This is a genomic window from Streptococcus sp. 4886 (genome assembly GCF_013276485.1).
In the GTDB taxonomy this organism is placed as follows: domain Bacteria; phylum Bacillota; class Bacilli; order Lactobacillales; family Streptococcaceae; genus Streptococcus.
In genome coordinates this window covers 57,672-114,406 of sequence record NZ_VMLD01000009.1, presented here as the reverse complement: position 1 = coordinate 114,406, position 56,735 = coordinate 57,672, and the positions used below count along the sequence as shown (strand labels likewise).

Annotated in this window: 62 protein-coding genes, 1 pseudogene and 1 riboswitch (2 of these 64 cut by a window edge); of the genes and pseudogenes, 14 read left to right on the top strand and 49 right to left on the bottom strand. The window is 41.4% G+C overall.

Annotated elements, in window-relative coordinates; all coding sequences use genetic code 11:
* From rpsC to uvrA, 25 genes and pseudogenes are all read right to left on the bottom strand, one after another.
* Nucleotides 1-262: the 5' end (the start) of a 30S ribosomal protein S3 gene (gene rpsC / locus HT679_RS04910; RefSeq protein ID WP_000529936.1), read on the bottom strand. The gene continues 392 nt to the left of window position 1, outside the view; only the first 262 of its 654 coding nucleotides appear in the window; the start codon lies at nt 260-262; its stop codon lies beyond the left edge, outside the window.
* Between the two features lie 12 nt (nt 263-274).
* Nucleotides 275-619: a 50S ribosomal protein L22 gene (gene rplV, locus HT679_RS04905; RefSeq protein ID WP_000818137.1), complete on the bottom strand. Its 345-nt coding sequence runs from the start codon at nt 617-619 to the stop codon at nt 275-277.
* Between the two features lie 11 nt (nt 620-630).
* A complete protein-coding gene (gene rpsS, locus HT679_RS04900; RefSeq protein ID WP_000533766.1) occupies nt 631-912 on the bottom strand; it encodes a 30S ribosomal protein S19 in 282 nt (93 codons plus the stop codon).
* Nucleotides 913-1,015: 103 nt separating this feature from the next.
* A complete protein-coding gene (rplB, locus tag HT679_RS04895) occupies nt 1,016-1,849 on the bottom strand; it encodes a 50S ribosomal protein L2 (protein ID WP_000512911.1) in 834 nt (277 codons plus the stop codon).
* Between the two features lie 17 nt (nt 1,850-1,866).
* Nucleotides 1,867-2,163: a 50S ribosomal protein L23 gene (locus tag HT679_RS04890; protein ID WP_001055347.1), complete on the bottom strand. Its 297-nt coding sequence runs from the start codon at nt 2,161-2,163 to the stop codon at nt 1,867-1,869.
* Nucleotides 2,163-2,786, bottom strand: a complete 624-nt coding sequence (rplD, locus tag HT679_RS04885; protein ID WP_000024539.1) for a 50S ribosomal protein L4 — start codon at nt 2,784-2,786, stop codon at nt 2,163-2,165. Before rplD ends, HT679_RS04890 begins: the two co-directional genes overlap by 1 nt.
* Before the next feature lie 24 nt (nt 2,787-2,810).
* Nucleotides 2,811-3,437 (bottom strand): 50S ribosomal protein L3, encoded by a 627-nt coding sequence (rplC, locus tag HT679_RS04880; RefSeq protein ID WP_000160197.1) that lies wholly within the window; start codon nt 3,435-3,437, stop codon nt 2,811-2,813.
* 216 nt (nt 3,438-3,653) lie between these two features.
* A complete protein-coding gene (gene rpsJ, locus HT679_RS04875) occupies nt 3,654-3,962 on the bottom strand; it encodes a 30S ribosomal protein S10 (protein ID WP_001284513.1) in 309 nt (102 codons plus the stop codon).
* A 244-nt stretch (nt 3,963-4,206) separates the two neighbouring features.
* Nucleotides 4,207-4,833, bottom strand: a complete 627-nt coding sequence (locus HT679_RS04870) for a phosphoribulokinase (RefSeq protein WP_173213302.1) — start codon at nt 4,831-4,833, stop codon at nt 4,207-4,209.
* On the bottom strand, nt 4,830-5,420 hold the full coding sequence (gene nrdG, locus HT679_RS04865) for an anaerobic ribonucleoside-triphosphate reductase activating protein (RefSeq protein WP_173213300.1): 591 nt from the start codon (nt 5,418-5,420) through the stop codon (nt 4,830-4,832). The genes HT679_RS04870 and nrdG overlap by 4 nt, the downstream gene beginning before the upstream one ends.
* The gene (locus tag HT679_RS04860; RefSeq protein ID WP_173213298.1) at nt 5,413-5,919 is read right to left on the bottom strand and encodes a GNAT family N-acetyltransferase; all 507 of its coding nucleotides are present in this window, start codon (nt 5,917-5,919) and stop codon (nt 5,413-5,415) included. Before HT679_RS04860 ends, nrdG begins: the two co-directional genes overlap by 8 nt.
* A 43-nt stretch (nt 5,920-5,962) precedes the next feature.
* The gene (locus tag HT679_RS04855; RefSeq protein WP_000521615.1) at nt 5,963-6,103 is read right to left on the bottom strand and encodes a hypothetical protein; all 141 of its coding nucleotides are present in this window, start codon (nt 6,101-6,103) and stop codon (nt 5,963-5,965) included.
* An 11-nt stretch (nt 6,104-6,114) separates the two neighbouring features.
* Nucleotides 6,115-8,322 carry an anaerobic ribonucleoside-triphosphate reductase gene (nrdD, locus tag HT679_RS04850; protein ID WP_173213296.1) on the bottom strand — a complete coding sequence of 736 codons (2,208 nt, stop codon included), beginning with the start codon at nt 8,320-8,322 and terminating at the stop codon, nt 6,115-6,117.
* Nucleotides 8,323-8,441: 119 nt separating this feature from the next.
* The gene (locus HT679_RS04845; protein WP_173213294.1) at nt 8,442-9,980 is read right to left on the bottom strand and encodes a damage-inducible protein CinA; all 1,539 of its coding nucleotides are present in this window, start codon (nt 9,978-9,980) and stop codon (nt 8,442-8,444) included.
* A 254-nt stretch (nt 9,981-10,234) separates the two neighbouring features.
* Nucleotides 10,235-11,767, bottom strand: coding sequence for a cardiolipin synthase (cls, locus tag HT679_RS04840; RefSeq protein ID WP_138704605.1), 1,533 nt, complete (start codon nt 11,765-11,767; stop codon nt 10,235-10,237).
* A 145-nt stretch (nt 11,768-11,912) separates the two neighbouring features.
* Nucleotides 11,913-12,383 (bottom strand): annotated as a pseudogene (locus HT679_RS04835) (SP_0198 family lipoprotein).
* A gap of 76 nt (nt 12,384-12,459) precedes the next feature.
* Nucleotides 12,460-13,710, bottom strand: coding sequence for a folylpolyglutamate synthase/dihydrofolate synthase family protein (locus HT679_RS04830; protein WP_173213291.1), 1,251 nt, complete (start codon nt 13,708-13,710; stop codon nt 12,460-12,462).
* A gap of 305 nt (nt 13,711-14,015) precedes the next feature.
* Nucleotides 14,016-14,321, bottom strand: a complete 306-nt coding sequence (locus HT679_RS04825) for a DUF1292 domain-containing protein (RefSeq protein ID WP_000017620.1) — start codon at nt 14,319-14,321, stop codon at nt 14,016-14,018.
* Between the two features lie 15 nt (nt 14,322-14,336).
* On the bottom strand, nt 14,337-14,756 hold the full coding sequence (gene ruvX / locus HT679_RS04820; protein ID WP_173213289.1) for a Holliday junction resolvase RuvX: 420 nt from the start codon (nt 14,754-14,756) through the stop codon (nt 14,337-14,339).
* 3 nt (nt 14,757-14,759) lie between these two features.
* Nucleotides 14,760-15,026: an IreB family regulatory phosphoprotein gene (locus tag HT679_RS04815; protein WP_000507059.1), complete on the bottom strand. Its 267-nt coding sequence runs from the start codon at nt 15,024-15,026 to the stop codon at nt 14,760-14,762.
* Nucleotides 15,027-15,112: 86 nt separating this feature from the next.
* Nucleotides 15,113-15,682 (bottom strand): SP0191 family lipoprotein, encoded by a 570-nt coding sequence (locus HT679_RS04810; RefSeq protein WP_173213287.1) that lies wholly within the window; start codon nt 15,680-15,682, stop codon nt 15,113-15,115.
* A 65-nt stretch (nt 15,683-15,747) separates the two neighbouring features.
* Nucleotides 15,748-16,146 (bottom strand): transcriptional regulator Spx, encoded by a 399-nt coding sequence (gene spx / locus HT679_RS04805; RefSeq protein ID WP_000591165.1) that lies wholly within the window; start codon nt 16,144-16,146, stop codon nt 15,748-15,750.
* Nucleotides 16,147-16,281: 135 nt separating this feature from the next.
* Nucleotides 16,282-18,942 (bottom strand): magnesium-translocating P-type ATPase, encoded by a 2,661-nt coding sequence (gene mgtA, locus HT679_RS04800; RefSeq protein ID WP_000858855.1) that lies wholly within the window; start codon nt 18,940-18,942, stop codon nt 16,282-16,284.
* 194 nt (nt 18,943-19,136) lie between these two features.
* Nucleotides 19,137-19,287: riboswitch (M-box (ykoK) riboswitch) on the bottom strand.
* A 57-nt stretch (nt 19,288-19,344) separates the two neighbouring features.
* Nucleotides 19,345-20,406, bottom strand: coding sequence for a Xaa-Pro peptidase family protein (locus HT679_RS04795; protein WP_173213285.1), 1,062 nt, complete (start codon nt 20,404-20,406; stop codon nt 19,345-19,347).
* Entirely contained in the window at nt 20,399-23,230 is a 2,832-nt protein-coding gene (gene uvrA, locus HT679_RS04790; RefSeq protein WP_173213283.1) for an excinuclease ABC subunit UvrA, read from the bottom strand. The genes HT679_RS04795 and uvrA overlap by 8 nt, the downstream gene beginning before the upstream one ends.
* Before the next feature lie 131 nt (nt 23,231-23,361).
* Here uvrA and HT679_RS04785 point away from each other — a divergent pair, with 131 nt between their 5' ends.
* The 4 genes from HT679_RS04785 to HT679_RS04770 all read left to right on the top strand — a co-directional run bounded on the left by HT679_RS04785 (nt 23,362) and on the right by HT679_RS04770 (nt 26,654).
* Nucleotides 23,362-24,306: a magnesium transporter CorA family protein gene (locus HT679_RS04785; protein ID WP_000815623.1), complete on the top strand. Its 945-nt coding sequence runs from the start codon at nt 23,362-23,364 to the stop codon at nt 24,304-24,306.
* Between the two features lie 11 nt (nt 24,307-24,317).
* Nucleotides 24,318-24,995, top strand: a complete 678-nt coding sequence (locus tag HT679_RS04780) for a DUF1129 domain-containing protein (protein ID WP_173213281.1) — start codon at nt 24,318-24,320, stop codon at nt 24,993-24,995.
* Between the two features lie 255 nt (nt 24,996-25,250).
* Complete coding sequence (locus HT679_RS04775) at nt 25,251-26,285, top strand: S66 peptidase family protein (protein ID WP_173213279.1); 1,035 nt, start codon at nt 25,251-25,253, stop codon at nt 26,283-26,285.
* 105 nt (nt 26,286-26,390) lie between these two features.
* On the top strand, nt 26,391-26,654 hold the full coding sequence (locus HT679_RS04770) for a SemiSWEET family transporter (RefSeq protein ID WP_000166114.1): 264 nt from the start codon (nt 26,391-26,393) through the stop codon (nt 26,652-26,654).
* 67 nt (nt 26,655-26,721) lie between these two features.
* Here HT679_RS04770 and HT679_RS04765 read toward each other — a convergent pair whose 3' ends face one another.
* From HT679_RS04765 to mutL, 3 genes are read right to left on the bottom strand one after another with little or no spacing between them, the layout of a single operon-like run.
* Complete coding sequence (locus tag HT679_RS04765; protein ID WP_173213277.1) at nt 26,722-27,285, bottom strand: DNA-3-methyladenine glycosylase I; 564 nt, start codon at nt 27,283-27,285, stop codon at nt 26,722-26,724.
* 9 nt (nt 27,286-27,294) lie between these two features.
* Nucleotides 27,295-27,888 (bottom strand): Holliday junction branch migration protein RuvA, encoded by a 594-nt coding sequence (ruvA, locus tag HT679_RS04760; RefSeq protein WP_173213275.1) that lies wholly within the window; start codon nt 27,886-27,888, stop codon nt 27,295-27,297.
* Nucleotides 27,889-27,903: 15 nt separating this feature from the next.
* On the bottom strand, nt 27,904-29,853 hold the full coding sequence (gene mutL, locus HT679_RS04755) for a DNA mismatch repair endonuclease MutL (protein ID WP_173213273.1): 1,950 nt from the start codon (nt 29,851-29,853) through the stop codon (nt 27,904-27,906).
* A 206-nt stretch (nt 29,854-30,059) separates the two neighbouring features.
* Between mutL and HT679_RS04750 the strand changes: the two genes are divergently transcribed.
* From HT679_RS04750 to HT679_RS04735, 4 genes are all read left to right on the top strand, one after another.
* Nucleotides 30,060-30,500: a LytTR family DNA-binding domain-containing protein gene (locus HT679_RS04750; RefSeq protein ID WP_173213271.1), complete on the top strand. Its 441-nt coding sequence runs from the start codon at nt 30,060-30,062 to the stop codon at nt 30,498-30,500.
* Nucleotides 30,497-30,955, top strand: coding sequence for a DUF3021 domain-containing protein (locus HT679_RS04745; RefSeq protein WP_050221584.1), 459 nt, complete (start codon nt 30,497-30,499; stop codon nt 30,953-30,955). The genes HT679_RS04750 and HT679_RS04745 overlap by 4 nt, the downstream gene beginning before the upstream one ends.
* Nucleotides 30,956-31,026: 71 nt before the next feature.
* Nucleotides 31,027-31,218, top strand: coding sequence for a hypothetical protein (locus HT679_RS11275; RefSeq protein ID WP_240149575.1), 192 nt, complete (start codon nt 31,027-31,029; stop codon nt 31,216-31,218).
* 104 nt (nt 31,219-31,322) lie between these two features.
* Nucleotides 31,323-32,585 carry an NRAMP family divalent metal transporter gene (locus HT679_RS04735; protein WP_138704591.1) on the top strand — a complete coding sequence of 421 codons (1,263 nt, stop codon included), beginning with the start codon at nt 31,323-31,325 and terminating at the stop codon, nt 32,583-32,585.
* Nucleotides 32,586-32,869: 284 nt separating this feature from the next.
* Here HT679_RS04735 and nrdI read toward each other — a convergent pair whose 3' ends face one another.
* The 5 genes from nrdI to HT679_RS04710 all read right to left on the bottom strand — a co-directional run bounded on the left by nrdI (nt 32,870) and on the right by HT679_RS04710 (nt 37,572).
* Entirely contained in the window at nt 32,870-33,340 is a 471-nt protein-coding gene (gene nrdI / locus HT679_RS04730) for a class Ib ribonucleoside-diphosphate reductase assembly flavoprotein NrdI (RefSeq protein ID WP_054367909.1), read from the bottom strand.
* Nucleotides 33,341-33,417: 77 nt separating this feature from the next.
* Complete coding sequence (locus HT679_RS04725) at nt 33,418-33,951, bottom strand: ABC transporter permease (RefSeq protein ID WP_171035921.1); 534 nt, start codon at nt 33,949-33,951, stop codon at nt 33,418-33,420.
* 60 nt (nt 33,952-34,011) lie between these two features.
* Nucleotides 34,012-35,298 (bottom strand): response regulator transcription factor, encoded by a 1,287-nt coding sequence (locus tag HT679_RS04720; protein ID WP_138704589.1) that lies wholly within the window; start codon nt 35,296-35,298, stop codon nt 34,012-34,014.
* Between the two features lie 11 nt (nt 35,299-35,309).
* The gene (locus HT679_RS04715; protein ID WP_138704588.1) at nt 35,310-36,980 is read right to left on the bottom strand and encodes a sensor histidine kinase; all 1,671 of its coding nucleotides are present in this window, start codon (nt 36,978-36,980) and stop codon (nt 35,310-35,312) included.
* Nucleotides 36,958-37,572, bottom strand: a complete 615-nt coding sequence (locus HT679_RS04710) for a DUF624 domain-containing protein (RefSeq protein WP_112444529.1) — start codon at nt 37,570-37,572, stop codon at nt 36,958-36,960. The genes HT679_RS04715 and HT679_RS04710 overlap by 23 nt, the downstream gene beginning before the upstream one ends.
* Before the next feature lie 134 nt (nt 37,573-37,706).
* Between HT679_RS04710 and HT679_RS04705 the strand changes: the two genes are divergently transcribed.
* Nucleotides 37,707-38,276 (top strand): MptD family putative ECF transporter S component, encoded by a 570-nt coding sequence (locus HT679_RS04705; RefSeq protein WP_173213269.1) that lies wholly within the window; start codon nt 37,707-37,709, stop codon nt 38,274-38,276.
* Nucleotides 38,277-38,365: 89 nt separating this feature from the next.
* Here HT679_RS04705 and HT679_RS04700 read toward each other — a convergent pair whose 3' ends face one another.
* From HT679_RS04700 to HT679_RS04680, 5 genes are all read right to left on the bottom strand, one after another.
* On the bottom strand, nt 38,366-39,058 hold the full coding sequence (locus HT679_RS04700; RefSeq protein ID WP_000444652.1) for a methionine ABC transporter permease: 693 nt from the start codon (nt 39,056-39,058) through the stop codon (nt 38,366-38,368).
* Nucleotide 39,059: 1 nt separating this feature from the next.
* Nucleotides 39,060-40,121, bottom strand: a complete 1,062-nt coding sequence (locus HT679_RS04695) for a methionine ABC transporter ATP-binding protein (protein WP_173213267.1) — start codon at nt 40,119-40,121, stop codon at nt 39,060-39,062.
* Entirely contained in the window at nt 40,114-41,487 is a 1,374-nt protein-coding gene (locus HT679_RS04690) for a M20/M25/M40 family metallo-hydrolase (protein ID WP_173213265.1), read from the bottom strand. The genes HT679_RS04695 and HT679_RS04690 overlap by 8 nt, the downstream gene beginning before the upstream one ends.
* A gap of 96 nt (nt 41,488-41,583) precedes the next feature.
* On the bottom strand, nt 41,584-42,438 hold the full coding sequence (locus HT679_RS04685; protein ID WP_000694523.1) for a MetQ/NlpA family ABC transporter substrate-binding protein: 855 nt from the start codon (nt 42,436-42,438) through the stop codon (nt 41,584-41,586).
* A gap of 153 nt (nt 42,439-42,591) precedes the next feature.
* Complete coding sequence (locus tag HT679_RS04680; protein ID WP_004254995.1) at nt 42,592-43,422, bottom strand: amino acid ABC transporter substrate-binding protein; 831 nt, start codon at nt 43,420-43,422, stop codon at nt 42,592-42,594.
* 94 nt (nt 43,423-43,516) lie between these two features.
* Between HT679_RS04680 and HT679_RS11545 the strand changes: the two genes are divergently transcribed.
* Nucleotides 43,517-43,639, top strand: a complete 123-nt coding sequence (locus tag HT679_RS11545; RefSeq protein ID WP_275689796.1) for a hypothetical protein — start codon at nt 43,517-43,519, stop codon at nt 43,637-43,639.
* Between the two features lie 39 nt (nt 43,640-43,678).
* Here HT679_RS11545 and HT679_RS04675 read toward each other — a convergent pair whose 3' ends face one another.
* The 9 genes from HT679_RS04675 to tsaB all read right to left on the bottom strand — a co-directional run bounded on the left by HT679_RS04675 (nt 43,679) and on the right by tsaB (nt 51,373).
* Entirely contained in the window at nt 43,679-44,002 is a 324-nt protein-coding gene (locus HT679_RS04675; RefSeq protein ID WP_004263021.1) for an AzlD domain-containing protein, read from the bottom strand.
* Complete coding sequence (locus HT679_RS04670; protein ID WP_000659737.1) at nt 43,992-44,687, bottom strand: AzlC family ABC transporter permease; 696 nt, start codon at nt 44,685-44,687, stop codon at nt 43,992-43,994. The genes HT679_RS04675 and HT679_RS04670 overlap by 11 nt, the downstream gene beginning before the upstream one ends.
* A gap of 226 nt (nt 44,688-44,913) precedes the next feature.
* Complete coding sequence (locus HT679_RS04665; protein ID WP_000415011.1) at nt 44,914-45,198, bottom strand: hypothetical protein; 285 nt, start codon at nt 45,196-45,198, stop codon at nt 44,914-44,916.
* Between the two features lie 201 nt (nt 45,199-45,399).
* Complete coding sequence (locus HT679_RS04660; RefSeq protein ID WP_000603362.1) at nt 45,400-46,623, bottom strand: hypothetical protein; 1,224 nt, start codon at nt 46,621-46,623, stop codon at nt 45,400-45,402.
* Nucleotides 46,604-47,566 carry a ThiF family adenylyltransferase gene (locus HT679_RS04655; protein ID WP_050271616.1) on the bottom strand — a complete coding sequence of 321 codons (963 nt, stop codon included), beginning with the start codon at nt 47,564-47,566 and terminating at the stop codon, nt 46,604-46,606. Before HT679_RS04655 ends, HT679_RS04660 begins: the two co-directional genes overlap by 20 nt.
* 719 nt (nt 47,567-48,285) lie before the next feature.
* On the bottom strand, nt 48,286-49,149 hold the full coding sequence (locus tag HT679_RS04650) for an XRE/MutR family transcriptional regulator (RefSeq protein WP_173213263.1): 864 nt from the start codon (nt 49,147-49,149) through the stop codon (nt 48,286-48,288).
* 106 nt (nt 49,150-49,255) lie between these two features.
* On the bottom strand, nt 49,256-50,266 hold the full coding sequence (gene tsaD / locus HT679_RS04645; RefSeq protein ID WP_173213261.1) for a tRNA (adenosine(37)-N6)-threonylcarbamoyltransferase complex transferase subunit TsaD: 1,011 nt from the start codon (nt 50,264-50,266) through the stop codon (nt 49,256-49,258).
* Entirely contained in the window at nt 50,256-50,693 is a 438-nt protein-coding gene (rimI, locus tag HT679_RS04640; RefSeq protein WP_138701330.1) for a ribosomal protein S18-alanine N-acetyltransferase, read from the bottom strand. The genes tsaD and rimI overlap by 11 nt, the downstream gene beginning before the upstream one ends.
* On the bottom strand, nt 50,690-51,373 hold the full coding sequence (gene tsaB / locus HT679_RS04635; protein WP_138701829.1) for a tRNA (adenosine(37)-N6)-threonylcarbamoyltransferase complex dimerization subunit type 1 TsaB: 684 nt from the start codon (nt 51,371-51,373) through the stop codon (nt 50,690-50,692). Before tsaB ends, rimI begins: the two co-directional genes overlap by 4 nt.
* Before the next feature lie 176 nt (nt 51,374-51,549).
* Here tsaB and cibA point away from each other — a divergent pair, with 176 nt between their 5' ends.
* Both cibA and cibB read left to right on the top strand, forming a co-directional pair.
* On the top strand, nt 51,550-51,735 hold the full coding sequence (cibA, locus tag HT679_RS04630; RefSeq protein ID WP_000180841.1) for a fratricide two-peptide bacteriocin subunit CibA: 186 nt from the start codon (nt 51,550-51,552) through the stop codon (nt 51,733-51,735).
* A 1-nt stretch (nt 51,736) separates the two neighbouring features.
* On the top strand, nt 51,737-51,889 hold the full coding sequence (cibB, locus tag HT679_RS04625; protein WP_000974046.1) for a fratricide two-peptide bacteriocin subunit CibB: 153 nt from the start codon (nt 51,737-51,739) through the stop codon (nt 51,887-51,889).
* Between the two features lie 321 nt (nt 51,890-52,210).
* On the opposite strand, the gene HT679_RS04620 is transcribed toward cibB, so the two are convergent.
* Nucleotides 52,211-52,426, bottom strand: a complete 216-nt coding sequence (locus HT679_RS04620) for a hypothetical protein (protein WP_000282480.1) — start codon at nt 52,424-52,426, stop codon at nt 52,211-52,213.
* Nucleotides 52,427-52,706: 280 nt separating this feature from the next.
* On the opposite strand from HT679_RS04620, the gene HT679_RS04615 reads away from it, so the two are divergent.
* Both HT679_RS04615 and HT679_RS04610 read left to right on the top strand, forming a co-directional pair.
* Nucleotides 52,707-52,940 (top strand): DNA-dependent RNA polymerase subunit epsilon, encoded by a 234-nt coding sequence (locus tag HT679_RS04615; RefSeq protein ID WP_000639572.1) that lies wholly within the window; start codon nt 52,707-52,709, stop codon nt 52,938-52,940.
* A gap of 1 nt (nt 52,941) precedes the next feature.
* A complete protein-coding gene (locus HT679_RS04610; RefSeq protein ID WP_050205233.1) occupies nt 52,942-54,621 on the top strand; it encodes a ribonuclease J in 1,680 nt (559 codons plus the stop codon).
* 201 nt (nt 54,622-54,822) lie between these two features.
* Here the strand turns inward: HT679_RS04610 and mnmG are convergent, their stop codons facing one another.
* On the bottom strand, nt 54,823-56,735 hold the 3' portion of the coding sequence (mnmG, locus tag HT679_RS04605; RefSeq protein WP_173213258.1) for a tRNA uridine-5-carboxymethylaminomethyl(34) synthesis enzyme MnmG. The gene runs 1 nt beyond the window's last position; 1,913 of the gene's 1,914 nt are visible here — the last part of the coding sequence; only part of the start codon is in view: it crosses the right edge, with 2 bases visible at nt 56,734-56,735; the stop codon is at nt 54,823-54,825.

Below are 56,735 nucleotides of genomic sequence, written 5' to 3'. Positions count from 1 at the left end.
CACGGAGTGCATCAACGTTAGCACCACCTTTACCGATAACCATACCTGGTTTAGCAGTGTGAAGTGAAACGTTAACTTTGTTTACTGCGCGTTCGATTTCGATAGTTGAAACTGCTGCGTCAGCAAGTTCTTTTTGAACGAATTTACGGATTGCAAGATCTTCATGAAGGTAATCCGCGTATTCTTTTTCAGCATACCATTTGGCATCCCAATCACGGATGATGCCGACACGCATACCAATTGGATGTACTTTTTGACCCACGATTTTACCTCCTTATTTTTCTGCAACAGCTACAGTGATGTGAGCTGTACGTTTGTTGATTGGTGAAGCTGAACCTTTCGCACGTGGACGGAAACGTTTCATAGTTGGTCCTTCGTTTGCGAATGCTTCAGATACTACCAAGTTAGCTTTATCCAAACCAAAGTTGTTTTCAGCGTTAGCTACAGCTGAGTTCAAAACTTTCAAGATGATTTCAGCAGCTTTGTTTGGAGTGAATGTCAAGATTGCGATTGCATCGGCTACGCTTTTACCACGGATGTTATCAAGAACAAGACGTGATTTACGAGGTGAAACACGTACTGTACGAGCCATTGCTTTAGCTGAAGTAATTTCTGCCATTTATGTTCTCCTTATTTTCTACGTGTTTTCTTGTCGTCTGCAGCGTGACCTTTGTAAGTACGAGTTGGTGCAAATTCACCAAGTTTGTGACCTACCATGTCTTCTTGGATGTAAACAGGTACGTGTTTACGTCCGTCATAAACTGCAATAGTGTATCCAATGAAACTTGGGAAGATCGTTGAACGACGTGACCAAGTTTTAATAACTTTTTTCTTTTCGTCGTTAGCTTGAGCTTCAACTTTTTTCATCAAATGCTCATCGACGAAAGGTCCTTTTTTAAGACTGCGTCCCATTTTTATATTTTCTCCTTTAAATGTTGTACCACAGCGGCTTGCGCTCCTATGGAGCGCTACCGAGCTGGCGGATTTACTAGTTGCTTAAGCGACTAGTTTAATATTATTTCTCGTTGCGACGACGAACGATAAGTTTGTCAGATTTCGCTTTCTTGTTACGAGTTTTAAGACCAAGAGCAGGTTTGCCCCATGGAGTAGATGGTGCTTTACGACCAACTGGTGCTTTACCTTCACCACCACCGTGTGGGTGGTCGTTAGGGTTCATTACAGAACCACGAACTGTTGGGCGGATACCTTTCCAACGGCTACGTCCTGCTTTACCAAGGTTTACAAGTCCATGTTGTTCGTTTCCGACAACACCAACTGTAGCACGGCAAGTTCCAAGAATCATACGAACTTCACCTGATTGAAGACGAACAAGAACGTATTTGCCTTCAGAACCCAATACTTGAGCAGATGCACCAGCAGCACGTACCAATTCACCACCACGACCTGGTTTCAACTCGATGTTGTGGATCAAAGTACCAACTGGAATGTTAGCAAGTGGAAGAGCGTTTCCGACTTTGATATCTGCTTCTGGACCTGAAACGATACGTTGACCTACTTCAAGACCTTTTGGAGCGATGATGTATGCTTTCACACCGTCAGTGTAGTGTACAAGAGCGATGTTTGCAGAACGGTTTGGATCGTACTCGATTGTTTTAACAACTGCTTCAACGTTGTCTTTGTTACGTTTGAAGTCAACCAAACGGTAGAAACGTTTGTGTCCACCACCTTGGTGACGAACTGTGATACGACCGTTGTTGTTACGACCAGCCTTGCTCTTCAAAGCAACAAGCAATGATTTTTCAGGAGTGCTTGTTGTGATTTCAGCGAAATCCAAAGAAGTCATATTACGGCGACCGTTTGTTGTTGGTTTATAAACACGAATTCCCACGATATTTCCTCCTTAGATTATTCAGCTTCAGCAGCAAACAACTCGATTGCTTTTGAATCAGCTGTAAGTGTGATGATAGCTTTTTTAGTTTTGTTAGTAAAACCAGTGTAACGTCCAACACGTTTAGCTTTTGGTTTTACGTTGATTGTGTTAACATTGGCAACTTTAACACCTTCGAAAGCAGCTTCAACAGCTTGCTTGATCAAAAGTTTGTGTGCACGAGTGTCAACTTCAAATACATATTTTCCTGCTTCAAGTTGAGCCATTGAGCTTTCAGTGATGACAGGTTTTTTGATAACATCATACAAATTCATTATGCAAGAACCTCCTCGATTTTAGAGATAGCTGCTTGTGTGACAAGAAGTTTGTCGCTATTTGCGATGTCAAGAACACTTGCAGTTGTAGCAGTTGCAACTTTCACGTTTGGAAGGTTACGAGCTGAAAGAGCTGCGAATTCATTTCCTTCTTCAAGGATAACAAGAACTTTAGAATCGATGCTCAATGCTGCAAGAACTTTTGCAAATTCAGCAGTTTTTGGAGCTGTAAATTCAAGAGAATCAACGGCTACAAATTTGTTTTCAGCAACTTTTTCAGAGTAAACTGATTTAAGAGCTAGGCGACGAACTTTTTGTGGAAGTTTGTAGCCGTATGAACGTGGAGTTGGCCCGAAGACAACACCACCACCACGCCATTGTGGTGAGCGGATAGAACCTTGACGAGCACGTCCAGTTCCTTTTTGACGCCATGGTTTGCGTCCACCACCTGATACTGCAGAGCGGTTTTTAACAGCGTGTGTTCCTTGACGAAGGCTTGCGCGTTGGCTGATGATCACATCAAACACAACTGATTCATTTGGTTCAATACCAAATACTGCATCGTTAAGAACAACTTGGCCAGCTTCTTTACCAGTTTGGTCAAATAATGTTACGTTTGCCATTGTGACTGATTTCCCCTTTCTTTATTATTTACCAGCTTTAACTGCTGATTTGATAGTGATAAGAGATTTCTTAGCACCTGGTACGTTACCTTTAATAAGGATAACGTTCTTTTCTGGAACAACTTGTACCACTTCAAGGTTTTGAATTGTTACGCGGTCGCCACCCATACGTCCTGCAAGGTTTTTACCTTTGAATACGCGGTTAGGTGCAACAGGCCCCATAGAACCTGGACGACGGTGGTAACGAGAACCGTGAGCCATTGGTCCACGTGATTGTCCGTGGCGTTTGATAACACCTTGGAAACCTTTACCTTTAGAAGTACCAGTTACGTCAACAACGTCTCCAGCTGCGAATGTTTCAACTGTGATTTCAGCACCAACTTCCAAGCCTTCAACGTTTTTGAATTCACGAATGAAGCGCTTAGGAGCCGTGTTAGCTTTCGCTACATGTCCTTTAGCAGGTTTGTTGCTCAATACTTCGCGTTTGTCATCGAAACCAACTTGGATAGCGTTGTATCCGTCTGTTTCAACAGTTTTAACTTGAAGAACAACGTTTGGAGTTGCTTCAATAACTGTTACAGGGATCAATTCGCCAGCTTCAGTGAAGATTTGAGTCATTCCCACTTTTTTCCCTAAGATTCCTTTTGTCATGAGAAAATAGTTCCTTTTCTATATTTTTTATTCAAAAAGTTTTTAACGAGCGTTTTTTATGCTCAGGTCTAAGATACAAAGGGCGTCAAACTCAAAGTGAAAATAGGAAACTGACGCAGTGTCTAGCAGACACTAGGAAGTTTATCTTTTTCACACCGAGTTTAGCCTGTGTTCAATTAGATTGAAACACTAGCCTCTGCTCTTTTATATTTTAGATTAAAGTTTGATTTCTACGTTTACACCACTTGGAAGATCCAATTTCATCAAAGCATCAACTGTTTTTTGAGTTGGGTTAACGATATCGATCAAACGTTTGTGTGTACGCATTTCAAATTGTTCGCGAGAGTCTTTGTATTTGTGAGTCGCACGAATAATTGTGTAGAGGCTACGTTCAGTTGGAAGTGGGATTGGACCTGCAACTTGTGCACCTGTACGAGTAGCTGATTCTACGATTTTTGCAGCCGCTGTGTCAAGCGTACGGTGTTCGTAAGCTTTCAAACGGATACGGATTTTTTTGTTTGCCATCTTTTTCTCCTTTTCGTCTATTTAAGATAATAGGCTAGCTCCACAAGAAAACCGACGCGGTGTTGCGTGGCAATGCAACCGAGCGTGTCGCAACCTCTTGCATCAAAGCTAAAGCTGTAATTTACAGCACCATAATAGAATAACACAAAGCCCCTGCGATTGCAAGGGATTTGTTGCTGTTTTTTCGTTTTTTTACGATGAAACTGTTTTCCTATTTTTTCTTTTTAAAATTAGGGATTTTCTTCTATATAAACCGACTCCTCTTGACCTCAAATTTATCTTCTGATTGTTTCACTAGAATGTCCGCCTCTAACTCGGTTTCTTTATAGTAGTGTAGATATTGCTCCCGTCTCATCTGATGGCTAACCAATATAAAGGATGCATCGCGATTTCTCACTGTCGTATCTCGATCTAGACGCCTTTTTAATTCGGTCTCCTCATCCGTGTAGAAACAGATGGTTTTGTCAAAGAGTTCCTTTGGCAGAAAGCCAACAGACATCCCTTCGACAATCAGAATTGGCTTTGCTCCAGACAAGACCTCACTAGCCTTCCAAGGTTCTTCAATTGTTAAGACATCCATACCTGCCTGCAATGCGTGAATATCTCTCCGCAAACTCGCCAGTTCATGCGCCACTGGCAGACAGGCTGTCACCTTTTGATTTGGCGCGTCCTTTGGTACAACCAGATGGCGTCCTGAGGTTATATAAGGATCTGTTTCTAGCAAATTTACTGTAGTAGAATCTAAAGCTTGGTACAATTCCTGTGCAAAGGTTGATTTACCTGAAGCTCCATGACCATATATACCCAGTGTCCTGACTTTTCCCGTTTCGATCTCTGAGACTAGTTGGTCTACTAAGTCTTTTCTCTTCATTCTCTCTTCGCCTGTTCATAGCTTTCTTTTCCGTCATTAAGTTTGTCCCAAATCACTACTTGCCCACTTTTGAGGGATTTTTGCACATCGATAATTCTTTGGTTTGAAGATCCGCGGAACTGAAGCATAAGATTTCTCTTAGTTCGATCGTATCGTCCATCTACAAGGATGTCAATTAGCGATAAGAGTTCCAGTTTGTCTGGAGTCTCCAGCATCATTTCTTCCCAAGTGTAGCCCGTCCAGGACCAGATGTCCTTGTCTGGCAATTCCTTCCGAATGCGCTTAACGAGTGGCAAGAGAATCCCAGTATTGAGAAAGGGCTCCCCTCCCAGCAAGGTCAATCCTTGAACATAGGGCTGGGCAAGATCTGCCATGATTTGCTCTTCTAATTCTGCTGTGTAGGGAATTCCTGCATTGAAAGACCAAGTCGCAACATTATAACATCCCTCGCAGTGAAACATGCAACCTGATACATAGAGAGAGTTACGCACACCTTCTCCATCTACAAAGTTAAAGGCCTTGTAGTCGATGATACGCCCTTGACTGAGTTCCTCGCTTTTCCATTCTTGTGGTTTTGGATTATTCATTCGCTACCTCTATCCAATAACGCTCAACTCCATTACAAATATCTTCAAGAATTCCTCCATTTGCTAGAATAACTGCTCTGCTAGCAGAGTTATTCACGCTACAGGTCACAAGAGTTCTCTTGATGTTCTTTTCCTTAGCAACTTGCAAGCCCTGACGGAGAGTTTCCTTAGCATAACCCTTGCCTCTTTCAGATGGACGAATGGAGTAGCCAATGTGGCCAGCATAATTCAGTAAACCCTCATCCAGTCTCAATCGCAGATTCAAAAATCCTAGAGCACGACCTACATCATCAAATGATACAAATTGAATAGAAGGAACACGATTTTCAGGCAAGTTCATTCCCATCTCTTTTTGCATATTTGTTTCCAACCACTCTTCGTACACAAAGTTCTCTGTATCCCAAAATCCTCCATCATGGGCTGATTGGCTCTTTTCAAACTCTGCCATCATCTCTAAAACTGTTTCTTTATCTGCTAATCTTGGTCTGCGTAGTTCCATCCTTACCTCCCACTATGAGAAAAGCGAGAGCTGACTCTCACTTTTATTTTTTCTTGTTCTTGTTTAAAAATTGTTCTTTGAGGTTGAGCAAGCGTTCTTTCTTACCAGCTCCACCTTTAGAGTGTTTCTCGTGATAACGGGTCACTTGTGCGCGACCCTTATCGTCTAATTGATATTTTCCCATTTCATTTCTTTCTAATTTGTTACTTGATGCCCAGCTATTTTAATCGTTGAGCCATTCATATGTTTGACACGCGCTGCGATTTCCTTGTGACGGCCGTTGACCATGGGTCTCGCTTGAGGATTACCTAAATAGCCACAAGTCCGTTTAACAACGTCTACTGTTTTAGGGTCGCTATTGCCACAGTTTGGACAAGCAAATCCTCTCTCAGTTGGTTCAAAATCCCCTTCAAAGTCACACTTGTAGCAACGGTCTATTGGAGTATTGGTTCCAAGATAACCCACACGGTCATAAGCATAATCCCAGACAGCTTCCAAGGCTTTAGGATTTTGCTGGAGGACTGGATACTCACAATAATGGATGAAACCACCTGACGCACCCGCTTCTGGATAGACTTTCTCAAAGTCCAATTTTTCAAACGGTGTTGGATTTTTACGAACATCGTAGTGGAAAGAGTTGGTGTAGTATTCCTTGTCTGTGATATCAGGAATAGAGCCAAACTTGTCTGTATCTAATCGACAGAAACGGTCTGTCAAGCTTTCGGACGGTGTTGAGTAGATAGAGAAATGATAACCATATTGGTCTGACCACTCTTCTACACGGCGTTTCATATCTCGAATGATGTCTAGCGTGAATTCCTTGGCTTCTGGATTGTGTTCCCAGCTATTTCCAAAGAAAACTGTCGCTACTTCATACAAGCCGATATAGCCCAGCGAAACTGTCGCACGACGATTCTTAAAGAGCTGGTCAACACTCTCTTCTTTACCTAGACGATGGCCAAAAGCACCGTACTGATAAAGAATAGGAGCATTTGCCGGTGTCGCTTCCTTGGTTCGTTCGACACGGTAAACCAGAGCATCCTCAGCGATATTCATCCGCTCGTTGAAGATTTCCCAGAACTTATTCATGTCGCCCTCAGACTCAAGAGCAATACGAGGCAGGTTAACTGTCACAACGCCTAGATTCATCCGACCCGAATTGACTTCTACACCATTCTCATCTTTCCATCCTTGAAGGAAAGAACGGCAGCCCATAGGAACTTTGAAAGAACCTGTCAAGTCAACAATCTTATCATAGGATAAGACATCCGGATACATCCGTTTAGTTGCACACTCGAGGGCCAACTGTTTGATGTCGTAGTTAGGCGAACCTTCCTCTAAATTGAGGCCTCTTTTAAGCGTAAAGATGAGTTTAGGGAAGATAGCTGTGCGGTGTTCCGAACCAAGTCCCTTGATACGAATGTTTAAAATTGCCGTTTGAATTTCACGCTCAAAACGATTGGTTCCTAGACCAAAACCTAGCGAGGTAAAAGGTGTTTGTCCATTTGAAGTGAAGAGGGTGTTGATTTCATACTCGAGAGATTGCATGGCATCATAGATGTCCTTTTGCGTTTTCTTCCAGGCATAATCTTCTCGTTTTTCAGGCAAAACCCATTCTTCTGCATCTTTGAGGTGTTTTTGGTAGTTCTTCTCTGCATAAGGCGCCAAAACTTCATCGATACGGTCAGCTGAACAGCCCCCATACTGGCTAGAAGCAACGTTGGCGATGATTTGCGAAATCTGAGCCGTTGCAGTCTGGATAGACTTGGGACTTTCTACCTCTGCATTCCCAATCTTAAAACCATTTTCCAACATCCCCTTGAAATCAATCAAACAGCAGTTGGTCATAGGTGTATAGGGACTGTAGTCCAAATCGTGATAGTGGATATCCCCCTTTTGGTGGGCATTGGCTACGTGCTTAGGAAGCATTTGCAGTCCGATTGACTTTCCAACAATCCCTGCTGTCAAATCACGCTGGGTGTTAAAAACATCGCTATCTTTATTGGCATTTTCATTGACAACTGCCTGGTCTTTGTTGAGCAGCTTATGGATACTAAAATTGATATCCGTCGCTTTCGAGCGCTCAAAATCCCTCTGTGTCCGATAAGTGATATACTCCTCAGCTAGCGCATATTCTTTGGCTTCGAGGAGTTCATGCTCTACGATATTTTGAATTTCGTAAATCTTAACTCCCTGTGGAAAGCGACTATGAATTTCTGTGACAATTCGCTCGGTCAGAGCATTGAGGCGTTTTTCGACCAAGGGTGTCACATCCATAACCTTGTCTGCCGCCTTGTGGAGAACCTTGTCAATCTTGTCCACATCAAATACAACACGTCTCCCATCTCGTTTCTCGACAAAGAGAGTTGGCAAAATTGTAATTTTTTCTTCTAGTGCAATCATATGCATGCTCTTTTCTAAAATGTTCTTTCTAAAAAGTATTATACCACTCTAAAAAGAAAAATCAATATCTTGTGGTAAAAATCATAAAATTTTTAAAAATACACAAGATATTGATTTGGTTATTTGATTTTATAGACTTTAAACTCTGAGTAATCCGTCTTTACTTGTTGGTAATTTTCTTTCAAGATTGTTTCCACTTCAGACCAGACTGCTACCTTATCATTCACCACAATCACCTTGGGTTGTTTTTCTTTCAAGTCATTGAGTAGCTTATTCCGATTTTCCTCAGTTGCTGTATAGTGCAACGGGGACAAAATAGCCGATGGCGACAAGCGATCACTCTTACGATAAAGAGTTGCAGTACCATCCCATGCATAGATAGCATCTTCCGTATTCGTCTCCTCTTTTACCAAATCAGCAAGACGATTACGTTCTTGATAAGGTACCGGATAAAGGACAAACTTCATCAAAAAAGGAACAGACAAAAGATAGACAAGCCCTAAAACTGGCAGATATAGATTTCCTTTGAAGAAACGACTCCATAGACTAACTGGCGTTTCTCTTCGTCTTCGTCTAACACTACGCCCCCTCTGTTGACTCTTAATATTGGTTACCAATAAAAGTAGGAAAACAGGGAAGACGACCATCAAATAAGAAGCGTGCAGAGGCTCTTGTGAAAAGAAAAGCAAAATCAAACCTAAAATTGTCACAAGACTTGCAGGAACCGAAATGACGTATAGTTTAGAGGGTTTGGATTGAAAGAGACCTAAAAAGATACAAACCACAAATCCCAAACCAAGGGACAACAAGCCATAAAAAGCCATATTCTCTAAAATTTTAGAAGTGAAATCAAAGCGAATACTGTCAATAGGATAACGAATACCACTAATGGCATCCCCAAAACTTCCTGTTGCAACACTATAGTAGGCAGTTGGATAAAAGACAAGTGAAAAACCTAAAGCCACTGCAAGAAACTGATAAAACCCATGCGCAAAGCGTCTATGCCCAAGGTTAAAGACCAACAAGCCTAAACTCACTACAGCAATAAACAGGAACGATGACAAGGGAGCAAAGAAAAATCCGCCTGCCAAAGCCAGCCCAATCCGTACAAATCCCTTGTCATGGCTTGGATTGCTTAGGTAAGCCGCAACTAAACTAAAGGCCGCGAATAAGAAAGGAAGCGCTAAAAGAGTCGCATAACCTCCACCAAAAGCAAGACCTGTAACTAGCATGTAAAAAATAGTCACCACTTGTCCAGCCTGGTCTCCTTGCTCTGTCAAGGTGTCTGCCGATTGAAAGAGGAAAAATCCTCCTGCTACCAAGGCTAACCACTCAAAAATGGCAAAGAAAAATCCGCCCTGGGTCACATAAGTCAGCAAATAATAAAGCAAACCTTGACTTCCATAATAGTCGCTGTAAATTTTCCCTGTCTGATGAAGCGCCCAACCTGTATAAAAATCCTGCACTTCTTGTGCACTCATTAAATCGAGTAATAGCGGTACTCCTAGAGTTATCCCCGTTACAAGCGTACTCCATAGTAAAATTTTTACCAAAGGAAGACGACTTGATTCACGATGATGCGATTCTTGTTCGATTTGGTATTCTAGAGGTTCACGATTCTCCTGATGAACTTCTTCTACTCTACCATACACACTCATATCGTTTCTCCTATTCAATTTATCTGTCTTAGTATATCAAAAAGTCCTAGGATTGTCAGCTTGCGATGGCTGTTTGAGTGATTTTTTGCATAGTTTCACAAAGGTTTCAATTTCCCGAAAGCGGTGTAAATGTGTCTGTTTAAATGACACGATATAATCCAATTCTTTCTGAGTCAGCATCGTCCCTCCTACATCTTCTTATTCGTAAAAGGCAAGAAAAATAGGACTGGTTTGTGTCCTCAGTCCTAGATTTCTTATAAGATTGGAGCGAATAACTGGGCGATTTCTTTTACAAGTTTTTGATACCAGCTCGTTTTGATAGAATGAGGATAGACTTCCTGAGAATCTGCAAATATATTTTGAAAATCTCGGGCTATTTCCATTATAGAAGGAGTTTTATAGAGTAAGACTGCATTTTCATAATGGTGTACCAAGCTTCGGTAGTCGAGATTGATTGTCCCCACCACCGCAAAATCTTCGTCTACCAACATCTGCTTACTATGAATAAAACCTGGACTATACTCATAAATCCGAACTCCAGCAGAAAGAAGGTCTGGATAAGCCCCTCTTGTGACTAACTGAATGAACTTCTTATCTGGTATGTAAGGAGTGATAATTCGAACATCGACCCCTCTCATAGCAGCATTTTTGATTGTCTCCGTTAAATCATAGTCTATGATCAAATAAGGTGTCGTAATATAAACCGATTCAGTTGCTTGATTGATCAAACTCTGATAAACCTTTTTCCCTACCTGCGTTCGAAAAATTGGCTTGGGTCCACTCCCATATGGAATGGTTAAACCGTCACTTGGGATAGAATGATTTTCTAAATGATATTGATCAAAATCACTAATCTCTCCTCGATTAATGTACCAAGTGGTTAAAAACAAGCGTGTCAGAGCTTTTACTGCTAGTCCGTCTAAGCGAATTCCACTATCCTTCCAATAACCAAATCTCTCGACGTGGTTAATGTACTCATCGGCTAAGTTAATGCCTCCTGTATAAGCTATCTGACCATCAATAATCAATATTTTTCTATGATCTCTGTTATTATAGGCCACTGTCAAACGAGGAATAACTTTATTGAATTTATGGGCCTCGATGCCCAGCTGACGAAGTCGATGGGCATAATCTCCTGTTAAAGTAGCCATACAGCCAATATCATCATAGAGCAGTTTAACTTCAATGCCTTGAGCGACCTTTTGCTCCAAGATTTCTAGAATACGATTCCACATCAAACCTTCTTCTATAATGTAATATTCCAAGAAAATAAATTTCTCAGCCTTTTTAAGATCTTCTACCATCTTTTTCCACATGGCTTCTCCGCTAGGAAAAAATGTAGAGGCAGTTTGATCATAGACATCGGCATTGGTATCCATACTCAACAAGGACTTGATGACGCCATAAGCTGCCTTGTCACTTTCTTTTAATTCCTCTTTTAGTAGCTGGCTATTTGCTTCTTGGAAATGCATGGAGCCTAGCTTCTTCAGTTGTTTGATTTCTTTTTTGGACAATCGCCTTTCCCCGAACATCAGATAGAGCAGGGGGCCAAATACTGGTACAAAGGCTACTAATAACCAGGTTACCTTATTCTCAGGAGTCGTATTACGGTTGACTATCGAAATGATTGTGATGATACTCAGTAGAATGAGGACAGTAATCCATAAAATGGGGGCCATGCGCCCTAAATAAAGAAAGAGACCAAAAACCAGACAAAGTTCAAGTAACATAATCGAAAGACTAAAGCCATACTTGGACATCAATAATTGAAATTTTCTATATTTCATATCCCCTCCTTGATATTTTGAACACTAAAAACAGGTAATTGATACTAGTATAACTCAGGTATTCGGTAGAAGGCAAGTATTTATGATTATTTTCTAGGTAAAAGTAAAAAGGCTGAAAAATCCAGCCCTTTCTACTTGCATAGTCTTATTTAGTTAAAACGATGCGATCAGACGCTTCTCTATCCATATCGTCGATAATCATCTGATTACCATTAATTGAATAAATCTTGACATCATCACCAATAATCATACGTTGATTAGATGCATCAAATGTGACCTGCTTGATTTCTTGTTCCCCGTCAGTTTCTACCTGTGTCCATGTACCAGTTGTACCAATCACTACCAAAGTGATACGGTCTCCGTCATCCTGACCAGTATAAGTCCCATCAATATCGGTCGGTTGAGCCTCAGGCGCATTTTATGAAGAACTTGTCGTTGCCCGGTTTGTATTTTCTGTGGAAGATGAAGCAGCAGATTGTGATTGCTGAGTTTGTTGTGTTTGCGGTTGAGCTGCTGGTTGTTGAACCTGTTGAACTCTTTGTGAACAAGCTACTAAGAGACTAAGGCTTGCTAGAGAAGCAAGAGAAAGTTGAATCTTTTTAATTTCATGATGGATTTCCTTTCTGCTACCAATTTAGAGAAATTTTCTCTAACCAGCAATTCCCCTAGTATAACAAGTTAAAAAAAGGTGGTCAATTTATCTGCTCATACCCCAGTATGTTGCTCCGTACTTCTGAGATAAAATAGAGAGACCCTGTAATGAATAACAAGTCCTGAGCATCTGCTCTTTCTTCAAAATCGCTAATAAATTCTCTGTAAGAAGGAATGACATGGTAACCTGTTACATCTGTCTCATCCAGAGAACCTTGATAGTCAAAACCAGTCACCTTGAGTGCCACCTGAGGCAAATTTTCCGTCAGATAACCCAACATCCCTTGATAATTCTTCCGTTTCAAGGCCCCAAAAAGTATTTGAGGACGATAACCTTCCTGCTCTTTTTCTTTGATAAATTCAACCAAGCGAGTCAAGGCAGGGAGGTTATGGGCACCGTCCAAGTATATCTGCGGACGAATACGCTCCAAGCGACCAGCCCAATGGGTCTTCTCCAAAGCCTGTCTTACAACCTGCTCATCAACAGATTCCTGTCTTTCTCCCATAAAAAGAAGGAACGTTTGCAACGCCAAGGCCGCATTTTCCTGCTGATAAGCTCCTTCTAAACCTATTTTCAACTGTGAAAGGTTAGCCAAAGAGCTTGAAAAATCCCCATTCAGCATTGAAAAATCCTGACCTGCCTGATAAAGGTCAACAGCTAAAGAGTCTGCTTTTTTCTGACAGACAAGCCTAGCTTCTGGAGCCAATTTCGCAATCACTGCCTTCTTACCAGCCTTGAAAATACCAGCTTTCTGCTCTGCAATTGCTGCTATACTGTCACCCAGAGTCTCCTGATGATCAAATCCGATGGAGGTGATGACAGCAATCTCTCCAGTTACCACATTGGTTGTGTCAAGTAAGCCACCAATTCCCACTTCTAGTAGAAGCAAATCCACCTCTTGCTCTCTAAAATAAAGAAAAGCAATCAAGGTCAGCAATTCAAAAAAGGACAACTGATCATGGGTTTGCAGAAGCGTTTTCTCCATCTCCTTGACCTGCTCGGCCAAACGGATGAAGTCTGTGTCTGCTATAGGTTGCCCATTAATGCAGATTCGGTCATTGATGGATACGATATGAGGAGAAGTAAAGGTCGCGACTTTTTTGCCATGTCCCATAAATAACTCCCTCATAAAAGCAATGGTAGATCCTTTCCCATTAGTCCCTGTCACGTGGATAATAGGGTAAGACTGCTCAGGATTTCCTAACAAATCCACCGCTTGCTGTATTCGGCCCAAACCTGATCGAAAATTCAAACCAATCCGACTATGGAGCCATTCTTCTACTTCAAACATATATATCTCCTTAATTACAGGTTCAATCAACTGCCTCAATAAAGTCTCATAACTAACAAAAACGAGGCCAGGATTTTCGTCCCGACCTCTCACCTGGTTAGCTAATAACTAGCTACTATGAAGTTAACGTGGGGTAAAACATCCACTAAATGTGCCTGCGTTTCTAATTTCTAGCGCAGGGCTAAAAACATCCCCCGGACTTACCAGTTCTCTCTTATTTAAAGGAACTGGGCTAAAAACATCCACTGGATGTTCCAACTCTTCTAATTTCTAGGAGTTGGGCTGATACAGTCTCCCAGACTGTATCACTCCTCCATAAAACTATTGAAGACTTCTTCAATCATGTTCCATTCGTCTTCTGAGTCTTCTGGGATTGGTTGCAATTCGCCTTCTGTTCCATCCTCGTTTTCGATGAATGAGTAAGCTTGGATTTCAACTTGTCCGTCTTCGTCTTCTTCTGCGTTAACTGGTACTAGAAGAACATAGTTTTTACCAAATTCTTCTTTTCCATCAATCGTCAAAAGGATTTCAAACAAGGTTTCATTTCCTTGCTCATCTACTAGTGTGATGAGTTCACGTTCTTCGTGGTCGTGGTTATGATCGTGTGACATAGCCTCTCCTTTATATTAAAATTTTCTATCTAAATAATTTTGTAAAATCAGCTGAGCTGCTAACTTATCAATGACTTTCTTACGCTTATTGCGACTGATATCTGCTTGTTCAATCAACATGCGCTCAGCAGCCACTGTTGTCAAGCGTTCATCTTGATAGTCTACTGGTAAACCAAAAAGTTCTTCTAGCTTCGCTCCGTAGGCTTGACTAGCTTCCACGCGCGGGCCACTTGTATTGTTCATGTTTTTAGGCAAGCCCACTACAAATCGTTCCATCTTATAAGTATCAACCAACTCCTTAACGCGGTCAAAACCAAATTGGCCTTGCTCCTCGTTGATTTGGATGATTTCAAGTCCTTGAGCTGTAAAACCAAGCGGATCGCTAATGGCTACCCCTACCGTTTTTGAACCGACGTCCAATCCCATAATTCTCATAGGTTATAGATCGACTCCTTGCCCTTTAAGATAGTAGCGGACCAATTCCTCAACGATTTCATCACGCTCATACTTACGGATTTGATTTCGTGCATTATTATAACGAGGAACGTAGGCAGGGTCTCCACTCAATACGTAACCTACGATTTGGTTAATTGGGTTGTAGCCCTTATCGTTCAACGAAGCATAGACATCAGTCAAAGTTTCGCTAATTTCTTTTTTATTGGAATCGTCCAATTTAAAACGTACTGTTTCTTCAGTAAATCCCATTCTAACACCCTCTTTCCTTAGAATAGTACCATTATAGCATAATTCCTTACGTTCTACAATTCAGGCAGTCTATTTATTTGGATTTTCTACTGTTCTGTCGCGCCATTTGCCAATCTGTCTGAAATATATTTGCTTGGTTCATTCTTCAAAAGATTTTCTAAGCCAATATTCTTCAAATATTCTAACTGAGAAGCCTTCTTGACATCCAGAACTTGAAAATCAAAACTAGTCGTTGTTTGAAGTTCTGTTGCGCTCAATAGTTTTGTTTCAAGCTTAAATCCTGCTAATTTACGAGCTTCTATGATGGCCTCATCCTTCTCCTCTGCCTCGAGAAGAGCTTTTTGAGTTTCTTCCACTCCATGTTGGTCAATATAAGTCTTCAACTCATCTGAGACTGGACGTTTTTGTTGGATAGTTAGACTCAAAAAAGTTTTGTCTTTATAAGTAATGGTTTGGGTTTGCTGGCTACCATCATCTGATTTCGGCAAAACCAAAGTCTTGGTTACAACTGTATTCTTCTCAGCATTTTCAATAACTGGCAATGCCGACTGAAGCGTATCCTTTTCTGTTTTTGTAGATGGTCCAGTTTCTTTTTTCTGTCCGCAACCAACCAGGACAAAAAGGAAAGCTAGACTAACAAGAACAATTTTTTTCATTTCTTTCTTCTTTCTTTTTGAAATTAAAATAGAATAAGACTGGGAATTGCTCCCAGCCTTGATGTTTATAGAGCTGCACGCAAACGTGCTTCTGCATTTTCTACATTACGGACAGAGCGTGGTAGGAAGGCACGAATATCATCTTCCTTATAGCCAACTTGCAGGCGTTTTTCATCCACAAGAATTGGGCTCTTTAAAATTCTCGGTGTTTCCATAATCAGATTGAGAACTTCGTTGACACTCAAATCTTCAATATCCACTCCAAGGGCTTTGGCATAGCGATTTTTAGACGAAACGATGCTGGCTATTCCGTTATCTGTTTTGGTTAGAATATCCAGTAATTCTTCTCTCGTAATTCCTTCTTTACCAAGGTTTTGTTCTTTATAACTTAACTGGTGGGCATTGAGCCAGGTTTTTGCTTTTTTACAGCTAGTACAACTTGAGACTGTATAAATTTTAATCATGTACCTACCCCTTTCGCTACATGTTACTATCAGTTTAGTCTATTATACCATAAAAAACATCCGACTTGCGACCTATTTTTAAATTTTTTTGACTTTTTTCGTCATTTTCGTACTTTTTCCTTGACAAAATGAAATTTACAGCCATTCTTGATATTTCTTGATATAGATTTTTTTCACAATTGTCACGCTAATCATATACAAAATAATGATGAAAAGTAAAAAGATGAAATAAATCGGTTTTAAAGGAGTTAGATGAAGTAGGATTGCGAGTGGACTGTAGGGAAGGAAGGTCACAAAGGCTGCAGCCAATAAGGTTGTCACAAGGACTAGCCAAGCTGGACGACTTTGTAAAAAGGGAATTTTGGCTGAACGTAGCATATGTATAACCATGGTCTGTGACCACATGGATTCAATGAACCAACCTGTCTGAAACAAGACAATAAAGCCTACGGCCGACTCTGCCCCATGAACATAAACTTGACCTGTTGTCATGGGTACAATGATAAAATAGAGCAAAATAAAGGTCAAAATATCAAAGGCAGAAGAGATAGGTCCCATCCAAATCATGAAACGTGTGATAGACTTAGCTTCCCAGGTATGCGGATTTCTCAAAAAATCTTTATCCACCTTGTCAAAAGGTAAGGCAATACAAGACAAATCATAGACTAGATTTAGGATAATCAAATGGACTGGTGCCATTGGTAAAAATGGCAAAAAGATTCCAGAGACCAATAGGGATAAGATATTTCCAAAATTAGAACTCACTGTCATTTTGATATATTTAGTCATATTGGCATAGACCTTACGACCTTCAACAAGTCCTTTTTCAAGCACCATGAGATCCTTATCAAGTAGGATAACATCAGCTGTTTCTTTGGCAATATCTACTGCTGTATCAACAGAAATCCCCACATCTGCAACTTTCATAGAAGGAGCATCATTGATCCCATCTCCCATATAACCGACAGCATGACCATTGGCCTTAAATTGCAAAATAATCCTCGCTTTTTGGTCAGGAGAAAGTTTGGCAAAGACTGTTACCTCCTCTACGGCTTGGGCCAATTCTTGATCACTCATCTGATCAATTTCAGATCCCAACAGCATCTGATTGATATCCAAACCAACCTTTTCACAGACTGCTTGGGTAACTTTTTCGTTGTCTCCCGTCAAAATCTTTGTTTGAACTCCATGTTCTAACAGAGCCTTAATTGCTGGTGCTGCAGATGGTTTAGGAGGATCTAGGAAGGCTAAATAACCAGTTAGAATCATATCCCCTTCATCATCAACTGTATAGGCATGGCCTTCCCTCAAACCTGACTTATAGGCCACTCCCAAGACACGCAAACCTTGTTGATTTAGTTGTCTGACTTCTGCTAAAATTTCTTCTCTAATAGCATCTGTCAAGGGAGTAATCACTCCTTGATATTCCGCATAACTGGAAATCGTCAACATTTCCTCTAGGGCACCCTTGGTTACCAAACTAACCACTTCGTGTTCATCCTTAACGATGACACTCATCCGTCTGCGTTCAAAATCAAAGGGCAATTCATCTATTTTTTGAAAAGTTTGAGCCAGATTTTGCAAGAGGGCGTGTTCTTTTGCTTCCTTTTCAGTCCGTTTGATGATGGCTCTGTCCATCAAATTTTTCAAGCCCGTTTGAAAATAAGAATTGAGATAAGCTCGTCTCAAGACGGTCAAATCCAAGCGTCCGTGGATGTCCAAGGGATATTCAAGGACAATTTCGTCTTGGGTTAGAGTTCCTGTCTTATCTGTACACAAAATATCAATCGCCCCTAAGTCCTGTATAGCATTGAGTTTCTTGATAACCACTTTTTCCTTGGCCATAATGATGGAGCCTTTTGCTAGACTGGCCGTGATAATCATAGGAAGCATCTCAGGTGTCAATCCAACACCAACACTCAAAGCAAATACGCCAGCTTCCAGCCAGTCACCATCTGTTAAACCATTGGACAAGAAAACGATGGGAACCATAACCAACATCAAGCGAATCAAGAGCCAAGAAATACTATTCATCTCCCGTTCAAACGAAGTGGGCTCATCATAGGTGTTTAGAGTCTGCTCAATGGCCCCCATCATGGTATCATCACCAACTGCTAAAACCACGGCCTTGGCACTACCAGACAAGACATTGGTTCCCATAAAGGCGAGCGCTTCTGCTTCTAGCAGACTATCAGATTGTTGAACTGTTGCCTTGGTCAAGGCCAATTTTTCAACCGATTCACTTTCACCAGTCAAGCCCGACTGTTGTACAAAGAAATCGCGCGACTCAAATAAAAGAAGATCTGCTGGAATCATGTCTCCAGCGCTTAATTTAACCACGTCACCCACTACCAAATCATCGATAGGTACTTCTTGGATTTCTCCTTGACGAATGACAGTCGCTGTGTTGACAATCATTTTTGATAGATTGGTCGCAGCCTTATCACTACGGAGTTCTTGGACAAAGCGTATGCCACCAGAAATGAGGACTAGGACAACGATGATAATAGAAGTTGTCGGATCTTCTTGACCTGGTTTTGCCAACCAGACATTGGTCACCAAGGAAATCACGGCGATGACCAGCAAGATGATCGTAAAAGGATTGATAATGGATTCGTAAATCTTTTTGAGGATACTGTCTTCTTGACCCTTTGTGATGGTATTTTCGCCATATAGGTCACGATTTTTCTCCACCTGCTCCTCAGTCAAGCCTGTTAGACTTGTCTTATAAAAAGATAGAGTTTCGTTTAAAGATGTATGAATAGCTGTTGCTAATCTTTCTTTTGTAGTTTTCATTGGTTTCTCCTATCTGTATGAATGATGTGTTTCATACACAGAGACCAATCACTTTATAAGGGCAGAACGACACAAATCAGCGATTGGCTGTGTATGTGCGGTTCCGGATGATCGTCAATTTGCATCGTCTATCTCCTTTCTTTGATTTAAACAGTAGAAAATCCCACCATAAAATGGCAGGATTAAAAAACTAATTATCTGTTTTTCGTTCAAGCTTTAACTCCATAGGGCAATGTAATGAGCTTAGTCTTGGCCTTCGCGACCAGGACTGTTGACCAACGAGTAGTGTCTCCACTGCTTTGCGGTAGTCATCCGTATCCCTATGGTAGCCTCACCTACCGTTTTCGTCTTTCAGTATAAACCTTTAAAATTTAAAAGTCAATCATTTGAGTTGTTTAACTCTTAAATAACTATCAACTCTTTTGGAGCTAGGGTCAACAATTCACAACCTGTCTCTGTAATCAGAATATCATCCTCGATACGAACACCATATTTGCCTTCGATATAGATACCAGGTTCATCTGTCAAGGCCATACCCGCCTTAATAGTTTCTGTGGAAATCTGGCTAAAGTAGGGTTCCTCATGGATATCCAGTCCAATACCGTGTCCGATACCGTGAGTAAAGTAGTCGCCATAACCTTCCTCAATGATAATATCACGAGGGATTTTGTCAAAGTCACGGAAACCTAAGCCTGCCTTAGCCTGATCAATCAAGGCTTGGTTGGCTTTGAGAACCGTATTGTAAATCTCTGCTTGCTCGTCGCTGACATGCCCCAGATAGATAGTCCGTGTCATATCACTGACATAGTGGTCGTAGAGGCAACCGAAGTCCATAGTAATAGCTTCTCCTAGCTCCACTGGTTTGTGCATAGGATGGGCATGGGGTTTAGAAGAATTGATACCGCTAGCTAGAATGGTGTCAAAAGACAAGCCAGATGCTCCCAACTCACGCATGCGGAAGTCAAGGAAGTTAGCAATCTCAATTTCAGTCTTTCCTGGCTTAATAAAGTCAAGCGCATCGCGGAAAGCTTGGTCTGAGATAGAACAAGCCTTGCGAATCGCTGCAATCTCCGCCTCATCCTTAATCATTCGAAGACCTTCAACAAACTGAGTCTGTGGAAGCAAGTCAATTCCTTCAAAGGTTGACTGCATACGGTGGTAATAAGAGACTGAAATCTCATCTTCAAAACCAATTCGAGACAAGCCCATATCTTTAACAATTCCTGCAATGACAGCTAATTCATCGCGGTCAGCTACAATCTCAAAGCCACTGGTTTCTTGCTTGGCTGCAATGATATAGCGAGAGTCTGTCACCAAGACCTGACGGTCACGGCTGATAAAGACTGTTCCGTTTGAGCCCCAAAAACCAGTCAAATAATAGACGTTTTTAAGGTTATTGATGATGATACCATCTAGTTCTTTTTCTTGCATTTTATCTAGAAATGCTTGTACGCGTTTATTCATGATGTAATTTTCCTTTCAAATACTGTCCTGTGTAGCTGGCTTGATTAGCAGCTACTTCTTCTGGAGTTCCTGTTGCGATGATGGTTCCACCACCGACACCACCTTCAGGTCCCAAGTCAATAATATGGTCTGCTGTCTTGATAACGTCTAAATTGTGCTCAATGACGAGGACTGTATTGCCATCGTCTACAAAGCGAGCTAAAACCTTGAGCAAGCGAGCGATATCCTCGGTATGAAGACCTGTCGTCGGCTCATCCAGAATGTAGAAAGATTTTCCTGTCGATCGTTTGTGGAGTTCACTAGCCAGCTTCATACGCTGGGCTTCTCCTCCAGAAAGTGTGGTAGCTGGTTGCCCGAGCGTCACATAGCCTAGCCCTACATCCTTGATGGTCTGAAGTTTGCGTTGAATCTTTGGAATGTGTTGGAAGAATTCTACCGCATCGTTGACGGTCATATCCAAGACCTGCGAGATATTCTTTTCCTTGTAGTGGACTTCTAGGGTTTCACTGTTGTAGCGGGTTCCGTGGCAGACTTCACAAGCTACATAAACATCTGGCAAGAAGTGCATCTCAATCTTGATAATCCCGTCACCTGAGCAGGCTTCACAGCGACCACCCTTGACGTTGAAACTGAAACGACCCTTCTTGTAGCCTCGAATCTTAGCTTCATTTGTCTGGGCAAAGAGGTCACGTATATCGTCAAAAACTCCTGTATAGGTAGCCGGGTTGGACCTCGGCGTCCGTCCAATTGGACTCTGGTCAATGTCAATCAAGCGGTCTACATGCTCAATCCCTGTGATGGTCTTGAATTTACCAGGCTTGTCTGAATTACGGTTGAGCTTCTGGGCAATAGCTTTTTTGAGGATGCTGTTGATTAAGGTCGATTTCCCTGAACCCGATACCCCTGTCACTGCGATGAATTTTCCTAGTGGGAAGCGAGCTGTGACATTTTGCAGGTTGTTCTCACGCGCTCCTGTCACTTCGATAAAACGACCATTTCCGGTACGGCGCTCGTCTGGCACTGGAATGGCACGTTTGCCTGACAAGTACTGACCTGTGATAGACTTGCTGTTGCGAGCCACTTGCTTGGGAGTACCTGCAGCAACAATCTCCCCACCAAAAACACCGGCACCGGGACCAACGTCAATCAGATAATCCGCCTCACGCATGGTATCTTCGTCGTGTTCCACCACAATGAGTGTATTACCCAAGTCGCGCATCTTTTTGAGACTAGCAATCAGACGGTCATTGTCCCTCTGGTGGAGACCGATTGACGGCTCATCCAGGATATAAAGGACACCTGATAAGTTGGAACCAATCTGGGTCGCCAAGCGAATGCGCTGACTTTCCCCACCTGAAAGGGTTCCTGCTGAACGAGATAGGGTCAGATAGTTGAGACCCACGTTATTCAGGAAGGTCAAGCGGTCCTTGATTTCCTTGAGAATGGGACGGGCGATGATGGCTTCATTTTCAGATAAGGTCAGCTGGCTCACCAAGTCCAAGTGGTCTGCGATAGACAAGTCTGAGATTTCTCCGATATGTGGCCCTTGCTGGCCACCAACACGGACAGACAAGGCCTGATCATTAAGACGGTAACCACGACAAGTTCCGCAGGTCAGCTCATTCATGTAAAGGCGCATCTGGGTGCGCGTGTAATCGCTGTTTGTCTCGTGATAGCGACGTTTGATATTATTGACAACTCCCTCAAAAGGAATGTCAATATCGCGCACTCCACCAAATTCATTCTCATAGTGGAAATGGAATTCCTTGCCATCTGACCCATAGAGAATCAAGTTCTTATCCTCTTCTGACAAGTTCTCAAAAGGCTTATCCATATCCACTCCAAAAGCTGTCATAGCCTGCTCTAGCATATTTGGATAGTAGTTGGATGAGATAGGATTCCAAGGTGCTAGCGCCCCCTCACGTAGCGTTTTGCTGGCATCTGGCACTACTAGGTCGATATCCACCTCCAGCTTAATACCCAAACCATCACACTCACTACAAGAACCAAAAGGAGCATTGAAGGAGAAGAGACGTGGCTCTAACTCTGGAACAGTAAAGCCACAAACTGGACAGGCATAATGCTCAGAGAAGAGCAACTCAGAGTCGTCCATAGTGTCGATAATGACATATCCTTCTGCGATACGAAGGGCAGCCTCAACGGAATCAAAGAGACGACTACGAATGCCCTCCTTGATAACGATACGGTCAACCACGACATCAATATTGTGTTGTTTGCTCTTAGACAAGTCTGGCACTTCGGTCACATCATAGACTTCCCCATCCACGCGGACACGGACATAACCATCTTTCTGAATCTTTTCAACAACGCTCTTGTGCTGTCCTTTTTTCTTACGGATGACTGGGGCTAAGATTTGCAGGCGCTGGCGTTCTGGCAATTCTAAAACCTTATCCACGATTTGCTCCACAGAAGAAGCCTTGATAGCTCCATGCCCGTTGATACAGTAAGGCGTCCCCACACGCGCGTAGAGGAGACGCAGATAGTCATTGATTTCAGTCGTGGTTCCCACCGTCGAGCGAGGGTTTTTGCTAGTCGTTTTCTGGTCGATGGAAATAGCTGGGCTGAGACCATCAATGGCATCTACATCTGGTTTTTCCATATTTCCTAAGAACTGACGAGCGTAGGCTGACAAACTCTCCACATAGCGGCGTTGTCCCTCTGCATAGAGGGTATCAAAAGCCAGACTGGATTTCCCTGAACCTGACAAGCCGGTCACGACAACCAACTTGTCTCGCGGAATCTCCACATCAATATTTTTTAAATTATGGGCACGCGCCCCATGAATGACAATTTTATCTTGCATCTTTGTTCTTTCTAGTCCATTATTGCTTACCATTATACCAAAAAAAGTGAGATTCTATTACCCAAAAGGCTGAATTTGTAGTATAATAGTACGGTGTGAAAAAATCTGAAAAATGAGAAAGGATAAGGGATATGAAACAAGTTTTTCTCTCTACAACAACTGAATTTAAAGAGATCGATACGCTTGAACCGGGTACTTGGATCAATCTCGTCAATCCGACTCAAAATGAATCACTCGAAATCGCTAACGCCTTCGATATTGATATTGCGGACCTTCGAGCACCGCTCGATGCGGAAGAAATGTCTCGTATTACCATTGAAGACGAGTACACCCTGATTATCGTAGACGTGCCGGTCACAGAAGAAAGAAATAACCGCACCTACTACGTCACCATCCCGCTTGGTATTATCATCACTGAGGAAACCATTATCACTACGTGTTTGGAACCATTACCAGTCCTTGATGTCTTTATCAACCGTCGTTTGCGTAATTTCTATACCTTCATGCGTTCGCGTTTTATCTTTCAGATTCTTTATCGCAATGCAGAGCTTTACCTAACAGCCCTTCGTTCGATTGACCGTAAGAGTGAACAAATCGAAAGTCAACTGCATCAATCAACTCGCAATGAAGAATTGATTGAGCTCATGGAATTGGAAAAAACCATCGTCTATTTCAAGGCCTCCCTCAAAACAAATGAGCGCGTGATTAAGAAATTGACCAGCTCAACCAGCAATATCAAGAAATACCTTGAGGACGAAGACCTGCTTGAAGACACCCTGATTGAAACCCAACAGGCCATCGAGATGGCAGATATTTATGGAAACGTCTTGCACTCTATGACAGAGACCTTCGCCTCTATCATTTCCAACAACCAGAACAACATCATGAAAACCCTGGCCCTTGTGACCATCGTCATGTCCATCCCAACCATGGTCTTTTCTGCCTACGGGATGAACTTTAAGGATAATGAAATCCCCCTAAACGGCGAGCCAAATGCCTTCTGGCTAATCGTCTTTATCGCCTTTGCTATGAGTGTCTCGCTCACTCTCTATCTCATCCATAAAAAATGGTTCTAAGAGGAGTTCCTATGTCTCAGATTGATCTACAAAAATTAACTAAGAAAAACCAAGAGTTTGTCCACATCGCTACCCAACAATTCATCAAAGATGGGAAAACAGACGCTGAAATCAAGACTATTTTTGAGGAAGTTATTCCCCAAATCCTTGAAGAGCAAGCCAAAGGCACTACTGCTCGTTCCCTCTATGGTGCACCAACTCACTGGGCTCATAGCTTCACTGTTAAGGAGCAATATGAAAAAGAGCATCCAAAAGAAAATGATGATCCAAAACTGATGATTATGGACTCAGCTCTTTTCATCACTAGCCTCTTTGCCCTCGTCAGCGCCCTCACAACCTTCTTCTCAGCAGATCAGGCTATCGGTTACGGTTTGATTACCCTCCTATTAGTTGGACTGGTTGGTGGATTTGCCTTCTACTTGATGTACTACTTTGTTTACCAATACTATGGACCAGATATGGACCGCAGTCAACGTCCACCTTTCTGGAAATCTGTACTAGTTATCCTAGCATCTATGTTCCTTTGGTTGCTTGTCTTCTTTGCAACAAGCTTCCTACCAGTTAGCCTTAACCCAGTACTTGCTCCATTGCCCCTGGCTATTATCGGAGCAGTCCTCCTAGCCCTTCGCTTCTATCTCAAGAAACGCTTGAATATCCGTAGCGCAAGTGCAGGACCAACACGCTATTAAGAAGAATGATAAAAGCAACTGCAGGTGCGGTTGCTTTTTCACTTACTTTTTTGAATTATACTCAATGAAAATCAAAGAGCAAACTAGGAAGCTAGCTGCAGGTTGCTCAAAGCACAGCTTTAAGGTTAAAGATAAAACTGACGTGGTTTGAAGAGATTTTCGAAGAGTATTAAAAGTATTCTTCTGAAATCCCACATAGCTCTATCTAATCTTTTGTGATAAAATAGGCTCAATCTATTTCTAGGAGGATAAAATATGATTTCTACTATTGGTATTGTTAGTTTGTCTAGTGGCATTATCGGAGAGGACTTTGTCAAACACGAAGTAGACTTAGGTGTCCAACGTCTCAAGGATCTGGGACTCAATCCTATCTTTTTGCCCCATTCGTTAAAAGGCTTAGACTTTATCAAGGATCATCCTGAAGCGCGTGCAGAGGATTTGATGCAGGCCTTTTCTGATGATAGCATCGACATAATCCTATGCGCCATCGGTGGGGACGATACCTATCGCTTGCTACCTTATCTTTTTAAAAATGACCAACTCCAAAAGGTTATCAAACAAAAAATATTTCTTGGCTTCTCGGATACAACCATGAACCACCTCATGTTGCATAAACTAGGAATCAAAACTTTTTATGGTCAATCCTTTTTAGCAGACATTTGTGAACTAGACAAAGAAATGCTAGCCTATAGCCTTCACTACTTCAAAGAATTGATTGAGACGGGAAGAATCTCAGAAATCCGCCCTAGCAATGTTTGGTATGAGGAACGAACTGATTTTAGTCCTCAGGCTCTGGGGACACATCGTGTCAGTCATGCAAACACTGGTTTTGACTTGTTGCAAGGAAATGCCCAATTCGAAGGGGAAATCCTCGGTGGTTGCCTCGAATCTCTCTACGATATCTTTGACAACTCTCGATACGCAGACAGCACGGAGCTCTGCCAAAAATACAAACTTTTCCCTGACTTGTCAGACTGGGAAGGAAAAATCCTCTTGCTCGAAACAAGCGAAGAAAAGCCTGAGCCAGAAGACTTCAAAAAGATGTTACGGACTTTAAAGGACAATGGTATATTCGAGGTAATCAGTGGACTCTTGGTCGGAAAACCTATGGATGAAACTTTCTATGACGACTATAAAGAGGCACTATTGGATATTATTGACAGCAATATCCCGATTCTCTATAATCTGAATGTCGGCCACGCAACTCCAAGAGCAATTGTCCCCTTTGGGATCCATGCCCATGTAGATGCACAGGAGCAAGTCATTCGCTTTGACTATAACAAAAAATAAATAGTTTCTCTATTTTTGTGCTTTTGTATTCGTTTTCGTTACAATTTGTATCTGAATTTATTGCATTTCGCTAATTTCTATGTTATCCTTTTGAAGGAGGTGTATATGACAAAACAAAAAATTAATCGAATCGTAGGTTCTATTGGTGCCTTTATTGGAATTATAGTATTTATTGCCTACATACCTCAAATTATCGCTAATTTACAGGGAAATAAAGCTCAACCATTTCAACCTTTATCAGCTGCTATATCTTGCTTAATCTGGGTTATTTATGGATGGACAAAGGAACCTAAGAAGGATTGGATACTAATCATTCCAAATTCAGCTGGTGTTATTTTAGGTGGAATCACTTTTTTGACTTCACTCTAACAAATCTAATAGTATATATAAAAAGCTGGGAAAAATTTCTCAGCTTTTTTCTATATTCTCAGATATGCTAGTGACCGCTTTTCCACGCACAATCATTCTCGTGGTCATCAACTAACCCTGCAGCCTGTAGAAAAGACAAGACGGCGACTGGGCCTGTGAACTTGAAGCCTCGTTTTTTGAGATTTTTGGCTAATTTCTCAGACAAGGGTGTTTTAGCAGGGGCTTGGCGGTAATCGGGAACATCGTTAACAATCGTTTTCCCCTCAACAAAAGACCAAAGATAGGCATCAAAAGAGCCATATTCTTCCTGTAGTCGTAGAAAGGCTTGGGCGTTAGCGCGTGTAGCAAAAATCTTGGCTCTATTTCGGATGATGGCTGGATTCTCCAGCAAGTCTTCCAATTCGGTATCGGTCATCTCTGCGACTGCTTGAATTTGATAGCCATGAAAGGCTTCTCGGAAAGCTTGGCGTTTGTTGAGTACCGTTTCCCAAGACAGGCCTGCCTGATAAGTTTCCATGCACAACAACTCAAACAATGCTTGGTCATCATGGAGGGGTTGCCCCCACTCCTCATCATGATAGTCGATGTAGAGCGGATTGGTCATCTTGACCCACGAACAACGTTTTGTCATGCTCTACTCCTATTTGACCAACATTTTAAGGGCCGACTTGATATAGTTCTCTGCTGTATCTGTCGTTCCTTCAAAGAATTTCTTGATTTTCTTGAGCTCTGTTGCCTTGTAGCCCAGAGCCAACATGGCCTCCATAGCTTCTTCCAATTCTTGGTTTTCAGCGCTAGCTTGCACTGCCACCTTGACAGGAAGGTCATCTCCTGCAACTACTACCTTGCCTTCCAAGTCTAGCACCATCTGCTGGGCTGTTTTCTTACCAATTTTAGGAAACTTGGTCAAGTAGGTGATGTTCTTGGTTTCGATGGCTTGAACCAAGCCAGCATTGTCATCAGCAGCGATAATAGCAAGAGCTGATACAGGACCAATCCCAGATACCGAAATCAGACTAAGAAAGAGCTTTTTCTCATCCTCTGAGCGAAATCCATAAAGCAAATGGGCGTCCTCACGCACAACCTGATGCACATAAATCTGATCCTCCTGATTAACCTGACCTGAATAGGCATAAGGATTGGCCACATGCAGGATATAACCAATACCATTGGTTTCAAGAACAATGTATTTGGCAGTAATTTTGGTAATGATTCCTTTTAAATATTCGTACATAGTTTTCCTTTTAGTTTAATATTTCCCCAACTCACGGAGACTGGTGTGATTTTCCTGAATACGTCGGAACATCTTTTCCATATCTGACTTGGTAAAATGCACCAAAACAGGACGTCCGTGGGGACAGTTGTAGGGATTGTCACACTTAGAAAGTTGATAGAGGAGCTGTCTAGCTGAATGATCATCAATACGATGGTTGGCCTTGATAGACCGCTTGCAGGACATCATAATAGCCAGCTCTGCCCGGTATTTCTTGATAGAAACTTCCTTGGTCAAAAGGAGCATATCGCACATTTCATAGATACCAGATTCAATCTCTTCTTCTGCCATCCAAATAGGATGTTCACGTAGAATAAATTGATTTTCCCCGTACTCTGCTAGAAAGACGCCCACTTCCTCTAAAAGTGCCATTCTTTCCTTGAGACGCAGGGCATCATCCGCTGGAAATTCAAAGATATAGGGCACTAGGAGTTGCTGCTGGCTCTGGTCAACATCACCAATGCTTTCACGGTACTCCTCGTACTTGACCCGTTCCTGAGCCGCGTGTTGGTCTATGATGTAGAGCCCATCTCGTCCCTGTGCAAAGAGATAGGTTCCATGCATTTGTCCGAAAAATTCCAATTCTGGGAAGCTTGATGATTCTTCTCGCTCCAGCTTGTCATAGGCCTTATCAAGACTTGCTAAGTCTAGCTCTGGATGGTCTAATTGGTCGTAGTTAGCAGGTTTTCTCTCTGCAAAATGCAGTTTTGCTGGCTTGGTCAATCGGTCCAAGGTTTCCTTGGCAAACAGGGTTAAGTCCTGTTTCTCTTCATTCAGATTCACCTGATAATCAGCCACCTCAGCTTGACTGGATCTTATCGGCTCTGTTTTCTCATAGTAGAGCGTATTTTCTTTGAGTGGGAGAATAGTTTGCTCCACCTTCTCACGATTGCGCACGGTCGATTTGGCAAGATTTTCCAAGGCATCTGGAATCAAGGTTTGTTCCTTGAGACTATTTGCAATAGCTTCTGAAACCAGAGTCATCAGTTCTTTTTCCTTGGAAATCCGCACCTCTTGCTTAGTTGGATGCACATTGACATCCGCTAGATAAGGGTCGATATGGATGTGAATGACAGCCAGTGGAAAACGTCCAACCATAAGCTTGCTTCCGAAACCATCCAAAATAGCACGATTGAGCAGGAAGTTCTTGATATAACGGCCATTGATGAAGAGGCTGATATAATTGCGGTTAGCCCGAGTCAACTCAGGTAAGGACACAAAACCTGAAATTTCGAAATCTAGGTCAGAGTTCTCAATTTCAATCATCTTCTTGGCACTCGCCAAACCGTAAATCCCTGCGATTGCTTGGCGCAGTTGACCAGTCCCTGCTGTCCGCGTCATTTCCTTGCCATCACTAATCAAGCTAAAAGAAATCTCAGGATGGGCCAAGCCCAGACGGTTGACAATATCAATGATATGAGACAACTCCGCTTGCTGGCTCTTCATATACTTGAGACGGGCAGGAGTGTTGAAAAAGAGATCCTCCACACAAACCTTGGTTCCCACAGGACTAGTCGCTGGGATGACTTCTTCTACTTCTCCCCCACGTGCGACTAGCTTAGTCCCATGACTCGCACCATCCACCGCCGTCGACAGAGTCAGTACACTGACAGATGCGATAGAAGGCAGAGCTTCACCACGAAAACCAAGCGTCCGAATCCGAAAGAGATCTGCTTGATTTTTTATCTTACTGGTCGCATGACGACGCAGGGCCAATTCCACCTCATCGTGGGCAATTCCATGACCATTATCTGTGATTTGAATCTTCTTGAGACCAGCTTCCTCAATCTCAATGATAATCTGACTAGAGCCCGCGTCAATGGCGTTTTCTACCAGCTCCTTAACAACGCTAGCTGGACGCTCGATAACCTCTCCAGCTGCGATCTGGTTTGCCAGCACCTCTGGCAATTCAATAATATGAGACATTTTTCAGCCCCTTTCTGTATCTGTTTTCCTAGAAATTGATTAGTGCTATTATACCATATTTCAGATAGGACAGAAAAGCAAGCACCACATAGGATCCAAATCCCTCCACATAGACAAAGTCCCTTGCCAGGTGTCGTAAAATAGTGTTTAATAAAGGTGTACAAGAAGTGATCACAATTTTGTATGAAAGACAAGGAGAGAAATTTATGAAAGTAGAACTACAGATTAGCGAGTCTTACGAGGAGGAAAAACTGATTGTCCAAGCACCTCAAGAAACCGAGAAAGTCCAAAAAGTTATCAAATTTGCAGAAAATCTGGGCCAAAGAGAAAAAATCAAAGGGAAAATCGAAGATCAGGTCTATCTAATTGAGATTGGCAAGATTCAGCGCTTCTATATCGAAAATCGGAAGGTTCTGGCAGAAACGGCGAGTCAGACCTACAGCATTGATTTTCGACTCTATCAAGTTCTTGAACTCTTACCAACCAATTTTATCCAAATTTCCCAATCAGAAATCATCAATATCGACTCTATCTCTCATCTCAAGCTCACGCCCAACGGTCTGGTGGAAATCTTTCTAAAAAACGAAAGCTTCACCTACTCTTCACGCCGTTACCTAAAAACCATCAAGGAGAAATTAGAACTATGAAAAAACAAATCTTCCACGACGCATCTATTGGTGTCCTCATCGGCCTCATCCTCTCTATCATCTTTTCACTCATTTATGCACCAAATACCTACGCCCCGTTAAGTCCCTACTCTCTCATCGGCCAAGTGATGGCTCAGCATCAGGTTCACGGTGCCCTGGTCTTGCTCTACTGTACTCTTATCTGGGCAGCCATCGGTATTCTCTTCAACTTTGGTAAACGATTATTCAGCCGTGACTGGAGCATGCTTCGTGCCACTCTGACTCATTTCTTCCTCATGCTGGCTGGCTTTGTCCCACTGGCAACTCTGGCAGGTTGGTTCCCTTTCCACTGGTTCTTCTATCTCCAGCTCATTATCGAGTTTGCGATTGTCTACCTCATCATTTGGGCTATTCTTTATAAAAAAGAAGCTAAAAAAGTGGACCATATCAATCAACTCTTGGAGCATAGAAAGTAAGAAACCCATAATAAGCAAATCCGAGAAAGAAACTTCTCGGTTTTTCTTTATCCTACTGCACCTTATACTCAATGAAAATCAAAGAGCAAACTAGGAAGCTAGCCGCAGGTTGCTCAAAACACTGTTTTGAGGTTGTGGATAGAACTGACGAAGTCAGTAACCATACCTACGGTAAGGCGACGCTGACGTGGTTTGAAGAGATTTTCGAAGAGTATTACTATCATAGCAGTTATTTTCAGATCTTCTTTGTAAATTTTCTGTAATTTTCTATCTTTTTTCAAAACATTCTTGCATTTTTCCAAAATTTTTTGTAGAATATAGGTTACATATCCAGATTATTCTGAAAATTCAAAAAGGAGTATTTATCATGTCGCAAGCTATTTCCTTAAATCAATCAACCTGGGCAAGCAAGCTAAAAGCAATGGGACCTGGAATCCTAATGGCAACTGCCGCTGTTGGAGGTTCCCACATTGTATCTTCCACTCAAGCTGGCGGTTCTTACGGTTGGTCTCTACTTCTCTTGGTCATCTTAGCCAATGTCTTTAAATATCCATTTTTCCGTTTTGGTGCTGAATACACAGCTGATACTGGAAAGACTTTGGTTGAAGGTTATGCCGAAAAAGGAAAACTCTATCTCTGGATTTTCTTTATCCTAAATGTCTTTTCGGCTATGGTCAACACGGCTGGTGTTGCCATTCTGTGCTCAGCTATCATCGCCAGTGCCTTCCCAATGATTGGACTTAGCATTACTCAGTGGTCCCTCATTCTCGTTGCAATCATTTGGGCTATGCTACTCTTTGGAGGCTACAAACTTTTAGACGGCATGGTCAAATGGATTATGTCTGCTTTGACCATTGCGACTGTTCTTGCAGTTATCATTGCGGCGGTCAAGCATCCCGAATACAGTTCTGATTTTGTCGAGAAGACACCTTGGCAAATGGCAGCTCTGCCCTTCATCGTCTCCCTCCTAGGATGGATGCCGGCTCCTATTGAAATTTCAGCTATCAATTCACTTTGGTCTGCTGAAAAGAAAAAGACCGTCAACTTTAACACAGAGGACGCTCTATTTGACTTTAACGTTGGTTACATTGGAACAGCCATCCTAGCTGTGTTCTTTGTAGCACTGGGAGCATTGATTCAATATCCTACAGGGCAAGCAGTTGAAGCTGCTTCAGCCAAATACATCTCTCAATTCGTGGGCATGTATGCCTCTGTTCTTGGCGAATGGTCCCGTTACTTGATTACCTTTATTGCCTTCCTGTGTATCTTTGGAACAGTTATCACTGTTATCGATGGCTATTCTCGCGTCAATCAGGAATCTCTCCGACTGCTAATCAGTCAAAAAGAAGACAATCGTAAATCTTTGAACATCTGGATGACCATCACTGCTATCATCGGTATCGTCATTATCAAGTTCTTCGCTGGTCAGGTTTCAACCATGCTCCGCTTTGCCATGATTGGTTCTTTCCTGACAACACCATTCTTCGCTCTTTTAAACTACGCCTTGGTAACGCGTGAAAACAAACATCTTCCTTCTTGGCTCAAACACCTTGCTATTGCAGGATTGATTTTCCTCTTTGGCTTCGCCATCTTCTTTATCTATGCACTCGCAATCGGAAAAGCAGGGTAAGGGACAAGCGCGAGATGAAGATAATACTCTTCGCAAATCAAATTCAAACCACGTCAACGTCGCCTTGCCGTACTCAAGTACAGCCTGCGGCTAGTTTCCTAGTTTGCTCTTTGATTTTCATTGAGTATAAGGTTTCATTTCAAGAGAAAATGCAGCAAATATTTCTATGATAAAAAGCATAAGAACAAGGTTTTGAATACCTGAGCTTATGCTTTTTTACATTCTCAAAGACTGTTTATACTCAAAAAACAGTTGAAAAATCCCAAGTGCCTCTTATATTGACTTTAATTCTCCTTTTCCAACTCATACAAATCTGCGATAATAGCTGCGACATGTTTGATATCTTCCAGCATGCCTCGCATTTCAAAGTCAGCCAAGACAGGGAAACCAAAACGTTGACTGTATTGCTTAGCTGTCAGGCAGTATTGGTTATTAAAGTTACGATTTCCTGAACCAACTACGCCAAAACACTTACTAGCATTGTCACCATAGGCGATAAAATCCCCAACGGGTGTCGTCAAGATCTCGACATCTCCGTTATCAACGCCATTCCCACCTTCGAGGTAGGTCGGCAAAAAAGCGACATAGGGATGGTCCATTTCATAGAAATCGTGACCTTCCTTGACCAAATCCTTGATATGAATCTTTTGAACCTCAATCCCTTTGTACTGGGACAAGAGATAGTCTTTCAAGCGCGTCACAAAACTTTCAGTGTTGCCACTCAAACTAATATAAACTAAAGAAATTGTCTTCATATTTTCCTCCATGATTTTATTTTTAATCGAAAAAGAACTACCAAGATTGTATCTTGATAGTTCTTTTTTGTCAATACTTAGGCAAGATTTTCTGCTTCCTCTTCTTCTGCCAAGGCTTTCTGTTGTCGCCACATCTTATAGAAGACAAGGGCTAGGAAGAGAACATTGATGACGATATAGAAAATGCTAACAGCTTTTGAACCAATACTCATTGTCAAACGCATGCTTTCATCTTGAACCAACTGCACAGCGTCCTGTAAACCAACATAGCCATAAATCGAACCGATAATAGCTAACAAAACATAGCCAACGTAAGTATAGTTTGCATATTGTAAATTCTTACGAATAAGGAAGACAATCGCTACGACCACTAAAATAACAGATAGCACAATCAGGGCCATATTAAAAATAGAATGATACGCTTCTGCTACTCCATAGTTGTAATTAAGCTGGTCTTCTAATTGCTGAGCACTGACCCCTGCAACTTGTTTCTGAGCAGCACGAAGGGCTTCTTTGCTAGGTAAGGGACTCAACATTCCAAACAGAGACATAGCTGAAATAAGGGCAGACAAGATTAGCAAGACCCATAGATAAATCGGTTTCTTTTTCATGATAGAACCTCCTAATAATATTATTTTTATTATAGCACATTTTGTAAAGGAATACAAATCTTACAGTATCGTTTCTACCTGTTTTCGGTAGGCTTTTGGCGATTTTCCGCACAATTTTCGGAACACTTTATAGAAATATCCAAGGTTACTGTAACCAACAGCATAACAAATATCTTCGATACTGTCACTGGTTGAAAGCAAGAGCTGCTGGGCAGCCTTAATACGTTGTTTGTTTAGTAACTCTGTAAAGGTCGAATCGGTTTCTCGCTTAATCAACTGCCCTAGATAGACAGGATTGATAAAGAGGGCCTTACTGATATCCTTGAGGGAAAGCTCTTTTTGGTAATCACGACCAATGACTTCCAACACACTGACCACATTTTCATTCATACGGTATTGACCGAAAAAGCTGGTCAGAGTTTCCTTGATATAAGAAACCAATTCATCGAAGGATTGAATAGCATGAATGGTTTTGACAATATCCGTCATATCATCAGCTTTTAGATGTTCAAACAAGTGGAAAACATCCATGACAAACTGGATAAAAAGCTGTTTGGTAATCGGAACACGCGGTGTATTTTCAAGAACTACCTTCTCCAAGAGATTTAACTCTTCTACGATTTGATTGAGATTTCCCTGAATGATAACCCTATAAATTGGTTCGTAATAGGCAAAGAGACTCTCAGACTGCTGCAAATTTACAGAACCGTAAAAGAGGGTTTTCTCAGCATTCAGCTTCCAGCGTTCAAAGTGTTCTTGATAAGGAGCTTCAAAAGGTGTAACGACTAAACCATCTAGGGGTTGGTCAGAAATGAAAATCTGCCAGTCTTGACCCAAGACATAGTAGGGAATGGTGAAGGAACCTTGTTTTTCCTTGGATAGACCTATCCACCAATTCTCCTTATCCCCTAAATAACTAACAAATCCAGCCTCGTCTAATTCTTGACTAAGAGTCTGACTTTTCTTCCCTCTCTCGCCGAGCTGACCTGCAATCTTCTCCAGCAGATTTCCCAGTTCTACCTTATCAACAGGCTTGACCAAATAGTCCACCACACTAAGGTTCATTGCTCTTTTTACATAATCAAACTCCTGGTAACCTGAGAGCAGGATATAGGCAGCATCTGGTAAGATCTCTTTCATCTCCCGAATCATATCAAGCCCTGTTTTGTCTGGCATATTGACATCGGAAATGATGACATCGACAGGATTTTCCTGAACATATTCTAGAGCTTCATCGGCATGACTGGCTGTTGCGACGACCTCCATATCCCACTTATCAAAGGGAATCAAACGCTTCAGACCTTCTGTCACCATGTACTCATCATCTACTAATAATACTTTATACATTTTCTCCCTTTCTACTCATCTTGAATTGTAATACGATACTGAACACCGGCTTGCTCTGCAGACTCTATAGTAATGGCATAGCGGTCTCCAAAATAGAGCACAAAACGCTCGTGTACATTGACAATCCCGATAGACTGCCTTTGATCACTGTAGCTGGCTTGGTGTTCAAAATATTTCTGACTTAATTTTTCTCGGATATTTGCCAACTTTGCAGCCGACATTCCTCTACCATTATCGACCACCAAAATTTCCACAAACCCATCCTGTTTAAGAGCCTTGATGCTAATCACATTATCTGTCCGCCTGTGGTCAACACCATGCGCGAAATAGTTTTCTACCAGCGGTTGCAAGGTAAACTTGGGAATCTTCATATTCTCTAACTCTGGATCTATCTTGAAACCATAGGCAATGGACTTGGGATAGCGAACCATGCAGAGATAGCTGTATTTACGGCAAAATTCTAATTCCTGTTTGAGAAGAGTTTCTCTTTCGTCGGAAATATTGTTCCGCAAGAGACTACTGAATTCATAAATGATATCCGCCAACTCATCTTGACTCTGCATAACTGCATACATGCGCAAGAACTCCAGAGTATTGTACATAAAGTGAGGGTTTATTTGCGCCTGCAAGGCCCGCATATTGGCATCTTTTTGACTAAGCTCTAACTGATAAATATCATGGATATTCTTTTCCAAACGATCCAACATATCATTAGTAGTCTCTGCGATTAGGAGCAATTCCTGATCCTTTTCAAGTGTGTCAATGCGAAGACCTTCTTCCCCTTGGGCAATAGCTTGGATGGAATCCACCAAATCCACTACCTGCTTTTGGTAATTAGCAAAGGTCTGCCTCAACGTCAGATAGAGAATGACAATAAAGAGAAGGCTCAAGCCCACAATCAAAGCAGAGCTGGTCACCGTTCCTTGTAAAACAAAGTTTTTGGGAACTGCCACCTGAACCTGATAACCATGAGAAGTTAAGCCAACTAGCCAATTTTCACTCTCCTTATCAACTGTTTCACCAATATGAAAAATCTCCGTATCAAAAGGTGAGGTCACTGTTACTGCCATCGGAGTATGACCTCTAGTATTATCAATGGCATGGTATAAAACAGCAGGATCCAAGGAGATGTAAATCACTCCTAAGTCTTGATCTGACACTGGATCTGACACCGGAATGGCAAAACTATTTCCTGCTGGTTTGAAATCCTCAGCCCTGATTTTTTCTCCACTACGTTTGTCTTTAGTAGAAACATAGACTTCCTTGTAATCTTGAAAAGCAATGGCCACCCCAGTTACAAAATCATTTCGAACATAGAGGTCATCAACATTTTCATGCAGAGAGACCGATACATAAGGCGAAGCTTTCCGCTCTAATTGCCAGTAAAAATAGTCTGGCATGCTAAGGCTAAAGTATTTATAGATTCCCTCAATACGAGCTTGATTTTCAACTAAAGCCTGAGCTATTTGGGTTGACTCTCTATGGTAATATTCAATTTCACTCACTGTTCTAGCAGTTACACGCTGGGCTACTCTCTGGGCTTCCTTTTCCCGTGAATCCCAGTCAGCATAGGAGAGTAAGATTGCAAAACTCGCAATAATAATGATCATAACTGAACTGTAGGTTCGCAGAAGCGTATGTAGCCAAAACTGTTTCATCCTACTTTGTCGCCAATTTTTCATGAATACTTTCATAGACCGGTTCCAACATATCACTGATAAAGAAATGCCACATCCCAATTCCTACAAAAAATAGCAGGGCAGGCATATAGTAACCAATTGCCACAAGTAGCACGGTTCCAAGGAGAACCTTGGCCACAGCTGCTAGACTCATAAAGATGCCAATCAAGGATAGTTTGAGACTATTTCGATAAGACAAGTCAAAATAAACTTGTAATTTCAAAGATACTGTATAAGCCAAAAAGATCAGGGCAACTACTAGAACATTAAAAAAGGTCGCAATCAAATGAACGATGGTCTGATGAGGCAATTGAACCAAGAGATACAAGCCATAGACCAAAACTAAATCCACTCCTAAAAAGCTATAGAAAATCAGGTTGCTTGAGACAAAATTTTGCTTATAAAGAGGCCAAGCCTCCTTCAAACTGTATTCCCGAAAGCTATAACCATGTTCTGCATACAAGCTCATCAAGGTGGCACTAGCCGGCGCTAGACCAAGGATAATCCCTCCTGCTAAAGTTAATAGCCAAAAGAAGGCTGTCGCAATCATCCCTAAAAAGAAACGATTAAAGACAAAGTCTAAAAATCTCCCCATGATACCCTCCTAAAAATAACTATGAAACCATTATATCATATTTCAAGCGTTTTCAAAAACTTCTACTATCCATTTACAATCCCACCAAACCATGGTAAAATGAGAATTGTGAAAAAATGATCAGGAGACAATTCATGAAGAAATCTATCTTAACTACACTGCTTTTTGCAGTTCTTTACTTCCTCTGCATGGGGATTGGTGTCCTTTTGGGCAATCTCTTTGACCAAACTGGAAACATGTTTTATGCGCCTGCCTTTACTGCCCTTGTCGGCGGTAACGTCTATATGATCCTAGTCGCAAAAGTTCCGCGCTTTGGAGCCATTACCACTATCGGCCTTGTTATTGCTCTCTTTTTCTTGGGAACTAAACACGGTGCTGGTGCCTTCCTTCCTGGAATTATCTGTGGCCTCCTAGCAGATGGAGTAGCTAACCTCGGAAAATACAAGGACCAAACAAAGAACTTCCTTTCTTTCCTTATTTTTGCCTTTAGTACAACAGGACCAATCTTGCTTATGTGGATTGCGCCCCAAGCCTATATGGCTACCCTTCTAGCAAGAGGAAAATCACAAGAATATATCGACCGTATCATGGTCGCGCTAAATCCTGGAACCGTCCTTCTATTTATCGCAAGTATTGTCATCGGAGCCCTAGTTGGTACCTTGATTGGGCAAGCCTTGAGTAAAAAATTTGCACAGAAAATCTGATTACTAAAAAAGAGCCACGCGGCTCTTTTTTATTTGGCTCTATAATATTTGTAGTGGGTAAATCCCCTATAGATCTTATGGAGCCTTTTTTATTTATGACTTAATTTCTTGGTCAGGAAATCTCCCAAGAATTGGATTGCAAAGATAATCAAAATGATAATGATAGTTGCCAAGATGGTCACATCGTGATTGTAGCGGTTAAATCCATAAGCGATAGCTACGTTACCGATACCACCAGCTCCAACCGCACCGGCCATAGCTGTTTCACCGACTAGTGAAATCAAGGTTACAGTCGTCACACGGATCAAATCTGGAAGACCTTCTGATAGGTAGACACCCACGATGTCCCAGAATGTCGCTCCGCTCGCTTGAGCCGCCTCAATAACACCACCATCTAGCTCAGCCAAGACAACCTGCACCTGACGGGCAAAGAAGGCAAAGACTGCAAAAGATAGCGGTACGATAGCCGCATTTGGACCAATGCTTGTTCCTACGATTAGATGAGAGAAGGGTGACAAGACTGCCAAGAGAATGATAAATGGAACCGCACGGAAAATAGAGGTGATTTTATCCAAAATCCAGAAAACAACTTTATTTTCCAAGACCCCACCTGGAGCTGTCAAGACAAGGAAAAGCCCTGCAACCAGTCCCAAGAGCCCTCCGATGATGAAGGAAAGAACTGTCATATAGAGGGTTAGGTAAATAGCTGTTCCCCAGCCTGCTTGACCAGCCCAGCCCATTTTATAGACATTTGGCAAATAGGTTTGAATCAATGATTCCATCTTACTGTCCTCCCTTCAATACTTTTAGCTGTACGCCTGCTTGACGAATGGCTTCTTGGGCACCTGCCAACGCTGCTTTTTCACCTGACAAGACCACAACTAATTCTCCAACAGGAGTACCATCGAGAATTTCGATATTTCCATAGAGGATATTAGCCGTTACTTGGTAATGCTTATACAATTCATTCAAAAGTGGCTCGTCTGTTGAAGCACCTGCATACTTGAGCTGTACCAAAATGCTATTTTCAGACAAGTATTCCACGATTTCTTGCTTCTCGATTTTGACCATGGCTTCGTCAATACCTGTGGCTGTTGAGATAAAGTCTTGAGTCAAAGGTTGTTTAGGGTCTGAGAAGATTTCAAGGACACTACCCTCTTCAATCAAATGTCCGTCCTGCATAACTGCTACACGGTTGGCAATGTCTTTGACAATCTGCATTTCATGCGTAATCAAGATAACTGTCAAGCCTAATTTTTGGTTCAAATCTTGCAACAAGGCCAAAATCTGCTTGGTTGTCTTAGGGTCAAGGGCAGAAGTTGACTCGTCTGAAATCAAGATTTTTGGATCATTTGCCAAGGCACGCGCAATGGCCACACGCTGTTTTTGCCCTCCAGATAGTTGTGAAGGGTAGTTTTCAGCACGGTCTGTCAAGCCGACCAAGTCCAGCAACTTAGCAACTTTAGCCTTCTTTTCTTCCTTGCTGAGTCCAGAGTGTTTGAGGGCAAAGGCTACATTCTCCTCTGCTGTCTTTTGGCTCATGAGGTTAAAATGCTGGAAAATCATTCCGATATCCTGACGTTTACGACGCAACTGCTCTGCCGTCAAGGTGACCTTGCCATCAAAAATCACATCGTCATCAATGGTAATTTTCCCTGCAGATGGCTTTTGCAAGAGGTTAATCACCCGTACGAGGGTTGATTTCCCTGCTCCAGAATATCCAACGATTCCGTAGATATCCCCTTCTTGGATGTGAATGGTCACATCCTTGACCGCTGTGATGGTTCTCTTCTTTTGATGAAAAGTCACATCGATCTGATCTAACTTGATAATATCTCTACTCATAGCTTCTAATCAGCTCCTCTACTAATTCAATATGGGTGTAATAATCGGCGATTCGCACATTTTCATCTCCACCGTGGTCTCGGCTGTTGGCATTTCCTAGACCGAAGGCCACCATTGGCACCTCTAGGGCATCAAAGACCGTATGCATAGGCCCTGTCCCAGCTGTCGTCGGCAAGACTGAAACGCCCTGTGGATAGAATTTCTTGGCCAACTCGATTACATTGAGAATGGCTGGTGCGCTCATATCGCTTCGATAACTCGTCTCTCCCAAGGTATAGTATAATTCTACCTTATCAAAGCCATTTTTGTCTAGCTGTTTCCGAATTTTTTCCAGAACATCATGCGGTTCTAGGCCCGGAACCAGACGAACCTCTAGCTTAGCGCTGGCTTCTGCAGGCAAAATCGTTTTGACTCCTTGTCCTTGATAACCTGACTGGATCCCTTCGATATTAAGAGCTGGCTCGAAAAAGAATCGTTTTAGAAAGGCTGCTCGATCCTCTTGTAAGAGAGGCAATTCCAAACCATAAATCTGGCTGATTTCCCCTGGATTTCGTTGAGCGTAAGTGTCCACCAAGGCCAATTCTCGTTCATTTGGCTCTTGTACTTCTTCGTACAAACCTTCAACCAAGATACGGCCATCCGCAGCACGAAGAGACTGTAAGGCTTGGAGGAGATACCAAGGAGCTGATTCCACAACCCCACCATAACTAGAATGGATATCGACATCCGCACTTTTTACCTTGGCATCAAAGGTCACAATCCCCTTATTTCCACCAGAAATTTCCAGCTGTTCCAAGGCATTTTTGGTTCCTTGTTCCCAGACCAACAAATCCGCCCCACGAAGTTTGTCCGCATGCTTTTCCAAATACTTATCTAGGTCTGTTGAAGCCGATTCCTCCGCTCCCTCCATGATAAAACTGATATTGACAGGCAGGTCATCATGGTTCTGCATATATTTTCTCAAAGCACTCAAACGAGCTGTGATATGACCCTTATCATCGTCAACCCCACGCCCATACATGAAACCATTGCGCACCGAAAGCGTAAAGGGATCCTCTGTCCACACTTGATCTCCGTCCGCTGGCACAGTGTCATAGTGGTTATAGAAAATCAAGGTCTTGGCATCTGGACGCGAACTCTTGAAATGTGCCATGACAAAAGGCGCCGTATAAGTCTCATCAATCTCCACTTCAGCCCCAACACGCTTGAAAATCTCACCCAGATAATTTGCGACTTCCTTAAGTCCGACCTGCTGGGCAAAGACCGACTTCTTAGAAATCAAGGTACGCAAAACTTCAAAATAATGCTGGGCCACATGATCCTTTTCAAATTTTTCAATCTGTTCTTGTTCGCTAGGAAAAACCATATTCTCTCTACCTTTCTATGAACTACTCTTCCTGACAATCCATGCTCTATACAAAAGCAAGAGGTGGAATTTTCTCTCCCACCTCCCTGTTTCTTATTACCAAACTGGTTGATCCAAACCGTCTGATGTTTCTTCGATAACTTTTTTCACGTCATCTGTGTGGTAAGCTGCGATCACTTTCTTGATAGCATCAGCTTTTGGTGATGTTTCCCAATCTTTTTTCGCAACGATGATGTTGTACCATTGTTTTGAATTTTCATCAGCTTGTTCTTTGAAAAGTGCTTTCTTGTAGTCCAATTTTGCTTCTGTAACGAAGGTATTGTTTACAACAGCAGCATCAACTGATGACAATGAACGAGCTGTTTGGCTAGCGTCCAATTCAGTGATTTTCAAGTTCTTTGGATTTTCTTTGATGTTAGCAACTGTTGCAAGAGCAGTTCCTGAAACGTCCAATTTAATCAAGCCAGCTGATTGAAGCAAGTAAAGCGCACGGCTTTCGTTTGTAGCATCGTTCGGTACAGCGATTTCTCCGTTTGCTGGGATGTCTTCTACTTTAGTGTACTTGTTGTCACTTCCATTCAAACCTGAGTAAAGGCGGATTGGAGAGATGTAAGTATCCGCAATCGCTACAAGATCTTTCCCATTTTCTTTGTTCCAGTTGTTCAAGAAGTTGTAGTGTTGGAAAGCGTTCAAGTCTACTTCGCCGTCAGCAGTTGCCTTGTTTGGTTGTGAGTAGTCTGTGAACTCTGTAAATTCCAAAGTGATACCGTCTTTTTTAACCAATTCTTGGATTTTGTCCCAACGTTTTTCTTCAGAACCGCTACGGTTAACAGTTGCGATTTTGATAGTTGTTGCATTGTCTGCTTTCTTTTCTGAGTTTCCGCAAGCTGCAAGAGCCAAACCTGCGACTGTAGCAAGGGCTGCTACACCAAGCCATTTTTTAATTTTCATGATTCTTTCTCCTTAAAAATAATACCGTACTAGTATCTCACAATTTGTTTGATTTCACAAATTGTTATTATGTAGTCAGATATATAGTTTAAAACTATATCCCTAAAAACTGAGAAATCATCCACCTTATGCAGAATGGATGATTTCAAAAAATTATTTAATATCAGCTTCTGCTGGTAGATAAGTGTCTCCAAAGAATTGTTTAGACAATTTTTCAAGAGTTCCGTCTTTGTAGAGTTCTTGGATACGTTTGTCTACAAATGTTTTCAACTCATCTTGACCTTTAGCAAGAAGTGGGTAAACATAAGGTTGTTGGTCGCTTGGAAGTTCGATAACTTTCAAGTTGTCCAAACCTTGGTCCTTGATGACTGTTTCAACACCGATTTTATCAAAAATCTTGTAGTCAAACTGGCCATCGCTCAAGCGTCCCATGATTTGTTGGAAGTCTGCTTTAGTATACTTTAGGACAGTTGGATTATCTGAATGTTGTTTGTTGTAGTCTTCTAGCTGTTTAGCAGAAGTTGTCCCTTGAACAACTTCTGTTGATTTTCCACCGATATCATCAAGCGATTTGATGCTAGGGTCATCTTTTTTCACTACAAGAACGTTAGGGTTTTTAGCAGTTGGAGCTGCATAAAGGTATTTTTCAGCACGTTCTTTAGTGTAGCTGATGTTGCTAACAGCCATATTGTAACGGTCAGCATCAAGTCCTGCAAAGACTCCTGACCACTCTGTCTTCTCAAACTTGACATCATACTTGTCAGAGTCTTTAAAGATAGCGCGAACCACTTCAATCTCGTAACCAGTCAATTCGCCATTTTCTTCATAGTTGAATGGTTTTGGTGTAGCATTAGTTGCAACGATAATTTCCTTCTTGCTAGCTGCTTCTCCTTCTTTCTTAGCACCACCTGAGCAAGCTGCTAGAACACCTGCAGCAACAAGCCCTAGGGCAGCAAGAGATGAGTATTTAACGATTTTTTTCATGTCATTTCCTCCAAAATAAAATACCTTATAATTCTAACAGAAAAAGAGCATTTACGCCATTATATGATATCTATCTCTGTGATAGGTTTTCTTTATGGCTGATTTATACTCAATGAAAATCAAAGAGCAAACTAGGAAGCTAGCCGCAGGTTTCTCAAAACACTGTTTTGAGGTTGGAGATAAGACTGACGAAGTCAGTTACATATACCTACGGTAAGGCGACGCTGACGTGGTTTGAAGAGATTTTCGAAGAGTATTAAAAGACCAAACGCAAGACTGCAATTAAGACTACTCCGAAGAGAACTGTTCCGACTAGATTGCGGTAGCGAAAGGCTACCCAAGCTGTTGGAAAGACTGCTAAGAAGTCCAGCCATTTGATTTGAGGAAAGCTTCCAACCTTACCTGTCACTACGCTTGAAAGAATCAAGGCAAAGATAATAGAAACGGGCAAGAACTTCAAAAAACGCTCAACGATTGCAGGCAGACCCTTATACTTGACCAAGATGAAGGGAATCATACGGGGAATCCAAGTCACCAAGCCAGAGAAAATAACTGCTAATAAAAGATACTTACTGACCATCTAAAACCACCCCCATTGTACAACCAAGTAGCGTCGCAAACAGAACAGCGAGCGACTGAGACACCACTGTTAAGAGTAAAAAGAAGGACACCGCAACAACTGCTAGAATAATAAGCAGATTGCGGACAGGAATCCGTCTTTGCATAATCTGGAATTGCGAAGCAAAAATTCCGATGAACATCCCAACCAAAGCAAAGTCCAAGCCAAAGATTTCTGGATTTGGCAGCAGACCACCCAGAGCCGTTCCAACCACTGTTCCCACAAACCAAGCCACATAGCTATTGAGGTTGTTTCCGTGCATCCACATAGGATTGACCTTGTCTGTATGGGCTAACTCGCCCATCAAAACGCCATAAGTCTCATCTGTCAAGATGCTAGACATACCGATATTGTGCCAGAGACTAGTATGACGAAAATAGGTCGACGCATGCAAACTCAACAAAAAGAGACGCAAATTGATCAAAAAGACCGTCATCGCAATAGCTGCTACAGGTGCTTGAACCGCAATCAGTGCCAGCATGGCAAACTGGGCACTCCCAGCATAAACAAAGAGGCTCATCAAGCCCATCTCCACAGGTGTCACATAGGGCGCACCAATAATCCCACAGGCCAGGCCGATACTGACATAACCAAGTGCCGTTGGCATAGCTGCCTGCGCCCCCTCCCAAAATCCTTTTTCTTTCATCTTTCTCCTCATATTGTCTTAATAAATGGGCTGAAAAGGCTCCAGCCACAGCATGGACTATTATAACATATTCAGGAAAGAGAAAAAAGTCTGCTGATTGTAATCAGACAGACTCCATTTTATTCTATAGTATCAAAAACAAGACTTGGTTTGGCATTGAAATCCAAGTCTTGCTCATATTCAGATTCATCCATTATGCGATGCTCATGCCGTATTTTATAATGAATCATATTTTAAAAATACCAGACCACACTACTCCCTGCTTATATTTAGCTTCTTTCTTTTGGACAAATTTTGCCAAATCCAATAACTCTGTCGGTGGTTCACCTTTAAAGCCCAATAATTCTTTAGAGACGGCAAATGAGAGACGTACAGCTAGCAAATCTTCACTAGTACTAGAGAACTGTTTTGCTGTTTCCAGCAATTGCTTCCTAAATTCTTCCGTCAAGCTAATTTCTTTATTATTGTACAGGGAATGAATTAAAATTTGTAACTGACTCTGTTTTTCCATCGTTTACCTCATTTTATCTAGGACGCCAAGGACCATATTTAGCCCAACCATCCACCATAACATTTACAGTGTGTTCCAAATTAGAAATATATTGTACAGACTTCCAGTTGCTAGGTGAAATTTCGTTTCTTTCATGGACACCTCTAAAAATTTTTAGAAGTTCTTTTCAAATAATCATGCAACATTCATATAAAATAAATTTTAACAATTAGTATCATTCTTTTTGAAAAAATTACAAATAACTAATAAATAAATTCCTATAGATAGTGTAAATCCATTTATTAAAATACCCAAAATTTTTATATCTGTATAAAATTGAGGAATAATCAAAAATAGAATGGCAAATAAAGCATATAAACTTGAATTAGTCGAATATATCAATCCCATAGTGTCGTATCTATACTCTGAGTAAATCATTTTTTCAAACATATTTCCTGATATACCTATTAAAATAAATGCTAAAAAAAATAACAACAACTTTATTAACGGAAATGGAGTAATAAATACTAGCATGAGTGCTAATCCAGATACAGTATAATCAATAAAGAAAAACATTTTATACGGAATTCCCACTCTAGGAGCCAAAATTGCTCCTATCAAATCGGCAAATCTTTGAGCTCCTAGTACCAATCCCAAATATTGAATAGGTATGCCTTCTGATAAAAGATACAGTGGCATTAAAGTTAAAAGTAGATCTGTACCCCCACTTAAAATTGACTCTGTAACTACTATAAAAGAGGCAAATTTTGATTCTCGAAAAGCAGAAACAGTTTCCAAAAATTGGAAAGAAGAATTACTTTCCAAATCTACCTTTTCAGGTCGAACACTTTTAGTATTGTTTTTGGAACCGGGCAATCTGATTTTAATCATAAAATAAATAGCAGCCACAAAAAACGGAATACTTAAATTAAAAACAACAAAATAAGATAGAAGCCCTAATAGTAGAGATGCAGTTAAATTACTAATAATATCTAACACATTTGATGCCAAGTATTGAACATCTATCGATTTCTTTATTAGCATGTCATCATTATTTAAAGTTTCTGGAACAATTTTCATCTGCAGTGTATTTAATAAATTAGTTGATAATGCGAACAAAAAATTCAATACATAGATATACACAACACGAAAATGATACCTTAAACACAGAATTGTAATCACAATTATAATAAACTGGAGAATCTGGAAAATCACTAGCCAAATTTTATCTCTCTGAATTTTATTTATAAAACTTCCATAAAAAACAGCAAGCAAATTTGGGATAAAACCAATTAGAGTAAATAGAGATAACTGTCCTGCCTCAATATGATATACACTTACTAACCCTATCGATAAAGCAATAAAGTAAAAACTATCTGCAATATTCCTAGACGATCTACCTAATATTAAATTTATAAAATTTTGGCTAAATTTTCTTAATATCATGCTTATAAACCTCAAAATTCATGCAATCGATTTGAATATAATCCGTTAAATTCAATAATCCTGTTAAAGTATCTAATACTTTATAAGATATGATTGATGCAGCCATATATGATATTGGAGAAATAACACTATACGGTATTCTACTATCCAAAACATGATCATCTGTTATCATAAAGTCCCTATAAAACTCCCTCAATGAAATAGTTTTGCCCGGAATAATATGTAGGTAGTTTATTACCGTAGATGCATATGAGCCAACAATAATAGGTCTCGTATATTTATGAGCTAAATCATCAAACCAGTAGTCTATCTCTATTCTAGGAGTATCTGCACAGCATAAAGCAATGTCAAAATTATAATCTTTAAAAATAGTTTCTAAGTCATTCTGACACTCTAACTTCCTATAAATAGTTGTCACATTTGAATCAGAAATCTCTTGAATATGCTGTTTTATTATGTCTATTTTTAGCTTACCAATATCAGATTTCTTAAAGGATGTTTGTCTAGTAAGATTTGACTCTTCCACAATGTCAAAATCTACTAATATGAAATTACCTATACCTAGACGAGCTAAAATTTCGACTGTTGTTGATCCAATACCCCCTACACCAACAATTAAAACTGTTGAATTTAATAATCTATCCTGATACTTACTAGGGTCTAAATTTTCTGACAAATCAACCCACTCAAAGAAATTAATATTTCGGGAATATTTGGAATTATCATATTGATTACTAGTCACTAATCCCATAGATATCATCGACTCAACAACTTGTTTTTCTCCATTAGACAACAATTTTATATCAATGTCATTATCTAATTTTTTTATTAAATTGATGTTCTCTTCATTAAAATCAATCTCCCTTACAAGAGAAGCATTACCAAAACCAAATTTTATTTTATCTTTAAATATATACGGTTGAAGAGTTCTCTTTATTCTCATTTAGATCCTCCTAATCAAAAACTATTAAAAGATAAACAACAAATAGGAGTTTGGAAAATATTTTCCTAAACTCCAAAATTATAAATACGAATACAACTCATTTATAATTTCTATCCATATAATAAATTAAAATACAAAAAACTTATCGACTTCTAAAATTCAGTTAAAATCTTAATAGCATGCAGATATTAACTTTTAAACATTATGAATATCATCATTCTTCACAATTATTAAGATTTAAGATTTTTTGTATAATATCCGTTGCATTTGCAGCAAAATATATATTAATTAGAATTTTTGTTGTATATGTTTATCTTGATTTCAATCCACTATATCTAATCCAAAGTTTATCTTTTCTATCCTATAGATTGCTATTATTTAACTAACGGCCACCTAAACGATGCCCTTGAAATGAATATGGTACAGCAGACATTGTTTCTCCTCCAATTATTTTTCTTTGTAAACCACTTATGCGACCTAGGATTTGCTTCAAGTACTTTACAAGAACACTATAACACGAAAATTGGCGTATTTGAGAAAATCGCATATTTGATATTTTTTCTTATAGAAATTTCTGATTTGCGATTTTAGTGGATTTGATTATTTCACTGGTATAATAAAGTTACTACTAACAAGGAGGGATATAATGATGAAAAAAAGAAAAATCCAACTGATACTCCTGCTTATTTCGGAGTGGGTTATCGTCTTCCCGTTTCTAATCAATCGATAAGTTCTTTGTATTGCTGAAAACGCAATTCGAATAGAGCTGTTAATTGTGGATTTTCTAATACTTGCAGAGATTGGATAAAGTGTTCAATCTCTTTTTGATTGCTTCCTTTAGTTTGAAGAAAGACACTCATTTTCTTTAAAAATTGCCACGATACTTTCTCAAAAACATCGTACGGACGCAACATGCTCTCCAATTCGGCTTCGAAGATTGGGATGTAGGAGAAAAGTTTTCGCTCCATGAGCTCTGATAAGATATTTAAGAGTCCTTGCTTCATATACAATCGATTGTGTACTAACTCTTTAAATTCCTTGGATTTTTCAAGCAAAGAGGTTGATAAAAAAATCAGATCTTGATTGCTCAAGAAGGGCATGGTATTACAAAAGAGATAGAGTTCAAACCAAGTCCAAGACTCAATAGCATAGAGATAAGTAGTCAAAAACTCCCTATCCTCCTCTGTTAGCAGATAGCTCTTATTTAAGGAATGAATAGCATTTTTAATCACAATGGCATTCAAACAACGATAGGTCTCTGCCATCTGTCCTTGCTCGACTTCCTCCAACAGTTGCTCTAAGCCAGCTATATCTTGATGGGCAAAGCGATCCACAACCCTCCTACCAATCTTCATATGTGGAGATTCTTGATAGTTATTGAGCTTATGACCAAACTCATCAAAATTCATATTGATTCCTTGAATAGCTAGGATTAGCTTGTCCGCAGATAGCATAGACTGCCCTAGTTCAAACTTGGACAGCTGAGAAGCTGTTAGTCCAGCACAAGCCACATCTGACTGCTTGAGCTTTCTAGCCAAGCGCAACTCCTTGTAAAATTCTCCCAATTCCATTCTCTCGATCATCTTACCACCTCCTAGCTTTTGCATATTATATCATTATTTTTATAGTTTTGTCAAAATATTCTGACACTTTGGTGATTAAAAAAGCCAGCCTTAAGCTGACTCCATTTTATTCCATCGTATCAAAAGCGAGGCTTGGTTTGGCATTGAGGTCCAAGTTTGCAAAGTTTTCTTTGTTCCACTCGCTGACACTGGCATAGGCAATCATACCTGCATTGTCTCCGCAGAGACGCAGAGGTGGAATGATGACATTGACATCTGTGATTTCAGTTGCTAGGCGTTCTCTGAGACCTTTATTGGCTGCCACGCCACCTGCCACGACAAGGGTTTTAACAGGGTATTTCTCCAAAGCCTTCTTGGTTTTAGCCATGAGAATATCCAGTACAGCTGCTTGGAAGGAAGCACACAAATCCTCTGTAGACAGACTTTCTCCCTTTTGCTCAGCATTGTGGTGAAGATTGATAAAGGCAGATTTCAAACCTGAGAATGAAAACTCCAGATTATCCTCCTTAATCATGGCACGAGGGAAATCATAAATATCCTGCCCCTGATGAGACAACTCGTCAATCTCACGACCTGCAGGATAGGTCAAGCCCATGACGCGGCCGACCTTATCATATGCCTCACCAACCGCGTCATCTCGCGTTTCCCCAACAATCTTATAATCTCCTGCCTCAGAAACATAAACTAACTCTGTGTGTCCACCGCTAACCAAAAGAGCTAGCAAGGGAAACTCCAAAGGCTCCACACTCTGAGCGGCCATGAGGTGACCAGCCATATGGTTAACAGGAATCAGCGGAAGTCCATGAGCCCAAGCAAAGGCCTTAGCAGCTGACAAGCCAACTAGCAAGGCTCCGACCAAGCCTGGTCCATAGGTAACCGCAACAGCTGTCACATCCTCTTCCGTAATCCCTGCTTCTGCTAGCGCCTCCTCGATACAGGCTGTAATGACCTCGACATGGTGACGACTGGCTACTTCAGGCACTACGCCCCCAAAACGTTTGTGACTCTCAATTTGACTAGCAATGACATTGGACAAGAGCTCATCGTCGTTTTTCAGGACGGCGACACTGGTCTCATCACAGGATGTCTCAAATGCTAAAATATATCTATCCTTCATCTATTTCTCTCTTCATGATAATGGCGTCCTCGACTGGGTCATGGTAGTAGGCCTTTCGCTCAGCGATGACTGCCATCTTTTCTTTCTTGTAAAATGCTTGCGCTCGTTGATTTGACTTTCTGACTTCGAGGAAAATCTCCTTATCTGTCGGCAATTGAGCAAACAAGGTTGATGCAATTCCTTGACCTTGATAGGTTTGTTTGACAGCGATTTGCAGGACTTCTACCTCAAAAAGATTCTCCTGCACAGCTAGAAAGCCAATCACTTCTACCCCATCATAAGCAAGAGCATACCAAGTCTGATCTTGGGACAGGTCTGCTTGGATTTGTTCCAGCGTCCAAGGACTGACTGGGTAAACAGTTGCCATGACAGCGTAGATGGCTTGAGCTAGGTCAGTCTGTCTTTGGATTCGTTTGATCTCTATCATAGGAGTTTAATATAAGACTCACCAGACTCGGTATGGTTCTTGAGCCAGTTTTCCTCAGCCTCAACACGTTTGAGGTAGTTCGGCACAAAATCATGCAAGGAGTCTGCTTCCTTATCCCAAGCCCAAAGAGCAAGATTGGCTGCATTTGGCAAGGTTTCTTTGTAATTAGTCCTTGGCAAGTGTTCTTGAATCTGCTCAACAAAGGGGCCAACTTCTCCGACAAAGGTTACCTGACTAGCCCCCTTGATTAACTCAATCACTCGCTCAAAAGGCAGGTGTGCTTCTGGCATGACAGGTTTGGCATTTTCATAAAATCCTGCATAAACATTGTTGCGACGCGCATCCATCAAAGGAACGAACAAGCCTTCTTGTTGGTAGGGCACCAGAGCCAAGAGACTCGACATACCAACCAACTCGATGTTTAGAGTGTGAGCTAAGGTTTTGGCAGTTGCCACCGCAATTCGCAAGCCTGTGTAGCTACCTGGCCCTTCCGCCACCACGATTCGATCCAAATCTTTGGGCGTCCAGTCCACACTCGCCATCAAAAAATCGATGGCAGGCATAAGGGTAATACTGTGATTTTTCTTAATATTAATCGTCGTCTCGGCAAGAACCTGCTTATCCTCTAAAATAGCGAGAGAAAGAGCCTTGCTAGACGTATCAAAAGCTAATACTTTCATAACACATTCCTATCTTTTTTCTGCTTACTATTATACTACAAAAGCTGGCACATGGGAATTTTCTTTATCCCCAAACAAGAGTGCCCTCACTTAACTAAAAATAATTTAAAAAAATGTTCACTTTTCCTTTTCTTTTACGAATATAAAAGTGAACAAGAAAAAAGGAGGAAAGTTCAATGACAAATTTTGACGTTCTTGACAATCAATTTTTATCCTTATCTGAAAATGAATTATCAGATATTGATGGCGGTCTCGCTCCCTTGGTTATCTTTGGAGTAGCAGTATCTTGGAAAGCTATTGCAGGTGGAACAGCACTTATAGGTTCTGGTTTGGCAGCTGGTTATTTTTTAGGAGGAGATTAATATGATGAAAGATTTGAACAACTATTGTGAAATTTCTACTAAGGAATTGCAAGAAATAAAGGGTGGCTTTGGTGTAGGTGTTGGTATCGCTTTATTTATGGCAGGTTATACCATTGGAAAAGACCTTCGTAAAAAGTTTGGTAAGTCATGCTAGATAAAAAACACATTTTTAGAAGGATAAATTTTATTATCTTTATCTCTTATAGTTTGCTCAGCATTCTCAATGATTTAAACATGACTACTATCCCTTTACCAATTGATCTATCTGTTTGTATTGTTTTATTTTTATGCTTCAACTCTATTTTTGAGCAGAACAATGACTCCCATAAAAATAATAAGCTCTGAAAATTCCATTGTCATGTCATTTTAGAAAAATGCAAAGACCACCTCATCTTGATAGATGGGGTGGAATTTTCGTGTCATAAATTTACTATCTTTTGCCACCAAACAAAAAGCCCCAGCATAAGCGGGGCATCTAAGCATTTAATCCAAAGTAAAATACAAACCAAACGACATAGGTTACAAGGAGGAGAAAAAGCGAGTAGAGAGTCACAAAGGTAATTTTCCACAAGAACTTGGTTTGTCGTCGTTCCAGTTTGGTAAATAGAAGATTACCCGCATAAACGCAAGCAACAAAAACAATAAAAGCTACCAAGCGAGCTCCGATAGCAAAAGCAAATAAGTTATACATAGGGCAACCTCCTTGACTTAAAAACTATATGGAATTATGACAAACAATAAATTCCACTTCTGTTATCAATATAACACATTTTCTTCGTTTTTGCAAGCGCTTACTAAAGGAATTATCCCATGACTTTCTCGTTTCCGTCTTTTACTAATTTTTCATTTTGTGGTATAATTGAAATAATTGTAACGAATCAAGGTCAATCTAGACACAAAATGGAATGAAATCAAGCAAATCTATGCTAAAAGTTTGGAATAAGCTGACCTGTAAAATAGAAAGGAACTATATGATTTACAAAGTTTTTTATCAAGAAACAAAAGAACGTAGCCCACGTCGTGAAACAACACGCGCACTTTACCTAGACATCGATGCCAGCTCAGAACTTGAGGGCCGTATCGCTGCTCGCCAACTTGTCGAAGAAAATCGCCCAGAGTACAATATCGAATATATCGAACTCTTGTCTGACAAATTGCTAGATTACGAAAAAGAAACTGGCGCCTTCGAAATTACGGAGTTCTAATATGGCCTATACTCTTAAACCTGAAGAAGTCGGCGTTTTTGCCATCGGTGGTCTGGGAGAAATCGGGAAAAACACTTACGGAATTGAATACCAAGATGAGATTATCATCGTCGATGCTGGGATTAAATTCCCAGAAGATGACTTGCTGGGTATCGACTATGTCATTCCTGACTACTCTTACATCGTAGACAATATCGACCGCGTCAAGGCTGTCTTAATCACACACGGACACGAGGACCACATCGGTGGGATTCCATTCCTACTCAAGCAAGCAAATGTCCCTATCTACGCTGGGCCGCTTGCCTTGGCTTTGATCCGTGGGAAACTCGAAGAACACGGCCTCTTGCGCAACGCCAAACTTTACGAAATCAACCACAATACTGAGTTGACCTTTAAAAATCTCAAGGCAACTTTCTTTAGAACGACTCACTCTATTCCAGAACCTTTGGGGATTGTCATTCATACTCCTCAAGGGAAAATTGTCTGTACGGGTGACTTCAAGTTTGACTTAACACCAGTTGGTGAACCAGCAGACTTGCACCGTATGGCAGCTCTTGGTGAAGACGGTGTACTCTGTCTCCTGTCTGACTCGACAAATGCAGAAATTCCAACCTTTACCAACTCTGAAAAAGTCGTTGGCCAGTCCATCATGAAGATTATCCAAGGTATTGAAGGACGTATCATCTTTGCATCCTTTGCCTCAAATATCTTCCGTCTCCAGCAAGCAACAGAAGCTGCTGTTAAGACTGGACGTAAGATTGCGGTCTTTGGTCGCTCCATGGAAAAGGCCATTGTCAACGGAATCGATCTTGGCTACATCAAAGCTCCTAAGGGAACCTTTATCGAGCCAAATGAAATCAAAGATTACCCTGCAGGCGAGATTCTTATCCTCTGTACAGGTAGTCAGGGTGAGCCTATGGCGGCCCTCTCTCGTATCGCCAACGGAACTCACCGTCAGGTACAACTCCAACCAGGTGATACCGTTATCTTCTCTTCAAGTCCAATCCCTGGAAACACTACTAGCGTCAACAAGCTGATTAACATCATTTCAGAAGCTGGTGTCGAAGTTATCCACGGTAAAGTGAACAATATCCATACATCTGGACACGGTGGCCAGCAAGAGCAAAAACTCATGCTCCGCTTGATTAAGCCAAAATACTTCATGCCTGTCCACGGTGAATACCGCATGCAAAAAGTCCACGCTGGACTGGCGGTAGATACTGGGGTTGAGAAGGACAATATCTTTATCATGAGCAATGGTGATGTGCTTGCCCTCACTGCTGACTCAGCTCGTATAGCAGGTCATTTCAACGCCCAAGATATCTATGTCGATGGAAATCGTATCGGTGAAATCGGCGCTGCTGTCCTCAAAGATCGTCGCGATCTATCTGAAGACGGTGTCGTTCTGGCAGTCGCAACTGTTGACTTCAAATCGCAGATGATTCTGTCTGGTCCAGACATCCTCAGCCGAGGCTTTGTCTACATGAGAGAGTCTGGCGACTTGATTCGCCAAAGCCAGCGTATCCTCTTCAATGCCATTCGTATCGCACTGAAAAACAAGGACGCTAGCGTGCAATCAGTCAATGGTGCCATTGTCAACGCTATTCGCCCCTTCCTCTATGAAAATACCGAACGTGAACCGATTATCATCCCGATGATTCTCACACCAGATGAAGAATAAAGCAAGAAAACAGCCCCGATTTTCGGAGCTGTTTTTCTCTATGCTTTCTTTTGAGATTAAAACTCAATAAAAATCGAAATCAGACTAGAAGGCTAGGCGAAAGCATAACTTGAGTTAGCTCCCATAGTTCGGGGAACTATGGGAGGCTGTAGATGAATCAAAGCCAAGCTTTGAACTCATTCGTAAGAAGCCGACGACGTATTATTTTGATTTTTGAAGAGTTTTAGAAATACTACGATTTTTACCTTCAAGATACACCATCAAAATAGAAATATCTGCTGGGTTTACTCCCGAAATACGGCTGGCTTGGCCGATGGTTTCTGGATTGATGAGTTTGAACTTCTGACGGGCTTCCGTTGCGATAGAATCAATGTCATCCCAGTCTATATTGGATGGAATGCGTTTTTCTTCCATGCGTTTCATCTTAGCAACCTGGTCCATGGCTTTTGAAATATAGCCTTCATACTTGATTTCTGTTTCAATCAATTCGATAATCTTGTCATCCAAGTCCTCTGCAGCTGGTCCGATGAAGGCCACCACATCTTGATAAGAAACTTCTGGACGGCGAAGGAATTCCTTGGCTGTCACTGCATCGGTCAACGGCTTGAAGCCCATCTCCTCAACCTTAGCATTGGTTTCTTTGACTGGCTTGAGTTTGATACTGTCTAGGCGCTTCATCTCATTGTCAAACTGATTTTTCTTGATTTCAAAGCGAGCCCAGCGTTCATCATCCACAAGTCCAATCTCGCGTCCCATCTCTGTCAAACGCATATCGGCATTGTCATGACGGAGAATGAGGCGGTATTCAGCACGACTGGTCAAAAGGCGATAAGGCTCAATGGTTCCCTTGGTCACCAAGTCATCAATCATGACCCCAATATAACCGTCACTACGCTTCAAAATCAACTCAGGCTTGCCTTGGATTTTCAGAGCCGCGTTGATACCAGCGATAATCCCTTGACCAGCAGCTTCTTCGTAACCTGACGTTCCATTTGTCTGACCAGCAGTGAAGAGACCTGAGATTTTCTTGGTTTCCAAAGTCGCACGCAACTGGTGAGGCAAGACCATGTCGTATTCAATGGCATAACCAGTTCGCATCATCTCAGCATTTTCCAAACCTTTGATAGAATGAACCAAGTCACGTTGGACATCCTCAGGCAGACTGGTTGAAAGTCCTTGGACATAAACTTCCTCTGTATTGCGCCCTTCTGGCTCTAGGAAGAGTTGGTGACGTTCCTTGTCCGCAAAACGCACAATCTTGTCTTCAATTGATGGGCAGTAACGAGGTCCCACTCCCTTGACCACACCTGTAAACATAGGCGCACGGTGGAGGTTATTTTGGATAATCTCATGACTGGTACCATTGGTATAGGTCAACCAGCATGGCACTTGGTCTTTGACATAATCCTCATCACGCGAAGTGTATGAGAAGTGATTAGGCGCTTCGTCTCCTGGCTGAATCTCTGTCACATCGTAGTTGATAGAAGAAGCCTTGACACGTGGAGGTGTTCCTGTCTTGAAACGACCAATTTCAAGGCCCAGTTCCTTGAGATTGTCAGCTAGGTTAATAGAAGCCAAGCTGTGGTTAGGACCTGATGAATACTTAAGGTCTCCAATGATAATTTCCCCACGGAGGGCCGTCCCTGTCGTCACGATAACAGCCTTGGCAGCATATTCTTGATGGGTCGCTGTACGCACACCGACAACCTTACCATCTTCCACCAAAATCTCATCAATCATGGTTTGACGAAGGGTCAGATTTTCTTGATTTTCAACTGTCTTGCGCATCTCCTTAGAGTAAAGTTCCTTATCAGCCTGCGCACGAAGGGCACGAACAGCCGGCCCCTTCCCAGTGTTGAGCATCTTCATCTGGATGTAAGTCTTGTCAATGGTTTTAGCCATTTCACCACCGAGGGCATCGACTTCACGCACAACGATCCCCTTAGCAGAACCACCGATAGAGGGGTTACAAGGCATGAAAGCCAGCATTTCAATGTTGATGGTCGCAAGCAGGACCTTGCAGCCCATACGGCTAGCGGCCAAGGAAGCCTCGACCCCAGCGTGTCCCGCACCAATTACAATAATATCGTATTCTTCAGTAAAATTATATGTCA

Bases quoted from the DNA above. Each gene is read 5' to 3' on its own strand.
- rplV (WP_000818137.1), bottom strand. From the start codon at position 619: ATGGCAGAAATTACTTCAGCTAAAGCAATGGCTCGTACAGTACGTGTT.
- rpsS (WP_000533766.1), bottom strand. From the start codon at position 912: ATGGGACGCAGTCTTAAAAAAGGACCTTTCGTCGATGAGCATTTGATG.
- HT679_RS04890 (WP_001055347.1), bottom strand. From the start codon at position 2,163: ATGAATTTGTATGATGTTATCAAAAAACCTGTCATCACTGAAAGCTCA.
- rplD (WP_000024539.1), bottom strand. From the start codon at position 2,786: ATGGCAAACGTAACATTATTTGACCAAACTGGTAAAGAAGCTGGCCAA.
- rplC (WP_000160197.1), bottom strand. From the start codon at position 3,437: ATGACAAAAGGAATCTTAGGGAAAAAAGTGGGAATGACTCAAATCTTC.
- rpsJ (WP_001284513.1), bottom strand. From the start codon at position 3,962: ATGGCAAACAAAAAAATCCGTATCCGTTTGAAAGCTTACGAACACCGT.
- HT679_RS04870 (WP_173213302.1), bottom strand. From the start codon at position 4,833: ATGAAGAGAAAAGACTTAGTAGACCAACTAGTCTCAGAGATCGAAACG.
- nrdG (WP_173213300.1), bottom strand. From the start codon at position 5,420: ATGAATAATCCAAAACCACAAGAATGGAAAAGCGAGGAACTCAGTCAA.
- HT679_RS04860 (WP_173213298.1), bottom strand. From the start codon at position 5,919: ATGGAACTACGCAGACCAAGATTAGCAGATAAAGAAACAGTTTTAGAG.
- HT679_RS04855 (WP_000521615.1), bottom strand. From the start codon at position 6,103: ATGGGAAAATATCAATTAGACGATAAGGGTCGCGCACAAGTGACCCGT.
- nrdD (WP_173213296.1), bottom strand. From the start codon at position 8,322: ATGATTGCACTAGAAGAAAAAATTACAATTTTGCCAACTCTCTTTGTC.
- HT679_RS04845 (WP_173213294.1), bottom strand. From the start codon at position 9,980: ATGAGTGTGTATGGTAGAGTAGAAGAAGTTCATCAGGAGAATCGTGAA.
- cls (WP_138704605.1), bottom strand. From the start codon at position 11,767: ATGAAATATAGAAAATTTCAATTATTGATGTCCAAGTATGGCTTTAGT.
- HT679_RS04830 (WP_173213291.1), bottom strand. From the start codon at position 13,710: ATGTTTGAAGTAGAAGAATGGCTCCATAGTCGGATTGGTTTGAATTTT.
- HT679_RS04825 (WP_000017620.1), bottom strand. From the start codon at position 14,321: ATGTCACACGATCATAACCACGACCACGAAGAACGTGAACTCATCACA.
- ruvX (WP_173213289.1), bottom strand. From the start codon at position 14,756: ATGAGAATTATGGGATTGGACGTCGGTTCAAAAACGGTAGGGGTAGCC.
- HT679_RS04815 (WP_000507059.1), bottom strand. From the start codon at position 15,026: ATGGGATTTACTGAAGAAACAGTACGTTTTAAATTGGACGATTCCAAT.
- HT679_RS04810 (WP_173213287.1), bottom strand. From the start codon at position 15,682: ATGAAAAAAATTGTTCTTGTTAGTCTAGCTTTCCTTTTTGTCCTGGTT.
- spx (WP_000591165.1), bottom strand. From the start codon at position 16,146: ATGATTAAAATTTATACAGTCTCAAGTTGTACTAGCTGTAAAAAAGCA.
- mgtA (WP_000858855.1), bottom strand. From the start codon at position 18,942: ATGAAAACTACAAAAGAAAGATTAGCAACAGCTATTCATACATCTTTA.
- HT679_RS04795 (WP_173213285.1), bottom strand. From the start codon at position 20,406: ATGAATAAACGCGTACAAGCATTTCTAGATAAAATGCAAGAAAAAGAA.
- uvrA (WP_173213283.1), bottom strand. From the start codon at position 23,230: ATGCAAGATAAAATTGTCATTCATGGGGCGCGTGCCCATAATTTAAAA.
- HT679_RS04785 (WP_000815623.1), top strand. From the start codon at position 23,362: ATGAAACAAGTTTTTCTCTCTACAACAACTGAATTTAAAGAGATCGAT.
- HT679_RS04780 (WP_173213281.1), top strand. From the start codon at position 24,318: ATGTCTCAGATTGATCTACAAAAATTAACTAAGAAAAACCAAGAGTTT.
- HT679_RS04775 (WP_173213279.1), top strand. From the start codon at position 25,251: ATGATTTCTACTATTGGTATTGTTAGTTTGTCTAGTGGCATTATCGGA.
- HT679_RS04770 (WP_000166114.1), top strand. From the start codon at position 26,391: ATGACAAAACAAAAAATTAATCGAATCGTAGGTTCTATTGGTGCCTTT.
- HT679_RS04765 (WP_173213277.1), bottom strand. From the start codon at position 27,285: ATGACAAAACGTTGTTCGTGGGTCAAGATGACCAATCCGCTCTACATC.
- ruvA (WP_173213275.1), bottom strand. From the start codon at position 27,888: ATGTACGAATATTTAAAAGGAATCATTACCAAAATTACTGCCAAATAC.
- mutL (WP_173213273.1), bottom strand. From the start codon at position 29,853: ATGTCTCATATTATTGAATTGCCAGAGGTGCTGGCAAACCAGATCGCA.
- HT679_RS04750 (WP_173213271.1), top strand. From the start codon at position 30,060: ATGAAAGTAGAACTACAGATTAGCGAGTCTTACGAGGAGGAAAAACTG.
- HT679_RS04745 (WP_050221584.1), top strand. From the start codon at position 30,497: ATGAAAAAACAAATCTTCCACGACGCATCTATTGGTGTCCTCATCGGC.
- HT679_RS11275 (WP_240149575.1), top strand. From the start codon at position 31,027: ATGAAAATCAAAGAGCAAACTAGGAAGCTAGCCGCAGGTTGCTCAAAA.
- HT679_RS04735 (WP_138704591.1), top strand. From the start codon at position 31,323: ATGTCGCAAGCTATTTCCTTAAATCAATCAACCTGGGCAAGCAAGCTA.
- nrdI (WP_054367909.1), bottom strand. From the start codon at position 33,340: ATGAAGACAATTTCTTTAGTTTATATTAGTTTGAGTGGCAACACTGAA.
- HT679_RS04725 (WP_171035921.1), bottom strand. From the start codon at position 33,951: ATGAAAAAGAAACCGATTTATCTATGGGTCTTGCTAATCTTGTCTGCC.
- HT679_RS04720 (WP_138704589.1), bottom strand. From the start codon at position 35,298: ATGTATAAAGTATTATTAGTAGATGATGAGTACATGGTGACAGAAGGT.
- HT679_RS04715 (WP_138704588.1), bottom strand. From the start codon at position 36,980: ATGAAAAATTGGCGACAAAGTAGGATGAAACAGTTTTGGCTACATACG.
- HT679_RS04710 (WP_112444529.1), bottom strand. From the start codon at position 37,572: ATGGGGAGATTTTTAGACTTTGTCTTTAATCGTTTCTTTTTAGGGATG.
- HT679_RS04705 (WP_173213269.1), top strand. From the start codon at position 37,707: ATGAAGAAATCTATCTTAACTACACTGCTTTTTGCAGTTCTTTACTTC.
- HT679_RS04700 (WP_000444652.1), bottom strand. From the start codon at position 39,058: ATGGAATCATTGATTCAAACCTATTTGCCAAATGTCTATAAAATGGGC.
- HT679_RS04695 (WP_173213267.1), bottom strand. From the start codon at position 40,121: ATGAGTAGAGATATTATCAAGTTAGATCAGATCGATGTGACTTTTCAT.
- HT679_RS04690 (WP_173213265.1), bottom strand. From the start codon at position 41,487: ATGGTTTTTCCTAGCGAACAAGAACAGATTGAAAAATTTGAAAAGGAT.
- HT679_RS04685 (WP_000694523.1), bottom strand. From the start codon at position 42,438: ATGAAAATTAAAAAATGGCTTGGTGTAGCAGCCCTTGCTACAGTCGCA.
- HT679_RS04680 (WP_004254995.1), bottom strand. From the start codon at position 43,422: ATGAAAAAAATCGTTAAATACTCATCTCTTGCTGCCCTAGGGCTTGTT.
- HT679_RS11545 (WP_275689796.1), top strand. From the start codon at position 43,517: ATGGCTGATTTATACTCAATGAAAATCAAAGAGCAAACTAGGAAGCTA.
- HT679_RS04675 (WP_004263021.1), bottom strand. From the start codon at position 44,002: ATGGTCAGTAAGTATCTTTTATTAGCAGTTATTTTCTCTGGCTTGGTG.
- HT679_RS04670 (WP_000659737.1), bottom strand. From the start codon at position 44,687: ATGAAAGAAAAAGGATTTTGGGAGGGGGCGCAGGCAGCTATGCCAACG.
- HT679_RS04665 (WP_000415011.1), bottom strand. From the start codon at position 45,198: ATGGAAAAACAGAGTCAGTTACAAATTTTAATTCATTCCCTGTACAAT.
- HT679_RS04660 (WP_000603362.1), bottom strand. From the start codon at position 46,623: ATGATATTAAGAAAATTTAGCCAAAATTTTATAAATTTAATATTAGGT.
- HT679_RS04655 (WP_050271616.1), bottom strand. From the start codon at position 47,566: ATGAGAATAAAGAGAACTCTTCAACCGTATATATTTAAAGATAAAATA.
- HT679_RS04650 (WP_173213263.1), bottom strand. From the start codon at position 49,149: ATGATCGAGAGAATGGAATTGGGAGAATTTTACAAGGAGTTGCGCTTG.
- tsaD (WP_173213261.1), bottom strand. From the start codon at position 50,266: ATGAAGGATAGATATATTTTAGCATTTGAGACATCCTGTGATGAGACC.
- rimI (WP_138701330.1), bottom strand. From the start codon at position 50,693: ATGATAGAGATCAAACGAATCCAAAGACAGACTGACCTAGCTCAAGCC.
- tsaB (WP_138701829.1), bottom strand. From the start codon at position 51,373: ATGAAAGTATTAGCTTTTGATACGTCTAGCAAGGCTCTTTCTCTCGCT.
- cibA (WP_000180841.1), top strand. From the start codon at position 51,550: ATGACAAATTTTGACGTTCTTGACAATCAATTTTTATCCTTATCTGAA.
- cibB (WP_000974046.1), top strand. From the start codon at position 51,737: ATGATGAAAGATTTGAACAACTATTGTGAAATTTCTACTAAGGAATTG.
- HT679_RS04620 (WP_000282480.1), bottom strand. From the start codon at position 52,426: ATGTATAACTTATTTGCTTTTGCTATCGGAGCTCGCTTGGTAGCTTTT.
- HT679_RS04615 (WP_000639572.1), top strand. From the start codon at position 52,707: ATGATTTACAAAGTTTTTTATCAAGAAACAAAAGAACGTAGCCCACGT.
- HT679_RS04610 (WP_050205233.1), top strand. From the start codon at position 52,942: ATGGCCTATACTCTTAAACCTGAAGAAGTCGGCGTTTTTGCCATCGGT.